The following is a 56,823-nucleotide window of genomic DNA, read 5'->3' on the forward strand; positions in this document are numbered from 1 at the left end:
CGGCCCCCTGGCGTTGCTGCGACTGCGTGGCTTCACGCTGCCGACGCAGATCTTTCTCGACCCCGGCGGCTCATCGATGCCGCTGGCGCAGTACGGAGATCGACCATGAGCCTGTCCGCACTCATCGGCAGCTGCCTGGGTCAGCGCGACGCACTGGCACTGGCCCGCGGCCAGGCGCCGGATTGGGAGGCCTGGTTGCGGCCGGTCAGCCAGGCGTCGGCGGTTGGCGAAGACCCCGGCTACGACGACGACTTCCAGCACATGCGCGAAGAGGTCAACAAGCTCTCGGGCGCCGATACCGAACGGGTCGCGCAGTTGGCCGAGAAGCTGATCAAACAGCGCTGCAAGGACCTGCGGGTGGCGACCTACTACCTCTGGGCGCGCATGCAGCGGGACGGCGAGGCGGGACTGGCCGACGGCCTGAGCCTCTTGGCCGCCCTACTGGGGCGTTTCGCCGACGACATCCTGCCGAGCCGGCCCAACAGTCGACGCATGGCGCTGGAGTGGCTGGCCAGCGGCAAGGTGCTGGACAGCCTGTCGCTCTATCCGGAGGTGGTGAAGGGCGAGGCGGAGCGGACCGTGGCGGCGCTGGCCTGGCTGGAGCAGGGCCTGGCCGCCTGGCCGGAGGACCAGCGACCAGCGCTGGGCGCGCTCTACGCCGCCCTGTCGAGCCGCTTGGCGCAGTCCGGCGGGGTCGACGCGCTGGTGCCGCAGAACAGCGCCGCCCATGAGGCGAGCCGGCAGAGCGCCACGCCGGTGGTCGCAACGATCAAGTCCGGGCGCGACCTGCTGGACGGCGGTCGTGCTCTGGCCGGCTACCTGCGCGAGCAGCCCCTGGGGTGGCTGGCGGCGCACCGGCTGATGAAGAGCCTGCGCTGGGACACGGTGCATCAGTTGCCGCCCACAGAGGCCAGCGGCAATACCCGGCTCACGCCGCCCCGCAGCGACTACCGGGCACAGCTCAAGCGCCTGCACCTGCAGCAGAGTTGGAGCGAGCTGCTCGATCAGGTCGAGCGTATCTACGGCGAAGGGGTGAATCATTTCTGGCTCGATCTGCAGTGGTACCTGTGCCAGGCACTGGACAAGCAGGGGGCACCCCAGGATGGCTGGGCCGATATCGTCAAGCGCGACCTGGGCATGTTCCTCGACCGCCTGCCGGGCCTGGAATCCCTGCGCTGGAGCGACGGCTCGCCGTTCGCCGACGAAACCACCCGCAACTGGATCGCCCAGCATGTCAGCGGCAATCAGTCGCCACAGTGGCTGCCCGCTGCCGCCGCGCCGACGTCGGTGGACGCCGACATTCTCGCCCTGGAAGGCAAGGCACTGGCGCAGGCCGACAGTGAGGGCGTGGAAGCGGCCATCGCTTGGCTCGCTGCCCAAACCGGCGTGCACAGCGGGCGCCAGCGTTGGCTGCTGCGCCTGCTGATGGCTCGGGTCGCCGAGCAGTGCGGCAAGACCGAACTGGCCATTCACCTCCTGGCGGAGCTGGAGGCCACGGCGCAGCGCCAGGCCCTGGCGGAGTGGGAGCCCGACCTGACCTTCGAGGTACAGGCCCGCCTGCTTAAGCTGCTGCGCCTGAAGTCCCAGCGCAGTGATGCCGACAAGCCCGCGCTCGGGCGTCGTAAGGAGGCCTTGCTGGCCGAATTGGTCAGCATCGATCCGGTGCGGGCCGCGGTGCTCTGTAGCTGAACCTCATTCAAGACAGGAAGCATGCTTTGTGGACATGGACAATCTGACGCTGCGTTACTTCGACGCGGAGATGCGTTATCTGCGCGAGGCCGGCCAGGAGTTCGCCGAGGCTTTTCCCGACCGGGCGGCACAACTCAACCTGGATCGCCCGGGGGCACGCGACCCCTACGTCGAGCGTCTTTTCGAAGGCTTCGCCTTCCTCATGGGGCGGCTGCGCGAGAAGCTCGACGACGATCTGCCCGAGTTGACCGAGGGCCTGGTCAGCCTGCTCTGGCCGCACTACCTGCGGACCATCCCGTCGCTGTCGATCATCGAGCTGGCGCCTGATCTGCAACAGATGAAGCGCAGCGAACGGGTCGAACGGGGACTCGAAGTGCTGTCGCAGCCGGTAGGGCCAAAGCGTACCCGCTGCCGCTACACCACGACCCGCGACCTGACCTTGCAGCCGCTGGCTGTGGAGTCTCTGCGGCTGGCCTACGAGCCGGATGGCCGTTCGTTGCTGCGCCTGCGCCTGGCTTGTGGTCCCCTGGCCGAATGGCCGCAGGTGGACCTGAGCCGCCTGCCGCTCTACCTAAATGCAGAGGCGCCGGTGGCCAGTGCCTTGCACCTGGCACTGACCCGCCAGGTGCATGACTTGTATGTGCGCCTGCCCGGCAACCCGGAGCGTGTGCCGCTGCAGGGGCATTTCGCAGCGGGCGGCTTCGCCGAGGATGACCGCCTCTGGCCCAAGGGCGACAGCGCCTTCAGCGGTTACCAGTTGCTCCTGGAGTACTTCAGCTTTCGCGAGAAGTTCATGTTCGTCACCCTGCACGGCCTGGAGCGGCTGAGCGTGCCGGAGGGGGCGCCCTGGATCGAGCTGGAGGTGTTGCTTGCCGAAGGCTGGTCCCACGACTTCGAGCCGCACGCCGAGCACATTCGCCTGCATGCCGTACCGGTGATCAACCTGTTCGCGCTGGAAGCCGACCCGCTGCGCCTGGACCCGTTGCAGAGCGACTACCTGCTGCGCCCCATGCGCTTGCAGGACGGCCACACGGAAATCTACTCGGTGGACCAGGTCACCGCTTCGAAGAATGCCGAGCGCGAGGACTATGTCCCGTTCACCAGCTTCCGCCACAAGGGCGGGATGCTGCGCGACGATGCTCCGGAGCGCTACTTCCACACACGCCTGAAGCGCGGCGCCAATGGCCTCCACGACACCTGGCTGATCCTCGGTGGCGAGGGGTTCGACGCCGACCGCCTGGTGGCCGACGAGAGCCTGTCGCTGCGGCTGACCGGCACCAATGGCCAACTGCCCCGCAAGGCGTTGCAGAGCACCCTGCTCGACAGCCTGGTGCAGTCCACCCAGGCCGGCCTGCGGGTGCGCAATCTGTGCGCGCCGACCTTGCCCTGTTATCCGCCGAATCGCGATCGCTTTCACTGGCGGGTGCTCAGTCACCTGGGTTCGAACTTCCTGCCCATGCTGGGCAACGCCGAGGTGCTGCGCGGCACCCTGGCGCTCTACGACTGGAGCGGCAGCGAGCTGAATCGCCGCCGCCTGGAGGCCATCGTCGACGTTCGTCACCACCTGATCCAGCGTTTCGAGAAGGGCTTCCTGCTGCGTGGCGTGGATATCGAAGTCACGCTGGATGCCAACGGCTTCTCCGGTGAAGGGGACATCAGTCTGTTCGGCGAAATGCTCAACCGCTTCTTCGCCCTCTACGCCGATGTTCACCTGTTCAACCAGCTCACGCTGATCCTTCAACCCACCGGAAAGTGCCTGCGATGGAACGAGAATCACAGTCAGCGTATTCCCGGCTGAACGCTAGCGGTCTGCTGCAAGCCCTGGAAGGGCGTGTCGCCGAAGCGAACCTCTACCGCTTCTGCCAGTTGCTGGAGCAGGCCCTTCCGGATCAGCCACCCCTGGGCAGCACTGCGCGCCCAGCGAATGACCCGGTACGCTTTCGCCCAGACCCTGGCATGGGGTTCCCCGCGGGCGAGCTGAAGGCCATCGTATTCGACGATAAGCGACCCTCGGGGCCGGCCACGGTCCGCACGCGCCTGCTGGGGCTGTACGGCGTGGACTCTCCGCTGCCAACCGCCTACCTGGACGACATTGCGCAGCGCCGCGAAGGGCATGAGGCCCTGGAGGCTTTCCTCGATATCTTCAATCACCGGATTTTCACCCAGCTCTATCGCATCTGGCGCAAATACTCCTACCCGGCGACCTTCGAGCCCGGCGGGACTGACGCGACCTCCCAGTGTCTGCTGGGGCTCATCGGCCTTGGGATTCCCGGTACCGCCTCGCATGTCGAGACGCCGATCTCGCGCTTTCTTGCGCTGCTCAGCGTCATGCGCCTGCCCACCCGCAATGCCGAGGGCGTGGCGGCGCTGGTGAAACTCCTGGCACCCCACTCAAGCGCCACCGTCACGCCGCACTGGCCGCAGCGGGTCGTGCTGGCGCAACCGACGAGCCTGTCGGTTTCCACACCGGTGAGTCTGTCGCAGGGCACGCCGCTGGGTCGTGTCGGCCGCGACGCCAACAGTCAGCTACGCCTGGCGCTGTTCACCGAGGATCAGCAGGAGGCGCTGGGCTGGCTGCCAGGTGCCCGCCTGCACAGCGATCTGCTGGTGCTGTTGCGGGTCTACCTCGGTTGGCGCTGCACGGCATGCCTGAAACTGTCCCTGCCAACGCACTGCCTGCCTCGCCCCGTACTGGGCGAGGCAACACTGCGGCTCGGCATGACCGGGCTGTTAGGGCTGGGTAGCAACCGGCGAGCGAACGAGCGGGACATCGTCACCATCAGGCTGGGTCGTTACCAGGGCCTGCAGAGCAATCCCCAGGAAAGAGAGGCACAGCATGTTGCGTACCGTTTTTAAGTCCTTGCTGCTAACCCTGCTAGTCGTTCTGGTGGGAGGGTGTGGCCTGTACCAGAGCGTTGGGGGCAGTTCGGCGAGCTTCGCCCGATCGATTTTCTACAAGCAGGTGAAGACCCTGCATCTGGACTTCAGTGGCCGCACCGCGATGAACACGGACACCCACGACATGTACGGACTGTCGGTGCCAACCCTGGTGCGCATCTATGTCCTGCGCGATGACCAGGCGTTCCGGAAGGCGTCTTACGACAGCCTGGTGGAGCATAGCCTTGAGGTCCTGGGCGCCGACCTGCTGGACGAACGAACCCTGGTGATCAGCCCCGACGAAGGGGCGCAACTCCGTGTGCCGCTGGACGAGGCTGCGCGGGTCGTTGCGGTGGCTGCGCTGTTCCGTCAGCCGGATACCGGAGCGGATAGCTGGCGCTTGGTGCTGACCCGCGATGATCTGGACCCGGACCAGGCGCGGGTGATCGAGTTGGCGGATAACCGCTTGAACATGCGCCCGCTGCCCGAGGATTGACCGATGACCGAGCAGGTACCTTCGCTCTACGAAACGCTGCTGCAGAATTTCACCGGAGAGCTGGAGCTGCACCAGGTGCGGGAGGAGGATCAGCTCATCCTCTCGGTGCTGGATAACCTCCAGCGCATTCTCGCCAGCCGCGCCGGTTCGCTCAGCCACCTGCCGGACTACGGCCTGCCGGACCTGGGCCAGATCCTCCAGGGACTGCCGGCGGCGGCCCATGGCCTGATCAGCACCCTGACCCACACCTTGCTCAAGTACGAGCCGCGGCTGGCGGAGCTGCAGGTCCGGCTGCTGCCGCAGTCGCAGCCGGGGCAACTGGAATACAGCCTCGAGGTCCAGTTGACGAGCGGGGAGCTGGCGGCTTTCGGCACCACCCTGGCACCGGCGAGCAAGGTGCTGATTCGCCACCTCAGGCGGCAGAACTATCTGTAAACAGGATTCGATGTAGGGGGAGTGAACACCATGAATGGACTCGTTGGGCGGGTTGGGGACGATTCGCGCGAGCACGGCGATCTTGCTGCGCTCTATGAGGAACTGGCGAAGTTGCACCATCCCGCCTGTCCGGATATCGACTGGCGCAAGGTCGAGCAGTGGTGCCGGGAGTTGCTTCGGGACAACGGCAGTGACCTGCAGATCGCCGCCTTTCTGGCGTTGGCGCTGGCCCAGCGATACGGCTTGCCGGGAATGGCCGAGGGCTTGACGCTGCTGAGCCAGCTGCTGTCGGCGGCGTGGGATCGATTGTGGCCCCGCAATGCGACGGAGCGCATGGACATCCTCGCCTGGTTGTTCGTGCAGCTCCAGCCGTTGCTGCGTGGGCTCGACATCGGTGAGCGGGACGCGCCGACGATCCGCAGCCTGGAGGTGGACCTGGGCTTTCTCCAGGAGCTGCTTGGCCGGCATCGGTTGCCCACGATGACGGCGATGCGGGCCTTTAACCAGCAGATCGAAATGCTTGCCGGTCGACTGGAGGGCTCGCCGGTGCCGCCGCCACGAAGCACCCGTGGGCATGGCAGCGAGGCGCCCGAGGCGCCACTCAGGGTGTTCATCTCGGTTCCCGAAGGGGCCCCGGGTGCACCGTGGGTCTATGTGGAGCGGCATCTGGCTGACTTGGCGCCGCGGCGTGGACGTCGTATCGCCTTCTGGGTGTTGTTGGGGTTCGTCGCGCTGATGCTGCCGAGTGTGCTGGGCTGGCACTACGGGCGGATCTCGCAGGAGGAGGCCCGGGTCGCGACCGAACCGATCCGGCTGGACAGCCTCCAGCTGTTCGGCTCCGGTAGCGCGGAGCTGAAGCCGGATTCGACCAAGCTGCTGATCAACGCACTGGCAAGCGTAAAGGCACAACCCGGCTGGGTGATCGTCATCACCGGACACTCCGATGCCACTGGCGACGAGCAACGCAACCTGGCGCTGGCGCAGGCCCGGGCCGAAGCGGTTCGCGACTGGATGAAAGCCATGGGCGACTTGCCCGACGACTGCTTCGCCGTTCGCGGCCATGGATCGGGACAGCCCATCGCGGACAACGCCACCGAGTCCGGACGCGCGGCCAACCGACGCGTCGACATCAGCCTGGTGCCGGAAGCAGGCGCCTGCAAGGCCCGTCACAGCGGTTCCCTCTCGGCTGTCTACGACTTCGGTGCGCTGGCCGGCAACGACCGCCTACACGCCGGTCTTGGTGCGCTACGTGGGTGAGCCTACAGGGGATGCCGAAGACAGCTTCGACAAGGCCTACTGAAGCTCCTCGGTAAACGCCCTCAACGGCTCGATCGGCGATGTAGAGGTATCGTTAACTTAATCGTAACGATCCGTCCCCGACCTTGATTGATGCCCCATCGGCCCTGCTTCTAAGGTGGCCTCCACGACAGCGGAACCCGTGGAGCCACCATGACAACAATATCCTCCCCCCCGCCCCAGTGGTCGCGTCGGCGTGCTGAGAAGCAGCGCCGCCTCGATCGGGTACGTAGCCTTGCCGATGGCGTGGTGCTGCCCAGCGAGCGGATCGTCGCCGCCCTCGAAGCCTTGATCGCCCCCGGCGATCGCGTAGTGCTCGAAGGCAACAACCAGAAGCAGGCGGACTTCCTTTCCCGCTCCCTGGCCAAGGCCGACTCCGGGCGGCTGCACGACCTGCACATGATCATGCCCAGCGTCAGCCGTGCCGAGCACCTGGACCTGTTCGAGCGCGGCATCGCCCGCAAGCTCGACTTCTCCTTCGCCGGTCCGCAGAGCCTGCGCATCGGCCAACTGCTGGAGGACGGCCTGCTGGAAGTGGGCGCCATCCACACCTATATCGAACTCTATTCGCGCCTGCTGGTGGACCTGATCCCCAACGTCGCGCTGGTGGCCGGCTTCATGGCCGACCGCGAGGGCAACATCTACACCGGCCCGAGCACCGAAGACACCCCGGCCCTGGTGGAGCCCACCGCCTTCAGCGACGGCATCGTTATCGTCCAGGTCAACGAGCTGGTGGATGACGTACGTGACCTGCCGCGCGTGGATATCCCGGCCTCCTGGGTCGACTTCGTGGTGGTCGCCGACAAGCCTTTCTACATCGAGCCACTGTTCACCCGCGACCCACGCCACATCAAGCCGGTGCACGTGCTGATGGCGATGATGGCGATCCGCGGCATCTACGAAAAACACCAGGTGCAGTCGCTGAACCACGGCATCGGCTTCAACACTGCCGCCATCGAGCTGATCCTGCCCACCTACGGCGAATCCCTGGGGCTCAAGGGCAAGATCTGCCGTAACTGGACCCTCAACCCGCACCCGACGCTGATCCCCGCCATCGAGACCGGCTGGGTGGAAAGCGTGCACTGCTTCGGCACCGAGCTGGGTATGGAGGGATACATCGCCCAGCGCCCGGACGTGTTCTTCACCGGACGCGACGGCTCGCTGCGTTCCAACCGCATGATGTGCCAACTGGCCGGGCAGTACGCGGTGGACCTGTTCATCGGCGCCACCCTGCAGGTGGATGGCGACGGCCACTCCTCCACCGTTACCCGTGGCCGCCTCGCTGGTTTCGGCGGTGCTCCGAACATGGGGCACGACCCGCGCGGTCGCCGCCACGCGACGCCGGCCTGGCTTGCCATGTGTCAACAAAAGGGGGGCGAGCCGATGACCATGCTCGAGCGCGGCAAAAAGCTGGTGGTGCAGATGGTGGAGACCTTCCAGGAGGGTGGCAAACCCACCTTCGTCGAGACACTCGATGCCGTCGACGTGGCGAAGAAGGCTGGCATGCCGCTGGCGCCGGTGATGATCTACGGCGATGACGTCACCCACCTGCTCACCGAGGAGGGCATCGCCTACCTCTACAAGGCCCGCAGCCAGGAGGAGCGCAGGGCGATGATCGCCGCCGTCGCCGGGGTTACCACCATCGGGCTGCGCCACGATCCGAAAGACACCCTGCGCATGCGCCGCGAAGGCCTGATCGCATTGCCGGAAGACCTCGGCATCCGTCGTACCCAAGCCTCGCGGGAGCTGCTGGCGGCGAAAAGCATCGCCGAACTGGTGGAGTGGTCCGGCGGCCTTTACAACCCCCCGGCCAAGTTCAGGAGCTGGTGATGAGTGCACTGATCGCACGCAATCCCGATTTGCCGCTGGTGGAGCGGCTGGCGGATCTGGCCGTGGATGCCCTGATCGATGAAGCCGACCTTTCGCCCAAGCCGGCGCTGGTGGATCGCCGTGGCGGCGGTGCCCACAGCGACTTGCACCTGGGGCTGATGCACGCTTCGGCGCTGGCGCTCTGGCCGTGCTTCAAGGCCATGGCCGAAGCCGCTCAAGTCCATGGCGAAATCGGCCAGCCACTGCGCGAAGCCCTCGGTCGCATCGGCCGTGAAGGCGAAGCAGCGATGCTGGCGACTACCTGCGGGGTGAATACTCATCGCGGCGCTATCTGGGCACTGGGGTTGCTGGTGGCCGCTGCCGCGCTCGCTCCGGACGACTCGGCCTCTGCCTTGGCCCTGCGTGCCGCGCGCATCGCCCTGTTCGACGACCGCGCCGCACCGCAAACCGACAGCCATGGCGCCCGGGTAGCCCGCCGCTTTGGCGTCCGAGGTGCCCGCGAGGAGGCGCAGCTGGGCTTCCCAGCGGTCCTTCAGCATGGGCTGCCGCAGCTGCAGCGCAGCCGCTCCGAGGGTGCGGGGGAGCAGAACGCTCGTCTCGACGCGCTGCTGGCAATCATGGCCACGCTTGCCGACACCTGCGTGCTCTGGCGCGCTGGCCTCGAAGGGCTCGCCGCCATGCAGCAGGGCGCCCGTGCCGTACTCGCCGCTGGCGGCAGTGCCAGCCTCGCCGGTCGCCGCCGACTGCGCGCACTGGACGCACATTTGCTGCAACTCAACGCTTCGCCGGGCGGTGCTGCTGACCTGCTGGCCGCCTGCCTGTTCATCGATTCGCTTGGGAGCCTGTGACCATGGAAACCCTGACCTTTCAATTTCCCGCCGGTCAGCCGGCCCGTGGCCGCGCCCTGGTGGGCTGCGTCGGCTCCGGCGACCTCGAGGTGCTGCTGGAGCCCGGCCAGGCCGGTACGCTCGCGATCCAGGTGGTGACTTCGGTGAACGGCAGCGGCCCACGCTGGCAGCAGCTGTTCCAGCGCTTGTTCGACGGCCAGGCGCTACCGGCCCTGAACATCGATGTCCACGACTTCGGCGCAACTCCCGGCGTGGTGCGCCTACGCCTGGAACAAGGGCTGGAGACCCTTTCTCTTCAAGGGGAGCGCGCCCATGACTGACATTGCACGTCTGCTCGAAGCTCGCAGCTTCGTCGAACTCAACGCCCGCCAGCGCGCCCGCGAATTGCTGGATGCCGAGACTTTCCGTGAACTGCTCGGTCCCTTCGATCGGGTCATGTCACCCTGGCTGGCGCAGCAGGGCATCGTGCCCCAGTCGGATGATGGCGTGGTGGTCGCCAAGGGGCATATCTCCGGTCAGCCAGTGGTGGTTGCCGCCATCGAAGGCGCCTTCCAGGGCGGCAGCATGGGCGAAGTGGGCGGCGCGAAGATCGCTGGGGCCCTGGAGCTGGCGGTGGAGGACAACCGCAGGGGCATCCCCACCTGCGCCGTGCTGCTGCTGGAGACCGGCGGCGTACGCCTGCAAGAGGCCAACCTGGGCCTGGCGGCCATCGCAGAGATCCAGGCGGCCATTGTCGAGTTGCGGCAGTTCCAGCCCGTGGTCGGCCTGATTGCCGGGTCGGTGGGCTGCTTCGGCGGCATGTCCATAGCTGCTGGTCTGTGCAGCCACCTGCTGGTGACCCGCGAGGCGCGCCTGGGTCTCAACGGCCCGCAGGTGATCGAGCAGGAAGCCGGCATCGAGGAATACGACTCCCGCGATCGTCCCTTCATCTGGAGCCTGACCGGTGGCGAGCAACGCCACGCCTGCAACCTGGCGGATGCCTTTGTAGCCGACGATGTCGCGAGCATCCGTGACGCCGTCCGTGGCCTGTTGGCTGCAGGCAACCGCGACTTACCGCCCAGTCGCCGGCATGCCTGGTTTCTCGAGCGCCTGGCGCACCTCGGTACCGACTGTGAACAACTGGACGCTGCCGCCGTGCGCGCCCTCTACCAAGGAGAACGCCCATGAGCCGTGGACTGAATTGGCTGCGCGGCCTGGCCGGCGGCAAGGAGCAGGCGGGTTTCCCCGCTTCGGTCAAAGTGATCGATGGCGAGTTGGGATGCCGTGCCGCACGCTTCATCGCCGTGGTCCCGGATGGCACGAACCCCTTCCCTCGAGCCCGTAATGGCGAGGTCGGCCTGCTCGAAGGTTGGGCTTTGGCCCAGGCTGTGGATGACGCCATCGAAGCCGACCGCGACGGCGACAAGCGCGTACTGGTCGCAGTGGTCGACGTGCCTAGCCAGGCTTACGGTCGTCGAGAGGAGGCCTTGGGGATTCACCAGGCCCTGGCCGGTGCGGTGGACGCGTACGCCCGTGCCCGCCTCGCCGGACATGCGGTGATCGGCCTGCTGGTGGGCAAGGCCATGTCCGGTGCCTTCCTCGCCCACGGCTACCAGGCCCAGCGCCTGATCGCTCTGGACGATGGCGGTGTGATGGTTCACGCCATGGGCAAGGACGCTGCCGCACGCATCACCCTGCGCAGCGTCGAAGACCTGGAGGTGCTTGCTGCCAAGGTGCCGCCCATGGCCTATGACCTTGAGAACTTCGCCTCCCTCGGGTTGCTTTGGGAGCGGGTGAAGGTAGACGCAGTGGAGCAGCCAGACGATGCGGACGTGGCAAGGGTGCGTGAGTGCCTGATGCGGGCGGTGGTGGACATCGGTTCGAGCACCGGTCTGGCTGGACGACTTGGTGCCCAGAACCGGGCGGCATCGTCGAAGGTCCGGGAGATGTTGCGGGCGCAGTGGTAGTCCTTGTTGGGCTGAGCTACGCGACGCCCAGCGCCCCCCGAAGCACCAAGGAGCAGCGAATGAACAAGACTCCAAAACCCCACGACCTGCTGTGGGGCTTCGCCCCAGACCAGTTGCCGGCCGACGCTCCGGCCTGGGCGCGCCTAGCGATGGCCAGTGGCCATCCGGTGGTGGTACGTCGTGCTCACTGCATTCCCGGTCAGGTAGCCGTAGGCATCCGTGGGACCACCCGCGACCAGCGCTATGGCACCTGCATGCCGCTCGCTGCCATCCAGTGCCGGATCACCCCTGAGCAACTGACGACACCCCCCGCGACCGGCACTTGGCCGGCCCTGCGCACCCTCGCCGAGATCAAGCCCCTGCTGGACGCAACCGGCCAACCCTGGGGCCCCACTGGCGGCGTCGGCTTCCAGCTGGCCACCGGCATAGCCGTGCTGCACGCCGCCAGCGACCTCGACCTGCTGCTGCGCGCGCCCAACCCCTTCAGCCGCCAGCAGGCCCGTGAGCTGTTGGCGGCACTGGCCGCTGCTTCCTGCCGCGTCGACCTGCAACTGGAAACCCCGGCCGGTGCGGTGGCGCTGCGCGAGTGGGCCGGCCCCTCGGCCCGTGTGCTGCTGAAATGCGCTGAAGGCGCGCGTCTGGTGCTGGACCCCTGGCAAGCGCTGGAGCGGGCCGCGTGAGCAGCTTGTTTGCCTTCCCCGGCCAGGGTGCGCAGCAGGCGGGCATGCTCCACCAGCTACCACCCGGAACCTCCGCCTGCCTGGAGGAAGCCAGCGATGTGCTGGGCGAGAACGTGCTGGCGCTGGACTCCGCCGAGGCGTTGCAGTCCACCCGCGCCGTGCAACTCTGCCTGCTGGTCGCGGGCGTGGCCTGTGCTCGGCTGCTGCTGCAACGTTGCCCGGCACCCGACTATGTGGCTGGGCTGTCCATCGGCGCCTACGCCGCCGCCGTGGTCTCCGGCTCCCTGGGCTTCGCCGATGCGGTGCGCCTTGTGGCCCTGCGTGGAGAGCTGATGCAGCGGGCTTACCCCGAGGGCTATGGCATGACCGCGATCACGGGCCTGGACCTTGGGACGGTGGAACACCTGATTGCGGAAGCTGAAGGCCCGGTGTTTCTCGCCAACATCAACGCCGACACCCAGCTGGTGATTGCCGGTAGCGACGCGGCCATGGCCAAGGTGGCTGCTCGTGCGCGGGCTATCGGTGCTGGTGCAGTGAAGCGTCTGGCCGTCAGCGTGCCGTCCCACTGCGCCTTGCTGGAGGTGCCGGCCTGCGAGCTTGCCGAAGCCTTTGCCAGTGTCGAGCTGTGTGCGCCCCAGCTGCGTTACCTCAGCGGCAGCAGTGCGCGGCCCATCGTGGACCCGCAGCGCTTGCGCGACGATCTCGCTTTCAACATGTGTCGCGTCATCGACTGGCATGGCACCTTGCGCACGGCCTATGAGCGCGGTGTCCGGTTGCATATCGAACTACCGCCCGGCGCCGTACTCAGCGGCCTGGCGCGGCGGGTGTTCGAACAAGGTACGGTGATTGCCTTCCAGGGCGCCCGTCTGGATACGCTGGACGCCGTGCTGCGTCAGGAGGTAAGCCGGACCCGCTGACCGCTGTGCACTTCGAAGGACAAGAACAAGCAACTTCGACCCCAATGCGAGGACAACAACAATGATTATCTACGGTGTGGCTTTTCTGGCCCTTTGCACCCTGGCAGGCCTGTTCATCGGCGAACTGCTGGGCAAACTCCTGGGCGTACCAGCCAACGTCGGTGGCGTCGGTATCGCCATGCTGCTGCTGATATTCGTCGGCAGCTACTTGCACAAGCGCGGCCTGATGGGCGCCAAGTCCGAACAGGGCGTGGAGTTCTGGAGCGCCATCTACATTCCCATCGTCGTCGCCATGGCGGCGCAGCAGAACGTGCTCGGTGCACTGTCCGGCGGGCCCATGGCAATCCTTGCCGGCATTGCCGCCGTGGTGCTGGGCTTTGCCATGGTCCCGGTGCTCGACCGCCTCGGGCAAAAGAAGCCTTCGGCGGCCACCGCTGAATCCCTGAATCCGGCTCAACGGTGACCGCCATGTACGAATCGATGATGAAAGTGATCAGCGGCTACGGCTTGATCAGCGGATTCGCCGTGATTGGCGTGACCATGTGGTTGTCTTACTGGCTCTCCGACAAGCTCACTCGCGGTCGGCTGCACGGCTCGGCCATCGCCATTTTTCTCGGTCTGGTGCTCTCCTATGTCGGCGGGGTAATGACAGGCGGGCAGAAGGGCCTGGTGGACATCCCGCTGCTGTCCGGCATTGGCCTGCTCGGCGGCGCGATGCTGCGTGACTTCGCCATCGTCGCCACGGCCTTCGGGGTGAATATCGAAGAGCTCAAGCGCGCTGGTGTGTCGGGGGTGATCTCACTGTTCGTCGGCATTGGCACCTCGTTCATCGCCGGTGTCGGGGTGGCCATGGCCTTCGGTTATACCGATGCGGTGAGCCTCACGACCATCGGTGCCGGCGCGGTGACCTACATCGTCGGCCCGGTTACAGGCGCGGCGATTGGCGCCAGTTCCGAGGTGATCGCACTGTCCATCGCCGCCGGCCTGGTGAAGGCCATCCTGGTGATGGTGGTGACGCCCTTCGTGGCCCCGCTGGTGGGCCTGAACAACCCGCGCACGGCGGTGATCTTCGGTGGCCTGATGGGAACCTCCAGCGGCGTGGCGGGTGGCCTGGCGGCTACTGATCCTGCGCTGGTGCCGTACGGCTGTCTCACCGCGGCGTTCTACACCGCCCTGGGCTGCCTGCTCGGGCCGTCCCTGCTGTTCTTCGCCATGCGCGGCCTGGTCGGCTGAAGCAGCCGCGCAATCCCTTCCTATCCTGTCCTAAGAAGCGCCCCGATATCCGGGGCGCACCGTTGACTGTTCGAGGTCAGCGCGTGTCTGCATCCTTCCTGTGGCGGCCACTGGGTTGGCTGTTACTGTGTATCTGCTGCTTGCCCGGTATCGCCTCGGCTGCCGAGTTCGACGGTGCCCGCCTGGGACTGCTGTGGACGTTGCCGTTCGTCGGTATCCTGCTGACCATCGCGTTGCTGCCGCTGGTGTCGATCAGCGCCTGGCACCGTCATTACGGCAAGCTCACGCTGGGCTGGACCTTGCTGTTCCTGCTGCCATTCACCTGGCAGTTCGGCGCCGAGGCGACCCTCGACCTGGGTGTGCATGTGCTGTTGGCGGAATACCTGCCCTTCATCATCCTGCTGTTCGCGCTCTACACCATTTCCGGCGGAATCCTGGTGTGGGGCAACCTGCATGGCTCACCGCTCCTTAACACCGGCCTGCTGGCCATCGGCACGCTGCTGGCGTCGCTGATGGGCACCACGGGCTCAGCCATGCTTCTGATCCGCCCGCTGCTGCGCGCTAACGACAACCGACGGCACAACGCCCATGTGGTGGTTTTCTTCATCCTCTTGGTGGCCAATGTCGGAGGTGGCCTGACGCCGTTGGGCGATCCGCCTTTGTTCCTCGGTTTTCTCAAGGGCGTGGACTTCTTCTGGACACTGCGGCACATGGCCTTGCCGGTAGGGCTGATGGCCTCGCTGCTACTGGCGTTGTTCTACGTCGTGGACCGGGCGCTCTATCGACGCGAGGGCGAACTCATCGCCCGTGACCCCACACCCGATACGTCATTGCGGCTGTACGGCAAGCTCAACTTCCTGTTGCTGGGCGGTGTGCTGCTGGCGGTGCTGATGTCGGGGCTGTGGAAACCTGGAATCAGCTTCGAGTTACTTGGCTACCGCGTCGAGTTGCAGAACCTGCTGCGAGACGTGGCACTGATCGGCCTGGCTTTGCTGTCGTTGCGGCTGACGCCCAAGCCGGTACGCGCGGGCAATGACTTCGACTGGGAGCCGATGCTCGAAGTGGCGCGGCTGTTCGCTGGCATCTTTCTCTGCATCGCCCCAGCCATCGCCATCCTGCGCGCTGGCAGCGAAGGGCGCCTGGCCTGGTTGCTGGCCAGCGTCTCCGATGCCCAAGGTGTGCCGGTGGACAGCCTCTACCTGTGGATGACCGGGGCGCTGTCGAGCTTCCTCGACAATGCGCCGACCTACCTGGTGTTCTTCAACCTTGCGGCCGGTGACGCCCAGATATTGATGCACAAGATGCCGAGCACTCTCCTGGCGATATCCATGGGCTCTGTGTTCATGGGCGCCATCACCTATGTCGGTAACGCGCCGAACTTCATGGTCAAGGCCATCGCCGAGCAGCGCGGCGTGAGGATGCCGAGCTTCTTCGGCTACATGCTCTGGTCATGCGGGGTGATGTTGCCGGCGATAGCGTTGCTGGACTGGCTGCTGTTCTAGGGGCGCACAGCGACCCCGTCGGAGTCTCGCGCTGGACCTTGCGTTCCGGTTGGCGCATGAGTTGGCTCTGTCGGCGTTCAGTGTTGCAAGTGGCGGCATTCCTTGTAGGAGCGAGCCTGCTCGCGAAAGGGACCAAGAACCCGGCCTCGCCCCGCTCCTATAAGGCTCTCAGTCCGCCCATTGATTGCTGGTAACAGCTAACGCAGACATAGCCAATGAATTCGCCCCTTGAAGGTTCCTGCGCTCAACCTGCGTTGCGCAGGCTGTACATCCGGCACTCGGCGAGCAGCGCCAACAGGTTGGGGTCGCGTTCTTTGGCTTTAAGGAACACGACGCCGATGTGCTGCTGCAGGCGGTAGCGGGCTTGCAGGCGAATCAGCTTTACGCGGTTCTCGTACACCGCGGCGATGCGCCCCGGTAGCAGGGCATAGCCGACGCCGGAGCTGACCATGCTGAGCAGGGTGAAGATGTCGTTAACCTGCATCGCCACCTTGGGTTCGAAACCGGCCTGCTGGAACACCCGCGCGCCGTCGCGGTGGGTGGCGAAGCCCTGGGTCAGGGTGATGAAGGTGGAATCGGCGAGGTCGGCGAGGTCCACCTCGTCCTGGTCGGCGAAGGGCGAGTCGGTGGGCACGGCGAGGAAGATGTCGTCGGAGAACAGCGGCAGCTGCTCGCAGTCCGGGTCGTTCACGCTCTCGTCGAGGGATACCAGGATGGCGTCCAGCTCCAGGTTCTTCAGGCGGTAGAGCAGGTCGACGTTGGAGCCCAGGGTTAGGTCGATATTCAATTCACTGCGGCGCAGCTTCAGGCCCATCACCAGCTGCGGCACCGTCTTCACCGTCAGCGAATAGAGCGCGCCGAGCTTGAAGCGCTCGGCGGAGAAGCCTGCCGCTTCGCGAGTCAGCCGCACCATCTCGACCGTGTCCTGGATCAGCTTCTGCGCCTTCTCTTCCAGCACGTAGGCACTCTCCAGCGGCGTCAGGTTGCGCCCCTCGTGCTTGAACAGCGGGCAGCGCAGGGCGCTTTCCAGAGAATGGATGGCACGGTGCACGCTGACATTGCTGGTGTTCAGCTCCGCCGCTGCACGGGACAGGTTGCCGCTGCGCATGAAGGCGAGGAAGGTCTCCAGCTTCTTCAGGGTCAGTTCTTCGTCGATCTGCATGGGCGCCCGGATTTGTAGGATGGGTGGAGCGGAGCGATACCCATCGAAGACGTGATGGGTATCGCATGGCTCCACCCATCCTACAGGGGGCCGTTACGCCGCACAGGGGGCCCTTAGTGAATAAGCTAATAATGCATAAGTAAATAAATTTGTATTCATTAACGGTTATATAGGGGCCGCCTAGACTGCCATCCATTGAACATTCAGCAAGGAGGGCTCGCCATGCGCAGCCAGGCCATTCGCTACCTGATCCTGCCGGGATGGCAGGGATCGCCGGATGACCACTGGCAGAGCCACTGGCAACGCACCCTGCCCAATGCCAGCCGGGTCGAGCAGGCCGATTGGGAGAACCCGGATCGAGACGCCTGGGTTGCAGCGCTGGAACGCGCCATCGATGCCGAACGCACACCGGCCATCCTGATCGCCCACAGCCTGGGCTGCGTGACTGTGGCCCACTGGGCCGCGTAGTCCGACCCGGACGTGCTGCGCCGCGTGCGCGGCGCCCTTCTGGTGGCGCCGGCGGATGTGTAGCGCCCCGGCTGTCCCGAGCCGCTCAAGGGCTTTGGCGTCACCGTCAGCCAGGGCCTGGCGAACCTGCGTGACGACGGTAGCCTCTACGCCCGTGCCGACGCGGCCATGTACCAGGCCAAGCGTGGCGGCAAGAACCAGATCGTGTTGGCGGAGTGAATCCGGGCGGGGCGATAGCGCCGGCAATCCCTGGATTCCATCCGGCGCCTGACAACCGCCTTACTCGAATTCGAACTTCACCGTGGCCTGGCTCGTGAACTGACCGGGCTCGACGTGTTCTTTCGTCTTGATCGGATAGGCCTCCAGATTGAATTCGCCGCTCTGGTCCGCCTGGCTGAAGGTGAGCGGGATGAGGTGGGACGGCGAAGGCGCCGCGTTTTCAGCCAGGGGAGGCACGATGCGCCCATCGTTCTTCAGGATGATCGCCAGGTCGTTTCTGTCGTTTACCGCGAGGGCGTTGCGCTGTTCCAGGTGATGGTTCCCCTCCAGCGTCAGGTTGATGGCGACCGTATCCGAGATGTTCTTGCACTGGACCTTGAAGGTCCGGGAAACCGTGTGCTGGGGCGACTCACCCGGCGCGGGAAGCTCCCAGGGGGTGAGGTTGCCGAAGTCGATGGTCATGGCCTGCCCGGGCGCCAGCTGGCAACTCTGCGGCACGACGACGCTGCCGCTCATCCAGACGTTGACCATCGGCGGCGCACCTGTCGCACTCGTCCCCTCCATGATTGCCATCAGGTCGAATAGCTTGGTCCGCGGGATGACCGACTCCCCGATGAAGGGCTTGTCGATAAGTAGGTGCAGGCGGCCTTTGCTGCCTGTGGTGAAATGGACGTCGACCCGCCCGTCGCTTCCACATCCGAAAGTTCCCGTTTTCAGGTTGCTGAGCGAGTCAAGTGGCATGGGAACGAACTGCAGCCTCTCCCCGTCGATCCAGACTTCGCTCGCAACCTGGATATTCCGGTTTACCTGGAAGAATTGCCTCTGCTCCCCGTTGACCGCTGCTGTATAGCCTTTTGCAAGGTCGGTCTTCGTCGTGAAGTGGAACTCGGCCGGTATGGTGCCGCCCGGCTTGCTGCAGCTGCAGCTTCCTGGGTAATTGCGGCCCAGGTTCCATTCGTAGGCGTTGGGCATCACTTTCAGGTGGCTGTTTTCCTCTGGCGAGTTGAATGTGGCCTTGAATGAGAAGTCGAAGGCCGGTGCGCCGCTATCGGGGCTGCAAACCCCGCCGTGGGCGAGGCCGGGAATGGCCAGGGCGAGCAGGGCGGGGAGTCGCAGGTATCGGGAATGGATGTTCATCGTGTGCCAGGCCGTTCGTGGTCGTTGGGGCCGCGATTATCGGGGCAACATCCGGGCTTTCTTGGCGCTGGAGAAGGTTTTAGGCGCTTTCCTGCGCAACCTTAGGAAACCCCCTACGAACCACTTCCCGGTGGCGGTGCGAGGCCAAGCGATTCTTATGCGAATAAGCTAATAAGGAATAAGTAAATAAATTCTTATTCCTTAACAGATATATGGCGAGCGCCTAGACTGCCCAGCATCGAACTTCAGCAAGGAGGGCTCGCCATGCGCAGCCAGGCCATTCGCTACCTGATCCTGCCGGGATGGCAGGGCTCTTCCGACGAGCATTGGCAGAGCCACTGGCAACGCACCCTGCCCAATGCCAGCCGGGTCGAGCAGGCCGATTGGGAGAACCCGGATCGAGACGCCTGGGTTGCAGCGCTGGAACGCGCCATCGATGCCGAACGCACACCGGCCATCCTGATCGCTCACAGCCTGGGCTGCGTGACCGTCGCCCACTGGGCCGCACAGTCCGGCCCGGATGTGCTGAGCCGCGTGCGTGGCGCGCTGCTGGTGGCGCCGGCGGATGTGCAACGCCCCGGTTGTCCGGAGCCGCTCAAGGGCTTCGCGCCCGTACCCCGTGCCCTGCTGCCCTTCCCCAGCCTGCTGGTGGGGTCGGACAACGACCATGCCGCCAGCCCTCAGCGGGCGTTGGAAATGGCCCGCGATTGGGGCTCGGAAGCCGCCATCCTCACCGGTGCCGGCCATATCAACGTGAAGTCCGGGCACCACACCTGGGAGCAGGGTTTCGCCCATCTTTATCGCCTGCAGAGCCGCGTCGAGGAAATTGCCCGCAAACGCGCCTGAGAACCTGCCCAGGATCGGCTGCACGTCGGAATAACTGCGTTGAAAACGGCTTCGGGCTTGCTCATTTACAGCTCGTAAACTCCGCGCCCTCAGCCGTTCTCGCCTTGTTCTTCTCTAGCTCGCTCGATCCTGAACAGGTTCAGTCTTTTTAATTTTGTGACGCCAGGGCCCGCTGCTTCGCTGCCTGGGCCCGGCGGGAGATTTCGCCATGAGCAAGGAAACCCCCGGTCAGCCGCTGCTGACCTTCGCCGACGCCGACCGCAGCCCGCTGAGCATTCGTGCCCGGGCGCTGGTCTTTGTCGACCCGCGTTCGCGCCGCCTGCGCGAGGAAATCGAGCAGCTTGCACCCCGCTCCCTGCCGGTCCTGGTGGAGGGTGAAACCGGCACCGGCAAGGAACTGCTGGCACGGCAGATTCACCGCGGCAGCGATCGATCCGGATTGTTCGTGGGGGTGAGCTGCAGCGCGATCAGCAAGAACTTTGCCGAAGCCGAGTTGTTCGGGCATGCGGCCGGCGCCTATAGCGGCTCTGTCAGCAGCCGCGCCGGTTGGTTCGGCTCCGCTAATGGCGGCACCCTGTACCTGGACGAAATCGGTGACCTGCCGCTGCCCTTACAGGTCAAGCTGCTGGCCGCGCTGGAGAATCGCGAGGTGACGCGCGTCGGTGCCCAGCAGCCAACGCCGGTCGACGTGCGTCTGGTGGCCGCCACTAGTATCGATCTGGCCAAGGCAGTGAGCGCCGGCAAGTTCAATGCGCGGCTTTATCAGTACCTGGATGAGGGGCGGGTGGAGCTGCCGCCGCTGCGCGAGCGCCCGGCGGATATCCTGCCGTTGGCCGAGTATTTCCTCGGCATTTATGCCCAGCGCCTGGATCTGCCGCTGCCGCTGATCAGCCCGGCGGCCCAGGCGGCCCTGGAGGCCTACCCCTGGCCGGGCAATACCCGCGAGCTGGAGAACGGCGTGCACTTCGCCCTGCTGGTCAGCGACGGCGACGAGATCCAGCCGCAGCACCTCAACCTGCCGCCCCTGCCGGGCTATGCACAGCTCGCCGTGCAGTTGCGCAGGCTGGCAGCCAACGATGAGGAGCGCGATCACCTGCGGCAGCTGTTCGCCGAGGTGCTGGCGGGGTAGGTGCCGGATTGTGGATGTAGGGTGGACCACGCTTCACCGGTCCACCATTCGAGGTTCGGCAAGGCTCCGACGGTGGATGTGGAAAGCGACATCCTCCCTACGCACTGATGGGTTTCGCTCCGCTCTACCCATCCTACGAAGGGTGCCTTCGGTTCAGTGAAGCTGCCCGGTGGCCTTGAGGTGATCCTTCACCGCGCGCAGGCGCGGCAGCGGCAGGCAGACGAGGATGCTCAGGACCAGTACGCCCGCGCCCATCAGCGGCAGGTTGGCCAGGCCCATGTTGGTACTCAGCCACAGGCCGCCGACGAAGGCGCCGCTGGCGTTGCCCAGGTTGAACGCGGCGTGGCTCAACGTGGCGGCGAGGCTTGCCGATTCGCCGGCCTGCTCCACCAGCAGCAGTTGCAGGGGCGAGGAGATGGCGAAGCTGGCCACGCCCCAGAGGAACAGGCAGCCCAGCGCCAGGGCTGGAATCTGCGCAAAGACGAACAGCCCCAGCAGGCACAGCGTGCTCACGCCGAAGGCCAGCGGCAGCGAGTAGCGGAAGCCCTTGTCGGCCAGGCGCCCACCCAACAGGTTGCCCACGGTCAGGCCGATGCCGAACAGCAGCAGGGCGAAGTTGGCGTGCTCCGGGCTGAAGCCGGAGACATCGCGCAGCAGTGGGCTGATGTAGGTGAACACGCCGAACAGTGCCACCGACGACAGGCTGCAGACGAACAGCGCGTGTAGCACCGGACGCCGCAGGATGCCGTCCCAGGCGCCGGCTGCGTTGGCTTGCGGTTTCGGCGTGGCGGGCAGCCAGAGGGCCTGGGCGAGCAGGGTGAGGAAGCCGAGCGCTGCCACCACCATGAAGGTCACCCGCCAACTGGTGGCCTGGCCGAGCCAGGCGCCTGCTGGTACGCCGAGGACGTTGGCGATGGTCAGGCCACTGAGCACCAGGGCCATGGCCGAGGCGCGTCGATGCGGCGGTGCCAGCTCGGCGGCGAGCAGGGTGGCGCAGCCGAAGAAGCCGGCATGGCTGAAGGCGGTGAACATGCGCATCGCCAGCAGCCATTCGTAGTTTGGCGCCAGGGCGCAGCCGAGGTTGCCCAGGGCGTAGGCGCCCATCAGCCAGAGCAGGGCCTTGCGCCGGGGCAGGCGGCCGAGCAGCGGACCCAGCAGCGGCGCGCCGATCACCACGCCCATGGCGTACGCACTGACCAGCAGGCCCGCGTCGGACAGGCTCACCTGGAGGTCTTTGGCGACCTCGGGCAGCAGACCCATGATGATGAATTCGCTGCTGCCGACGACGAAGCCGCCCAGGGCAAGGGCCAGCAACGGCAGGGAGAGGAGGGTGCTCGGGTTCATGCGGGTTCCGGTGGCGGGGCGGTATTGCGAGGGGCGCGGATTCTACGCGCATTTCCTTGCAGGGGGCTTACCGAGTAGGCCGCCGGTGGGGACAGGCACTGTTGTGGGGGCGAAATCATTGGCTCTGTTGGCGTTAGCTGTTGCTAGCCATCAACGGTCGGGCTGAGAGCCCTGTAGGAGCGAGGGGGACGCCGAGTTCTTGCTTGCGAAATGAGCCCGTTCGCCAGCAAGCTGGCTCCTACAAGGGAGCCAGCCAGTGACAACACTTGACTGGGATAAGGCGAGAATCAGTTACCCAGGAACTTGCTCAGGAACTGCCGCGTACGCTCTTCCTTCGGCGCGCTGAACAGCGCCTTGGCATCGCCTTGTTCGACGATCACGCCCTTGTCGATGAAAATTGCACGGTTGGCCACGTCGCGGGCGAAGCTCATTTCGTGGGTGACGATGACCATGGTGCGATTTTCTTCGGCCAGGCCGCGGATGGTGGCGAGCACTTCGCCTACCAGTTCCGGGTCCAGCGCCGAGGTGGGCTCGTCGAAGAGGATCACGTCAGGCTCCATGGCCAGCGCGCGGGCGATGGCCACGCGTTGTTGCTGGCCACCGGATAGGCGCTTGGGATAGGCATCTTCCTTGCCCGCCAGGCCGACCTTGGCCAGCAGCGCGCGGGCCCGCTCGATGGCGCGCTCGCGGGGCTCCTTCTTCACCACCACCGGGCCCTCGATGACGTTCTCCAGCGCAGTGCGATGGGGGAAGAGGTTGAAGTTCTGGAACACGAAGCCGACGTGCTGGCGCAGTTTGCGGATCAGGCCTTGCTGATGCTTGAGCGGCTGGCTGGCATCGATCTCGATCTGGCCGACCTGGATGCGGCCGCCGCTGGGTTCTTCCAGCAGGTTGAGGCAGCGCAGCAGGGTGGTCTTGCCCGAGCCGCTGGGGCCGATGATGGCGACCACTTCGCCAGGAGCGATATCCAGGTCGATGCCCTTGAGCACGGCCTGGCCCTTGAAGGATTTGGTGAGGTTGCGGACGGTGATCATCAGCTGTCCTGCTCATGCTGGTTGACCCGCGCCTCGAGGCGACCCTGGAAGTGCGACAGCACGGTGGCCAGCACCCAGTAGATCAGCGCGGCGGCCAGGTACATGGTGAAGATCTCGAAGGTGCGCGCAGTAATCAGCTGCGCCTGGCGGAACAGTTCCGGCACCTGGATGGTGGCGGCCAGGGCGGTGTCCTTGACCAGCGAGATGAAACTGTTGCCGAGCGGCGGCAGAGCGGTGCGCGCGGCCTGAGGGAGGATGGCGCGATACAGCGTCTGGGTGCGGCTCATGCCGATGCTGGCGGCGGCTTCCCATTGGCCCCGGTCGATCGAAGCGATGGCAGCGCGAAGGATTTCCGAGGTGTAGGCGGCCATGTTCAGCGAGAAGCCGATCAGCGCGGCGGGCAGGGGTTCGAGCTGGATGCCCAGTTGCGGCAGACCGTAATAGATCATGAACAGCTGGACCAGCAACGGCGTTCCGCGGAAGAACGACACGTAGATGCGTGACAGCCACCGCAGCGCAGTGAAGCCGTAGAGGCGCATCAACGCCAGAACGAAGCCGAGCAGCAGGCCGAAGAACATGCCGCCCAGGCTCAGTACCACCGTAAAAACCGCGCCCTTCAACAGGAAGGGCGCGGAATCCAGCGCAAGTTGCAGGCTGGTTTCGATCATTGGGTCACGTCGGCCTTGAACCATTTCTCGGAAAGTTGCTTGAGGGTGCCGTCGGCCTTCAGCTTGGCGATGGCCGTGTCGATGGCAGTGAGCAGTTCCGGATTGCCCTTGCGCAGCGCAATGCCGGCTTCCTGGCGGGAGAAGGGCTCGCCGGTGACGGCCAGGCGGCCACCCGTCTTCTCGACCATCTCGAAGGCGGCCAGGCGGTCCACCAGAATGGCGTCGATACGGCCCACGTTGAGGTCCTGGAACTTGGTGGGGTCGTCGTCGTAGGTACGGATGTCGGCCTGCGGGACGTTGTCCTTCAGCCACTGTTCGTAGTTGGTACCCAGGCCGACGCCGACCTTCTTGCCAGCCAGGTCGGCGGCGGACTTGATGCCGCCCTCGTCACCCTTGCGCACCAGCGCCTGGATGCCGGAAACGGTGTAGGGGGTGGAGAAGTCGTACTTCTTCTTGCGCTCGTCGGAGATGGTCACCTGGTTGATCACCACGTCCAGGCGCTTGGATTCCAGGGCCGCGAGGATGCCGTCCCACTTGGTGGGCTGGAACTCGGCCTTCACGCCCAGCTCCTTGGCCAGGGCCTCGGCCAGTTCGACTTCGAAGCCGGTCAGCTTGCCGTTCTCGTCCTGGTAGTTGAAGGGTGGGTAGGTGCCTTCGAGGCCGACCTTGATGGCGCCTTTCTGCTGGATGTCTTGCAGCAGATCGGCGGCGGCGCTGTGGCCGACGAAACCGGCGCCGAGCACCAGGCTCAGGCTGCCGAGGATGAAGTGGCGACGCAGGGTTGCGAATGTCATTGGGACCTCACTGGGCAGATGGCTGAAAGTGCGGCAACTCTAGGGAGTTCTTTATATGCAATAAAATAATAAAAAATTATCTATTGCTTATCAAATTGCATAAGAGGCTGATCCGTCAGATCGGCCTCGCAGGATGATAGGCGAACAATGCCGGCGAGCCACCGGTGTGCAGGAACAGCACCGGACCCTCTCCCGCGAACGCGCCTGCGGCCACGCCATCGAGCAGCCCGGCGAACGCCTTGCCGGTATACACCGGGTCCAGCAGCAGGCCCTCGTGGCTGGCCACCAGTCGCACAGCTTCCAGGGTGCCGGCGTTCGGCTCGCCGTAGCGCGGAGCGAAATACTGGTCCCACAGCTCTACCCTGAGGCTGGCCGGCACGTCCACGCCGAGCAGGTCGGCGGTGCGTTGCAGCAGACCTTCCACCTTCGGCCGCTGGGTGGCGTCCGGGCGCGAGACGGTCACACCGACCACGCGGGTACCCGGCAGCGCATGTTCCAGCGCCAAGGCCAGACCCGCGTGGGTGCCGGCGCTGCCCGAGGCCAGTACCACGGCGGAGAAGGTCTCGCCGCTGGCTTTGATCTGCTCGGCCAGCTCCAGGCCGGCGCGCACGTAACCCAGTGCGCCGAGGGCGTTGGAGCCGCCGATGGGCACCAAGTAGGGGCGCTTGCCGGCGGCGCGAAGGCGTTCGCCAGTGGCGGCCAGCAGCTCATCGGCGTTGTCCAGGTTGGCCACCAGCTCCACTTCGGTGCCGAACAGGTCGAGCAGCAGACGGTTGCCGTTGCTCAGGTAGTTGCTGTCACTGGTGCCTATGGGATTCTCCAGCAGGGCTACGCAGGATAGGCCCAGGCGTGCGGCAAGGGCGGCCGTCTGGCGTACATGATTGGACTGGATGGCGCCGGCGGTGACCAGGGTATCTGCACCCGCGGCCAGGGCGTCGGCGGCAAGGAACTCGAGCTTGCGCACCTTGTTGCCGCCGAGGGCGAAGGGCGTGATGTCATCGCGTTTGACGTAGATCGCTCGGCCCAGCTTTTGCGACAGCCGCTCCAACTTCTCCAGCGGGGTGGGCGAGGGGACCAGTTCCAGACGGGGGAAGCGGGAAAGGGCGGCATTGAGCATGGTGGCGGCTCGGAGGGAGTGGCGGAGGCTGCCACTCTAGTGAGCAGGGCGCTGTCAGGCAATTCCGACATGTGCCTTAGTGACGGTACGCCAGCGCAGGTGGCGGGCGAACGTTGTAGGAGCGAATGCATTCGCCCCTACAGCTCCCGGCTGGAAACCAGGTGCCCGAAGTGGTGCCGCCACAGATCGATCCCGAGCTGGCCGGAGCGGTCCAGCGAGGACCCGACGGTGAGGTCGGTGATCAGCGTTGGCTGCAGTCCAGCGTCGAACAGCGCAAAGCCCGCTGCCAGCACGCAGGTTTCGGTCTGGATGCCACACACCAGCACGCGCTCGGGCGCCAGGGCCTTCAGGTGGGCGATGGTTTCCGGTGTCGGAGCATAGCCGTGCTTGATGAAGATCTGGTCGGCGGTGATCAGGCTGTCGTCATCTGGTGCCGGGCTCCAGCCAAGCTGGCGCTGGAAGGGCGTGCGGCTTTCATCGTGTCGCTCCACTGTAGCCACTGACGGCATGGTGCCAAGTAGCAGCCGAATGCCTTCGACCAGCCAGTCGGGCGGTGAAAAAGACGGTTGAACGTCGATGACGAGAAGGACCTGGCGCATGCCTTTCCTGCTGGGTTGGCTAGAGGTCGGTGTGGATTCTACAGGGTTCGTGGCGCGGATGAGCTCGGGGGTGCGTTGGGTCATGCTGGTCCGCGCCTGGATGTGCCGATGCGGGCGTCGCAGCGGGATGCGCTTAAGTCGTGCGGTGGGCCAGCGTGTGAGGATTGAAACAGTTTCGGGGATTGGCCTAGGCGTCTGTGGGGCGGATTTCGAGACGGAGAATGGCTGCTCTAATATTCTATTTTGGTCTTAAAAAGTGAAAAATAATTCTTTTTGAGAATTAAAATTCCCTTCTAAATTGGTGGCCAGCCGACAGCGGACCGCCGCATCGCATTCGCACCGGAGCCTGGATAACGACAGTGGCTTCGAGGTCACGCAGCGGCGCGCGGCGTCTGCTCCTGCTCCGGGCGATCACGACTTTTTAAAAGACCGCATTTGGAGCATTCCGCATGAAGACTTCTTCCCTGGCCCTGGCTGTCGCCCTGGGTGCCCTGACTCAACACGTCACCGCCGGTGGTTTCATCGGGGACAGCAAAGCCAGCCTGGCCCTGCGCAACTTCTACATCAACTCGGATAACCGCGAAGGCACGGCGGCGCCCTCCAAGCAGGAGGAGTGGGGCCAGGGCTTCCTGTTCAACTACGCCTCGGGCTACACCGAAGGCACCGTCGGCGTCGGTGTCGACGCCCTCGGCCTGTTGGGCGTGAAGCTGGATTCCGGCAAGGGCACCCACTTCAACCCCACCAGTGCCAACTATGGCGGCACCGTGTTCCCCACCGACGAGGACGGCCGCGCCAAGGACGACTTCGGCAGCCTGGGCGTGACCGGCAAGCTGCGCTTCTCCAAGACCGAAGCCCGCCTCGGCACCCTGCTGCCGAAGCTGCCGGTGGTGACCTACAACGACGGCCGCCTGCTGCCGCAGACCTTCGAGGGCGGCCAAGTGACCTCCAGCGAGATCGCCGGCCTGACCCTGGTCGGTGGCCAGCTAGAACACGCCAAGGGGCGTAACTCCAGCGACGCCCGCGGCCTGTCCATCGCCGGGGCGAACAACGCCCGCACCGGCCAGTTCGTCAACAAATTCTATTTCGCCGGCGGCGACTACAAGGTCAGCGACAACCTGCTGGCGCAGTACTACTACGGCAACCTGGAAGACTTCTACAACCAGCACTTCGTCGGCCTGACCCACAACTGGGCGCTGCCGGTGGGCGCGCTGAAGTCCGACCTGCGCTACTTCTACAGCGACTCCGACGGCAAGAACGCCAGCGCCGCCGGCCGCCGCGAAGGCTTCCGCAGCGCGGGCAACTGGGCGGCCAACGACCCGGACCGCTTTGAAGTGGACAACCGCACCTGGAGCGCCTTCTTCACCTACAGCCTCGGCGGCCACGCCGCGAGCCTGGGCTACCAGCAGGTGTCCGGCGACAGCGCCTTCCCCTTCCTCAACCAGGGCGACGGCGCCACCGCCTACCTGATCACCGACCGTCAAATCGGCAAGTTCGCCAGCGCTGGCGAGCGCACCTGGGTGGCGGAGTACGGATACGACTTCGCCAAGGTCGGAGTACCGGGGCTAAAGGCAACCGCGACCTACCTGAAGGGCAGCCAGATCGAGACCCAGGGCAGCGACCAGGACGAGTGGGAACGCGACCTGCGCGTCGACTACGTACTGCAGGGAGGCCCTCTCAAGGGGTTGGGTGCTTCCTGGCGCAACGCCTCTCTGCGCAGCGATGCAGTACGTGACCAGGATGAGAACCGGTTGATCCTCAGCTATACGCTGACCTTGCTGTAACAGGGGCCGGCACGCCTGCGACCGGCTTGGCGAATGAGTTCACCCCAGCACGGACTGCACCCCTCTCCCTCCGGGAGAGGGAGCGGGGGTGAGGGGGCTCAGCCCCGCGCGGTGCCCCAATGCAGACCTGTGGTCTACATGGCGAATGAATTCGCTCCCATGAGGGATAGCCTCAACACGGAGAAGCCCGCGCAGCCCCGTCCGCATGGGTTTCGCAACCGTTGAGCAGCAGAAAGGCTGTACAACTCAACGGCTCTGTTATACTCCGGCTTCCGTCAGGCATACGCCCGGACGCTAGGCCTCCCCTCAGGCCAGCAGGACCGGTCGGGATCGCGCGCCATTGCCGTGATTCGAGCCAGATACGAACACCCCATCGGGCCAGCCCCTAGAACTACACAGGATCTCCCATGTCCTTTGCTTCCCTCGGTCTCTCCGAGGCCTTGGTCGGTGCCGTCGAGGCCGCCGGCTACGCCCAGCCTACTCCCGTGCAACAGCGGGCGATTCCCGCCGTGTTGCAAGGTCGCGATCTGATGGTCGCGGCTCAGACTGGCACTGGCAAGACCGCCGGTTTCGCCCTGCCGATCCTTGAGCGCCTGTTCCCCAACGGCCATCCGGACAAGTCCCACCGGCACGGTCCGCGCCAGGCGCGGGTGCTGGTCCTGACTCCGACTCGGGAACTCGCGGCGCAGGTGCATGACAGCTTCAAGCTCTATGCCCGCGACCTCAGCCTGATCAGCACCTGCATCTTCGGTGGCGTCGGCATGAATCCGCAGGTACAGGCACTGTCCAAAGGCGTCGACCTGCTAGTGGCGTGCCCCGGCCGTCTGCTGGACCTGGCCGGCCAGGGCAGCGTCGACCTTTCCCATGTGGAGGTCCTGGTACTCGACGAAGCCGACCGCATGCTCGACATGGGCTTCATCCATGACGTCAAGAAGGTCCTCGCCAGGCTCCCTGCCAAGCGCCAGAACCTGCTGTTCTCGGCGACCTTCTCGAAAGACATCGTCGACCTCGCCAACAAGCTGCTGCACGATCCCGAACGCATCGAAGTGACGCCGCCGAACACCACGGTGGAGCGCATCGAACAGCGTGTGTTCCACCTGCCGGCCAGCCACAAGCGTGCCTTGCTGGCGCACCTGATCACCGTGGGCGCCTGGGAACAGGTGCTGGTGTTCACCCGCACCAAGCATGGCGCCAACCGCCTGGCCGAGTACCTGACCAAGCATGGTCTGCCGGCCATGGCGATCCATGGCAACAAGAGCCAGAACGCCCGCACCAAGGCACTGGCCGACTTCAAGTCCAACGATGTCCGCATCCTCGTGGCGACCGATATCGCTGCCCGTGGCCTGGACATTGACCAACTGCCGCATGTGGTCAACTTCGAGCTGCCGAACGTCGAGGAAGATTACGTGCACCGTATCGGCCGGACCGGCCGTGCCGGCCGCAGTGGCGAGGCGATCTCGCTGGTGGCGCCGGACGAAGAGAAGCTGCTGAAGTCCATCGAGCGCATGACCAAGCAGAAGATCCCGGATGGCGACACCCAGGGCTTCGATCCGTCGAGCGTCGAGGTCGAGCGCCCCGAAGCGCGTCCGCCGCGTCCTGAGCGCCAGCCGCGTGCCGACCGTCCCAAGCGTGAAGGCAAGGCGCCTGCCGCCGCTGCCGAAGCAAAGGGCGGCGAGGAAGGCGGCGAGGGTAAGCCGCGCCGCAGCCGCAATCGTCGCGGGAAAGGTAAAGGCAAGGAGCAGGACAAGGCCCAGCAGATCGCCCAGGCAGCTCAGCCAGCCAAGGAGGCTCGTCCACAGCGTCCGCCGCAGCCTGGCCAGGATCGTGATCCGGAAGAGTTCCTGGATGACGAAGTCGACAACTTCGGTAACCGCGTCGACTACGTGAGCCCCTATGTCGGTAAGAATCAGGGCCGCGGACAACGCCGGGGTGGCCAGGGCCAGGGCCAGGGTCAAGGCCAGGGCGCACGCCAGGGTCAAGGCCAGGCGCAGCCGCAGGGCCGCGGTGGCCAGCCACGCGGCCAGTCCCAGGGCGGCGGTCAGAAGCAAGGCCAGAAGCCGGGCCAACAGCGCCAGGGTAAGCCCGCCAAGGGCCGTGGCCCGCGCCGTGAGGATCCGTTGGTCTCCCGTGGTCGTGACGAGCGCTCGGAGCCGGCCGTGCAGGATCCGCGCAGCAGCAAGCCGCAGCCGAAGATCATCCTCAAGGAATCGCGTGGTGATCGTTACCCGACGCCGGAGCAACTGGACGAACTGCAGCAGCAGACCCGTCCGCGCGGCGAAAAGCCGGCACTGCTGACCCGCAACCGCTGAGTTTCCTCAGTATCAAGAATGCCGGCTGATGCCGGCGTTCTTGTTTGTGCAGTCTTGCAGAATGCAAAACGCCGGCAATCGCCGGCGTTCTGTCAGAGGCGGCAAGCTTACGCGCGCACACCCTCGATGGAGATGATCAGTTCGGCTTCCTGGGAGGCCGGGCCGAGGTCCTTCTGGATCTCGAAGTCCTTCAGCTTGATCTTGGTGCTGCCTTCGAAACCGGCGCGGTAGCCGCCCCATGGGTCGTCGCCCTGGCCAACGAACTTGGCTTTGATCACGACTGGCTTGGTCACGCCGTTCAGGGTCAGGTTGCCGGCCACGTCAGCGGTGCCCTGGCCGGTCGATTTGACCGAGGTGGACTCGAAGGTGGCGGTCGGGTTCTTGCTGACGTTGAGGAAGTCGCCGCTGCGGATGTGCTTGTCACGTTCTGCGTGGTTGGTGTCGACGCTGGCGGTCTTGAGGGTCACCTTGACCTTGCTGGCCTCGGGATTCTTCTCGTCATAGCTGAAGGAGCCGTCGAAGTCCTTGAAGGTGCCGTAGATGAAGCTGTAGCCGAGGTGGCCGATCTTGAAGTTGACGAAGGCGTGCTGGCCTTCCTTGTCGATCACGTAGTCAGCGGCCATGGCCTGGCCGGCTACCAGGGCTGCGCCCAGGGTCAGCGCGGCGAAGGTTTTCTTCAGCATTGATCAATCTCCTAATTGAGGTTGTAGTGTTACTTGGCGGCGCGCCCGAGCATGCGTGTCAGGGTGGCGTCGCGGTCGATGAAATGATGTTTCAGGGCCGCCAGGGCGTGGATGCCGGCGAAGATCACCAGGCCCCAGGCCAGGTACTGGTGGATGACACCGGCGACGTCTTCCTGGTCGGGGATCGCCGTCAGGGTGGCCGGTACTTCGAAGAGACCGAATACGCTGATGCCGCGACCTTCCGCGGTAGAGATCAGGTAGCCGGAGATCATCACGGCGAAGAGGCCAACGTAGAGGACCACATGGCCCAGCTTCGAGCCCAGGCGGGTCATCGGGCCGTGGTTGGGCAGGGCAGGCGGTGGCGGGCTGACGAAGCGCCAACCCAGACGTGCCAGCATGACCAGGAACAGCAGGATGCCGATGCCCTTGTGGGTCTCCGGCGCGGTCTTGTACCAGCTACTGTAGTAGTTCAGCTCGACCATCCACAGCCCGAGGCCGAAGAGGCCGAAGAACACCAAGGCCACACCCCAGTGGAGGGTGATGCTGACCAGGCCGAAACGAGACGGCGAGTTGCGCCACTGCATGAATGAGTCCTTCTAGATCGCAGAGGGTGAGAAGACGCGAGGGACAAGCCTAACGACAAATCTATCGAATTAAAGCGGAAAATTTCGCTTTGAAATATCGAGTAAAACGATACTTATCGTCTGTAGGAACTAGCAGGGGCCGGCTGTAGGAGGGACTTGAACAGCTGGGCGCGGAAGTCGGGACGCCTCTGGGAATGGGCCGGCGGCGCAGACGTGCGCCGCCGGTTCCGGACTCAGTTGAACAGGCGCGAGAAGAAGCCCTTCTGCTCTTCCTTGGTAGGCGCAGCCTTGGCTACCGCCTCAGGTCTAGTCTCGGCGGCGGTTTCGACAGGAGCAACGGCCTTGCCGGCTTTCAGGTCTTGTACCTGGGTGGCCGCGCGCAGGCCGCTGCGCAGTGCGCCTTCCAGGGTGCCCGGATAGAGTGCGTCGGTATGCTCGCCGGCGAATACCACACGGCCCAGGGGCTTCTCCCACAGGCGCCAGTAGAGACTCATTTCACCCGGGCCATAGGCCAGGTAAGCGCCGCCGGCCAGGGAATCCTTGCCGAAGCGACGCAGCTCCGAGCCCTTGAACTGCTCGCGAGCGCCCGGATACAGGCCGTCAAGGCGGATCAGGACCTGATCGACCAGCTGTCGATCACCGAAGGCCTGCATCAGGCGGGCATTGTCACCGGCCAGGTTGACCAGCAGGTTGGCGCCGCCCTTGAGGGCCGGCTCGACCCAGATCATGCCCAGGCCCTTGTCGCTGAAGACCTCGCCGGAAAGGCGGCTCTTGCCCCACACGGGCTTCTTGAACTTGAGCAGGATCTGATCACGCCAGCCGTAGTTGATGTCCTTCAGGGCGCGCACCTGCAAGGTCGACAGCGACGGCGTGAGGCTGATCTTGGTAAGCGCCGGCAGCGGCACGGCGAGCACCACATAATCGGCCTTGTAGCCAGTCGGGCCGACCTTGACGGTGACGCCGTCCTTCTCCTGCACGACGGCGGAGACGCGGGCGTTGGTCTTGATGGTCTTCAGTGGCTTGGCCAGCGCCTGGGCGAGCAGTTGGCTGCCGCCGGGCAAGCGCGCGGCGCGCATCTCGGTGTCCGGCAGGCCGCGGTAGACGCGGGCTTGCTGGGCCAGATACAGCAGCGACAGGCGCGAGGGCTCGTCGTAGCGTGCGCGGATGCGCTGGTCGACCAGGGCGCGCGCGGTCGGTGACAGGGCCAGCTTGTCCAGCCAGCGGGCGACGCTGATGGAGTCGAGGGTCTGCAGGGTGTGGTTGACCGTCGGCTTGAGTGGGTCGTCGATGGAGGCGGCCAGTTCATCCAGGCTCTTGTCGAAACGCTTCAAGCCTTCGACGGTGCTGGGCGCTTCCTTGAATAGGTCGGCCTCGGTGAAGTAGCGGCCACCGACCAGGTAGCCCGGCGTGCGCACGTAGTCAGGTGCCGGTACGGCCTTCAGTTTGAAGGTGTCCAGGTAGCGGTAAAGGCTGGGTTGCAGCTTGGCGCTACCGACCCACTCGCTGGTGGCCAGGCCCGAGCGCCCGCCGATGCTCGGCTTGGCTTCCAGCACGGTGACCTGCCAGCCTTTCTGTTGCAGCTCATAGGCTGATGTCAGGCCGGCCAGGCCACCGCCGATGACGATGGCCGTCGGCTGTTTGTCCTTGCCCAGCGCGGTCATGCTGAACGCCCCCAAAACGATCAGCGCCAAGGCGCGCCACGTTGCAAACATTGGTATTTCCCCCCGGAAAAGCAGCGACTCTGGATAACGGCGCGCAGGATACGCCAGCCCTCGCGACCCGGCCATACGTGTCCTGCAACGACCGGATCACGTCCAGCTTGTTCATGACGGAGGCATTGCATAGGCTTCCCCGATCATTACAGGAGAGCAGCACATGGGCCTCAATGCCGAGTGGATGCAGCGCGACCTCGCCGTGCTTTGGCACCCTTGCACCCAGATGAAAGATCACGAGCGCCTGCCGGTCGTCCCCATCCGCCGGGGCGAGGGCGTCTGGCTGGAGGACTTCGAGGGCAAACGCTACCTGGACGCTGTCAGCTCCTGGTGGGTCAATGTGTTCGGCCATGCCAATCCGCGCATCAACCAGCGCATCAAGGACCAGGTGGACCAGCTGGAACACGTGATCCTTGCCGGCTTCAGCCATCAGCCGGTGATCGAGCTGTCCGAGCGCCTGGTGAAGATTACGCCCAAGGGCCTGGACCGGGTGTTCTACGCCGACAACGGTTCCTCCGGCATCGAAGTGGCGCTGAAGATGAGCTACCACTTCTGGCGCAACCAGGGGCTGGAGCGCAAGAAGCGCTTCGTCACCCTGACCAACAGCTACCACGGCGAAACCGTGGCTGCGATGTCGGTGGGGGACGTTGCCCTGTTCACCGAGACCTACAAGTCGCTGCTGCTGGACACCCTCAAGGTGCCGACCCCGGACTGCTTCCTGCGCCCTGAGGGCATGTGTTGGGAAGAACATTCGCGCAACATGTTCGCGCACATGGAGCGGACGCTGGCGGAGCATCACGAAGAGGTCGCGGCGGTGATCGTCGAGCCGCTGATCCAGGGCGCCGGCGGCATGCGCATGTACCATCCGGTGTACCTCAAGCTGCTGCGCGAAGCCTGCGACCGCTATGGCGTCCACCTGATCCATGACGAAATCGCCGTCGGCTTCGGCCGCACGGGCACCATGTTCGCCTGCGAGCAGGCCGGCATCGCCCCGGACTTCCTGGTGCTGTCCAAGGCCCTGACCGGCGGCTATCTGCCGATGGCCGCGGTACTGACCAGCGAGGCTGTCTACCAGGGCTTCTACGATGACTACCAGACGCTGCGCGCCTTTCTCCATTCGCATACCTACACCGGCAATCCGCTGGCCTGTGCGGCGGCGCTGGCGACCCTGGATATCTTCGAGGAAGACCGGGTAATCGAAGCCAATCGCAAGCTCTCCACGCGCATGGCCACCGCCACCGCCCATCTGACCGACCATCCGCACGTGGCCGAGGTGCGCCAAACCGGCATGGTGCTGGCTGTGGAAATGGTCCAGGACAAGGCCAGCAAGACGCCGTTCCCGTGGCAGGAGCGCCGTGGCCTCAAGGTGTTCCAGCATGCCCTCGAGCGTGGCGCGTTGCTGCGGCCGCTGGGCAACGTGGTGTACTTCCTGCCGCCTTACGTGATCACCGAAGAGCAGATCGATTTCCTCGCCGTCGTTGCGACCGAGGGCATCGACATTGCCACCCGCGACTCGGTGGGCGTCAGTGTGGCCACGGACCTGCACCCGAACCACCGCGATCCGGGCTAGCCCGCGCAGGTCGCGCCGAGTGGGGTTGCGCTGAGCGGGGCGAAGCCCAGCGAGCCCCGTGCGGGGGCTTTCCTCGTTGGGCTTCGCTGCGCTCAGACCTGTGCCGCCCGCCCCAACCTACCCGGAGGCGCTGCCAGGCCTTAAACTGCGCGCCTGTCCTCTCCTTGCCCCGAATGCCCATGCGCCTTTCCCGCTTCTTCATCGATGCCCCTCTTTCCATCGGCCAGCACGAGCTGCCCGAAGCCCAGGCCCATTACATAGGCCGCGTGCTGCGTCTGGCGGCAGGCGACACCGTGCAGCTCTTCGATGGCTCCGGCCAGGAATACCTGGGCGAGTTGGCGGAGGTGGGCAAGAAGGTCGTGCGGGTTGAGTTGCGTGAAGCCTTTGCGGGCGTGGCCGAGTCTCCCCTGCAGGTGCATCTGGGCCAGGGTCTGTCCCGTGGCGAACGCATGGATTGGGCGATCCAGAAGGCCACCGAGCTGGGCGTGGCCCAGATCACCCCGCTGGTCAGCGAACGCTGCGAAGTGCGCCTGAAGGATGAGCGTGCCGACAAGCGCCTGGCCCATTGGCGCCAGGTGGCAATCAGCGCATGCGAGCAATGCGGACGCTCGGTGATACCGGAGATCCACGCGCCGGTCACCCTGGTGGACTGGCAGCGTCAGGTGGAGGCCGACCTCAAGCTGGTGCTGCACCCGGTGGCCGAACCTCTGGCCAGTCATGAGAAGCCGCAGAGCTTGGCGTTCCTGATCGGCCCTGAGGGTGGCTTGTCCGATGCCGAAGTGGAGGCCGCCAAGGCGGCGGGCTTTCACCCCGCGCGCCTGGGCCCGCGAGTACTGCGCACCGAGACGGCGCCGGTAGTAGCGTTGACGGTGGCGCAACAGCTGTGGGGCGATTTCTAAGGTTTTCGCGGATTTTCGGGAATGCGGGGGCGAACCGAATTGGCAAGCCGGTGTGAGCCCCGGGCATCCCCCAAACATCCGCGAGGAACCATTTTTAAGGTTCTTCGCGGAATCTGGGGGCAGAGCGAGTTGACAGTCAGGGAAGTGGGTAGATTGGCAGTCGCCAAACACACCAACCCCCACGCCCAGCTGTCGCCGTGCATCCTATTGATCTTGCTGCTTTCTGGCCAGGCTACGAGGTCGTCGCCTGTCGCCAATCCAACCACGACACCCTGCTAATCAGTCTTGAGCCCCAGGCCGAGCGCTTACCGATTTGCAGCCGCTGGGCCAAACCCAACCCGTTGATCCACGAGCAGCACATCCGCCAGGTGCGGGGTCGTGACCCGCTGGATCAGCGCGTCCTGCTGCAACTGCCGGTGCGTCGTGTCGACTGCCTGTACTGCGGACGCGTATCCGAACGGATCGGCTGGCTGGCGCCGGCATCCCGCCTTCCCCGGAAAGCAGCCTGCAACACCTCCTTGGCGGACTTGTCGGGTGGAGTGATACATCGAAGGCGCGCGAAACCTTGTAGGAGCCAGCTTGCTGGCGAATCGCGAATGGCACATGTTCGCCAGCAAGCTGGCTCCTACAGAGAGAGGGGGCAGTCAGCGCTCAGGGCAGTCAGATCAGCCCGGCATCCGCCAGCATCTGTTCCAGCGCCACCAGGTCGGGAATCTTCGCTACGTCAAGGCCGAGTTGTACCGCGTCCAGTTCCAGTGCAGCCAATGGCGCATTGGTCCGGGGCAGGTCTTCCTCGAGCTTCAGTGAGCGCGGGATGCCTTGCAGCAGCAGGGCCAGGAATTTCACGTGAGGTCGCCCACCCAGTGCATTGAGAACTGCAACACGAGCGCCCGGGCCCACGGCTGCCTGGCCGCCGGCGGCCGCTTCGAACGACAGCAGCGGCAAGCGCAGGTCACGCCAGGCCACTTGTCCGAGCATCCAGGCCGGTAGGCCCGGGGTCGGTTGTGGGGCGCGGTAAGGAATGAGTTCGGCCAGCGCCACGTTGGGCACCAGGAGATTGCGGTCGGCCAGCGGGAGGATCAGGCCGGTGAGGCTATTGGTGCTGCTCTGTGGGGTGATGGCTTGGCTCATGATGGGTCCTTGGTCAGGCGCACTGCGCGGCCAGGTGGTTGACCAGTGCGGCGGCAAGTTCGCGCGGTGCTCCGCTCAGGCTGCTGTAGCCGCCTTCGCGCAGGCTGTCGGGCATGCTCGAGCATGCGCAGCTATCGGCGCTTTGGGTCCAGATCAGCCCGCCCTGGCGGCGCACGTAGGCGGCCGCGGCACTGCCGTCGCTGCCCATGCCACTGAAGGCGATGACCCCGCAGTGCGCGCCAAAGTGCTGGGCGAGGTTGAGCATTGCCTGGTCGATGGATGGGCTGTAGGGCTCCGGCCAGGGCTGCTCGCTCACCTGCATGCGGCCATCGTCGGCGAAGGCCAGTTCGCGACTGATCGGTACCACGATCACTTCACCGCAGCGCACCGGCTCGCCGGGCCGCACCGGGTTGACGTGCCATTGGCTGTGGCGGCCGACGGCCTGGGGCAGGACGCTTTCGAAGGCGGGATCGATGTGTTGGGCATAGAGGAAACCAACGGGCAGGCCGCCGGGCAGGGCATCCAGGAAGGCTTTCACAGCCTCCGGGCCACCCAGGGATGCCGCCAGCAGCCAGACCTCGCGGGCCGGCGCGCCCGCCACCAGCGGTGTGTTGGCCAATGCTTGCGGGAGCTCCAGGCGCGCGGGGCGCTGGGCATCGGCCATGAGGGTTTCCAGGCTGGGCCCCACGGCCAGGGCGGGGTCGCCGACCAGTTGCTTGAGCTTGCCGAACAGGCGTCGCTCCCAGCGCGGGTAATGTTCGGAGTGGCGCTCGGGCGCATGCCCTTCGCCGAATAGAACCGGCACGCTGGTGCGTTCCAGCAGGCTTTCCACCAAGGGTGAGTCCTCGGACTGGGCGAGATCCACCAGCCAGAGTTCGGCGTCGCAGTTGTCCAGCGCCTCCTCGTCGAGGCGCGCCGGGTCGCTGTTGAGCACCACCTGGTAGCCATTGCCGACCAGTGCCTGTTGCAACACATGACGCTGCAACGAGGTGTCGGCGAGCACGGCGATCCGTGCGGAAGTCTTTTCCGTCATGTCCTTTTGACCAGTTGCTGGATGGTTTCGAGCAACAGGGATTCCTGATAGGGCTTGCCCAGATACTCGTTGACGCCGATGGCGATCGCGCGCTCACGGTGTTTTTCGCCGGTCCGTGAGGTGATCATGATGATCGGCAGGTCCTTGAGCCGCGAGTCGTGGCGAACCAGGGTGGCCACCTCGAAGCCGTCCATTCGCGGCATTTCGATGTCCAGCAGCATGATATCGGGATGGTGTTCCTGCAGTAGGGTGATGGCGTCCACCCCATCCTTGGCGGTCACCACGTTCATGCCGTTGCGCTCCAGCAGGCGACTGGTGACCTTGCGCACGGTTACCGAGTCGTCCACGACCATCACCAACGGCGGACGCTCCTGCTCGGTTTCGACGACCGCAGGGTTGGCACTGGCCAGGCGCAGTTGCGGCTGGGTCAGGTGTGCGTGGCGAACGCGGATGGTCGCCAGCAGGTCGAGGATCACCACCACCCGGCCATCGCCGAGGATGGTTGCGCCGGAGATGCCATGCACGCCAGCGAACTGCGGGCCGAGGCTCTTCACCACAATCTCGCGGGAACCGACCAGGGCGTCTACCTGCACGGCCACGGCATGTTCGCTTGAACGCACCAGGATTACCGGCAGCGGCAGGCTGTGGCCCACCAGCTTGGGGTGCTGGCCGTTGTTCAGCAGATCGCCGAGGTAGCGCAGTTCGTAATCCTGCCCGGCGTATTCGAAGCGCGGTGCGTTGGGCTGGTAGTAGGTTTCCAGCTCGTACGGCGACACCCGGACGATACCCTCGATGGTGTTCAGCGGGATTGCATAGAGGTCTTCGCCGGAAAGTACCATCAGCGCGCGGTTGACCGACACGGTGAAGGGCAGGCGGATGAGGAAACGGGTGCCTTCGCCGAGGGTCGAGTCGATGCTCATGGAGCCACCGAGTTGCTTGACCTCCGAGTGCACCACGTCCATGCCGACGCCGCGTCCCGAAATCTGCGTGACCTTGTCCGCGGTGGAGAAGCCGGGTTCGAGGATGAACTGCAGGACCTCGTGGTCCGACAAGTCCGCATTCGGGTCCATCATGCCGCGTTCGATAGCCTTGCGGCGCACGGCTTCGAGGCGGATACCTGCGCCGTCGTCGGCCAGTGTGAGGACGATATCGCCACCCTCGCGGCTGAGGTTGAGGCGTATGTTGCCCGGTTGCGACTTGCCCGAAGCCTGGCGCTGCTCAGCGCTCTCGATGCCATGGTCGACGGCGTTTCGCAGCATGTGTTCCAGCGGCGCCACCATGCGTTCGAGCACAGTGCGGTCCATTTCACCTTCGGCGTTGCCGACGATGAACTCGACCTGCTTGCCCAGCTCGCTGGCCACTTGCCGGACGATCCGCCGCAGTCGTGGCACCAGGCGGTCGAAGGGCACCATGCGCGTACGCATCAGGCCCTCCTGCAGCTCGGTGTTGACCCGCGCCTGCTGCAGCAACAGGGTTTCTGCGTCGCGGTTACGCGCGGCCAGGGTTTCCTTGAGGTCGAGCAAGTCGGAGGCGGACTCGAACAGCGCGCGCGACAGTTGCTGCAGCTGCGAATGGCGGTCCATTTCCAATGGGTCGAATTCTTCGTAGCCGGCCCGTTCGGCCTCGGCCTGGTAGCGGCTGAGGATCTGCGCCTGGGTCTCGGTGTCGAGGCGTCGTAGCTGGTCGCGAACCCGCTCGATGGTGGCCTCCATCTCGGCGAGAGTGAAGCTGAAGTCGCTGACCTGCTGTTCGACCCGGCCACGGAAGATCGAGGTCTCGCCGGCCAGGTTGACCAGGCCTTCGAGGAGTTCTGCCGGCACCTTGACCAGTTCCTGGGGCGCACGCCGGGCGGCCGCGTCCTGGGCGGCCTCTTCGGCACGGCGGACGAAGGGCAGCACGCGCTCCGCGACAGCCTCGGTGGGCTGGACGCTGGCTGCGACGATCAGGCCGTTCTGCGGACGGGTCTCGGGCTGGAACGATATGGCGAGTGTCACATCCGCGGCGAGCGTGTAGTCGAGTTGCTGGCGCAACTGGTCCAGCTCCGCCTGCAGGCCTTCGTAGCCGGACTGCACGTCGAGGAACAGGCTGTCCGGCCAGGGGGCGCCTTGCTGTTGGGCTTCGACCAGGTGCTGTTCCAGGTCATGGGCGAGGTCGCCCAGGCGTTTCTGCCCGGCCAATCGCGCACCGCCTTTGAGGGTATGCAGGACACGCAGCACGTCATCGATGTGGTTGGCATCTTCGCGGGCTTCCTCCCAGCGGCCGATGGAGGTTTCCATGGCCTCCAGCAGGTCATCGGCCTCTTCGAGGAAGATGTCGAGAATGTCGGCTTCAGCGACCGTTTCGGGTGGCTCTGCGGCGAGCGGCTGCAGGTGCACGGTGCTGGGCACGCTGAGCTGCTCGTCCGGGTTAACGCGCCAGGCCTGGATGGCCTGGATCAGCGGCGTGCCATCCGGTTGCGGGCGACGGGCGCGCACGGCTTCCAGCATTTCGGCGAGACGGTCGTGGCAGCTTTGCAGCAGGTCGAAGAGGGCAGGGCTGGCGCGCAGGCGCCCATCGCACAGGCGTTCGTAGAGAAACTCCAGTTCGTGGGCGAGGTCGCCGATCGGGCCTATCTCTGCCATGCGCGCACCACCCTTGAGGGTGTGCAGGTCGCGTTGCAGGGCTTCGACTTCGAGGGTGTTGTCGGGCGCTTCCATCCAGCGCTGCAGAGCGGCGCCGGCGTTGTCGAGGATATCGAAGCCCTCTTCGAGGAAGATCTCTACCAGCTCGGGGTCGGGGTTGGGCTCGAGCGCGGTATGTGCCGGCGGGGCGTCATCCGGCTCAGGCGCACTCGGGGGGGCGGGCTGCTCGGCGAGCGGTTCCCGGTCGATGGCTTGTTCCGGCGCTTCGTCGACGACAGGCTCGTCGTCGTCCAGGCGTGTCTCGCCCGGCGTCTCGTCAGCGTCCGCGAAGCTGTCCTCGAAATCCGGGAAGGATTGGACCACAGCGGCTGACAGGCTCTGCGCGCTGCCTTGGCGGAAGCTGCGAATGTCCTGGATCAGCGGCGCGGGGTTGGTCAGTGGCTGGTGGGCCTGCAATTGCTGGAGCTGGGTGGCCAGGCAGTCGTGGCTGCTTTGTAGCAGGCCGGCAAGCCGCGGCGAATAGGCGTAGCGGCGGTCCTGAAGCCCTTCGTAGAGGGATTCCAGCTCATGGGCGAGATCACCGATCGGGCCTATCTCGGCCATGCGCGCACCGCCCTTCAGGGTGTGCAGGTCGCGCTGCAATGCTAGCAGGGCCGTAGGATTCTCCGGGTTGTCCAGCCAGCGTCCCAGTGCCTTGCCGGCGCTGTCGAGGATGTCCACGGCCTCTTCAAGGAAGATGGATACCATTTCCTCATCCAGCGTCGAGGGCATCTCCGCGAAGGCCGCCTGCGTGGGTTCTGGCTCGGTGGGCTCCGGCGTTGCCCCCTCGACGTCAAGGTTGTCTGGCAGGTCCGGCCCCAGCTGAGCGAGGGCGTGCGGGTCTATTGTGTCTTGCAGCAAGGCATGCAGGGCCTGGACACGCTCGGGTTGGGCACTTACCTCCAAGGCGGCGGCGACCTGGTCCATCATGCTGATAAGCGCTTCATGGGCGCTTTCCGCTTCCCTGAAGAAGCGTTCGTTGACCGGCAGGCTGCCTTCGTCAACGGCGCCATAGCAGTCCAGCAGGGCCTCGCAGAGTTCTTCGATCTGCGGCAGTTCGGCCATTTCGGCTCCACGGCCGAGGGTGCTGAGCTCGTCCAGCAGCGCGCCGAGCTCCTGGCGCTCGCCGGGGTGCTCGCGCCAGCGGCGCAGCAGGTCTTCAGCATCCAGCAGGATGTCCATGCCTTCGGCGAGGAACAGCGAGATCATCTGCGGATCGCGGCTTTCACCCTTGTCATCGCGACGGGCGCTGACAACAGCGCCAAGGCGTTCCTGGTGCAGTTGTGCGATGCGTTCGAGCAACGCCTGGGTACCGGGTATCGGCGCCAGAGGCGTACTGTCCAGCTGGGCCACGCCCTGGCGTAACAGGTGCAGGGCCTCGTGCAGCAGTTCGGCCTCGGACAGGTCGATGGCCAGCAGGTTGGCCTTGTACTCCTTGGCCAGCTTCTCCAGCGGTGTGGCAATCTCCGCGATCGGCAGGATACCGGCCATGTGCGCACTGCCCTTGAGGGTATGCAGGGCACGCTGGAGGTCATCATTGATCGTCCGGGGCAGCCATTGGTCGCAGTTGGCCAGGAAAGCGGCCAGGGTGTCCAGGTGGTTTTCCGCCTCGTTGCGGAAGATCTCCAGCAACTGCGGGTCGAGGGTTTCCTCGGCTGGGCTGTTAGCGAGGGTTTGCAGCGTGCCTGCAGGCTCGACGGCTGGCTCTGACCCCGGGGCGTCAGGTTTCGGGAGGCTTTGTCCCTTGGCCAGGGCATGGGCAATGGCGGCCAGACGATCGACGTCGTTGCGCTGGCGCTGGGCCTTGGCGGCATATTCTTCGACCAGCGCCGGGAGCAGGGTGACCACATCGTCGATCACCTGGAGCACTGGCTCGTCGGCCTGGATGCTGCGGTCGAGCACGCGGTTGAGCAGGTTCTCGATGGACCAGGACAGTTCGCCGATCACCAGCGCGCGGACCATGCGGCCGCTGCCCTTGAGGGTATGGAACGCACGGCGTACCTCGCCCAGGGAGTCCCGGTCGTTGATGTCGGCACGCCAGCGCGGCAGGTACTCGCCGAGGGTCTCCAGCACTTCCCCGGCTTCTTCTATGAAGACTTCCTGCAGCTCATCGTCCACCGGTTCTTCGTCCGCGGGCGGCGGCAGCAGGCTGGGCGGTACCTCCTGGGCTGGTGGGTTGAAGGCCGGCACTGGCGTTGCCATCACCTCCGCCAGCGACAGCGGGCGTTCTTCGGCAGGGGCCGACGGCTCGGCTTCGAGAGGGGCCGTGGGCAGTTCGACTTCCGGCAGACCCAGCTCGGCTAACGCGGCTTCGTCCCACTCCAGTGGTGTGCTGAGCTCGTCGAGGCTGGGGCCATCCAGGTCGACAGGGGGCTCGGTGGCTGACAGTTCCTCCTGTTCGTCGAAGTCCAGACTCGGCAGCACCTCGCCACTCGCCGGCGGCAGGGGGAGGTCGAGGACTTCGCCATCAGCCGGGAGAGCAGGGGGCAGTTCCTCGAGATCGGCGAGGTCGAAGCTGGGTAGCGCCTCGCGGTCAAACTCCATTGCGGGAGCCTGGCTCAGATCGAGCCACTCGCCTTCGCTGGGCGTCAGGAGGTCTCCTGCAGCGGGCAGGCTTTCCAGTTCGTCGAGGTCCAGGCGTGGCAGCGTTTCGTCATCGGCTGGCGGCAGTAGCAGACGGGTGGCTTCGGCATCAGCCGGTAGGGCAGGAGGTAGCTCTTCGAGGTCGGCGAGATCGAAGCTGGGCAGCGTCTCGTGGTCGAACTCCAGTGGGTTGTCCAGGTTTAGCTCGGGCCGCTCGCCTTCGTCCGGTGTCAGGATGTCTCCTGCAGCGGACAGGCTGTCCAGTTCGTCGACTTCCAGGCCCGGCAGCTCTTGCGCCGTACCCGGTAGTGCGGTGCTCAGTGCTGGTGTGTCTTCCCACTGCAGCGGTGCATCCAGGCTGAGGTCGATGCTCTGTTCGGTGGCATCAAGCGCTGCCTCGCCGAGGCTCCAGTTGTCATCGGAGACGAGCAATTCGCTGCTCCCGGACAGCGGAGCAGGGGCCGGGGCGACGATCGCTTCCGGTTGCCCATGCAGGTCCGTCAGGTCAAGCTCGATGTCGTCTTCTGGGTCGAGGTGCTGCTCAAGCTCCGCCTCCTCGGCAGCCAGCACTTCGATGTCCTGCAGCGGGTCAGCCAGCGGCGCGAGTGGCTCGGCCTCTTCCTCGGTTTCGTGATCGAGGATCGAGGGTTTTTCCTGAATCGGGTAGCCGAGGTTCTCCAGGCTCTCTTCAGCGACATCCAGGATCAGGTCGCCCTGGGTGGCATGGTCTTCGGAGAGGCGTTCGAGGTAGTACTCGACGCTGGTGATGGCATCGGCCAGGGTGTCCAGGCTCTGCCAGTTGGGCACGGCCTTGCGTGCCAGAAGCTGTTCCTGAATGTAGCGGTTGCACGCCGCCAGCAGGGCGGCCGCACGTGGCAGCGGGATCATTGCCAGGCCACCCCTGGCCTGGGTCAGCAGCTCCGGAACGCGCGTGAGGTGCTCGTGGTTCCACTGCGAGGCGATGAACTCGATGATGGCATCCTTCGCCTGTTCCAGCCCGTTGCGTGCTTCCTTGATCACCAACTGGTGGATCTGCGCGACATCGGTGGTCGGCAGATGGCTGGCCTCGGTGGCGGCGTCTTCCGTTGGGCCGACCATGCCGGCCAGCGTGGCTTCGACATAGAGCAACGCGCCGGCTACATCCATCAGTACTGCGTCACTGGGTTCGCGCTGGCCGAGCGACAGGCTGTGGATAACGTCGATCTGGTCGAGGATCACCTTGCGTGGCTGGCCGAAGCCTAGTACCGCCAGGGTGTCGGCGATCTGCTTGAGTGGCGCCAGCAGGCCGTCCAGTTCGGTGACCCCGTGGCGATCGCTGCGTACGAACAAGTCGAGGCTGTCCTTGACGCGAACCAGCTCTTCGCACAGGGCGGTCACTACCGAGCGCATGGCCCCGCGGTCGGGGCCGGCAAGGCGGGCACGCTCTTCGTCCACCAGCTCGCTGTCCGGGAGGGCTTCGTCGAGGCGGTATTGTTCCTTGATGGCGCGGATACGCGGCGACTGGGCGGGAGCCTTGGCAATATAGAACAGCAGGTTCTTCACCAGGTCTTCCGGCGCGGGCTGGTTGAAACCGTCGGCCCCTTGGTCCAGCAGGCGCTTGAGTTCCTTGTCCACCTCGCGCAGCAGGTTGCGCACCGACGAGCCGTTGGCCACGCTGCCGTTGGCCAGGCCTTCCACCAGGGCTGAGGCGATCTTCCACAGCGGCTCGAGCGGGGCGTCCTGGCATAGAGATTCGAGGCGAGCAAAGACGCGCGCCATGTAACCGAGGTTGGTGGCCAGGTCCTGGCCGCGGATGATGCCGACCAGCGCGGCTTGCAGCATCTGCCGCATCTTGCGCAGCAGCACTGGCAGCTCGGCGGTGCGCAGGCGCGCGAGGGTCTCAACAGGCAGCGCAGGTCGTTGGCTGGAGAGGTCCGGGGCGAACAGGCTGGTTTCCGAAAGGAGCTTTTCGCCGCGCGCGGCGCGCAGGTCGTTGAGCAGGGGTAGCAGGGCCATCGGCAGGTCGCGTCGGGCGCTCTGAATGCGATCGAGGTAGAGCGGCAGTTGCAGGATGGCCTGCATCAGCACTTCCAGGGCCTCGCGCTGGTTGCTCGCGCGCCCATCGATGAGCGCCTGGGCCAACTGCTCCATTTCCTCGGCAAGCAGCGCCGCGCCATAGAACTCGACCATCTGCAGCGTGCCTTGGACCTGGTGCACGTAGGTCAGGCAGAAGCGCATGCGCGTCGGGTCCTGCGGGTTGTCGACGTAGGCCTCCAGGGCCTGTCGAGCCTGCTTCAGGGTTTCCGCGATCTCGCCCTTGACCCACTCGAGGGCGACGTAGTCGTGCCGATCAGTCATAGCCGTCTGCTATCCCTTCCGGGTGAATGCAAGAACCTGTTCATTGGCCACCGGCTCCAGGTCCGGATGGTGCCATCCCGCCACCTCACCCACCCCTAGCACCAGCAGGCCTCCCGGTGCCAGGCGCTCGGCCAGGCGATTGAGAATCTCCCGGCGTCGCCAGCGGCGGAAATAGATCAACAGGTTCTGACAGAAGATTACGTCCATGCCGGACATTGGCGCCTTGGCCAGGTCCAGCACATTGAGCCGGGCGCAGCACACGCGTGCGGCCAGGCTCGGCGATACCTTGTAGCGCCCATCTCCCAACACCTGGAAATAGCGCTCGGCGAGGGTGCTTTCCAACTGTTCCAGGCGTCGGGCGCCATAAACGCCTTCGCGGGCCTTGGCCAGCGCATTGAGGCTGATGTCGGTGCCGGTCACACCGAAGTATTCCGGCCGCTCGCTGCCCGCCAGTACCTCGGCTGCCAGCATGGCGAGGGAGTAAGGCTCCTCGCCGCTGGCGCAGCCGACGCTCCAGATCGCCAGGGGCTGCGCCAGCCCTTGGGCCAGGCGCTCGCGCAGGTAGCTGCCCAGCAGTTGGAACGAAGGCTGGTGCCGGAAGAAGCGTGTCTCCTGAACGGTCAGGCGGTCCAGCAGGCTCGCCCATTCCACCGCGCCACGCGGACCGTCGGTCACCTGGCGGTAGTAGGTGGCGTAGTCCGGCACGCCCAGCTCGCGCATGCGCGCCGACAGGTTGGTTTGCAGGAAGGTGCGTCGCTGCTCGTTGACCACCACGCCAGTGCGCTCCTCGAGCAGCTTGCGCCAGTCGTCAAACTCCTCGGCCGTCATGTCGGCCATGGGTTTCAAGGCCCAGACGCCGCCTGGCTGCATGCTGTCGTGCCCTTGATTCATGGTCGTCGCGCCGCGGCCTCAGGCCGCGGCTTCTCCCTTGGTCAGGCCAGATCCTGGGCTTCCGGCAGTTTGAAACCGGAAACCGACTTGCGCATCTCGCTGGCCATCTTCGCCAGGTTGCCGATGCTCTTCGCGGTGGCGGTGGTACCGGCGGAGGTCTGCGAGGTGATCTCCTGGATCACGTTCATGGTGTTGGAGATATGGCCGGCCGAGGAAGCCTGCTGACGAGCGGCGTTGGAGATGTTCTGGATCAGCGCCGCGAGGGTCTTGGATACCTTTTCGATCTCCTCCAGGGCCACACCGGCGTCCTGTGCCAGGCGGGCACCGCGCACCACTTCGGAGGTGGTCTGCTCCATGGAGATAACCGCTTCGTTGGTGTCGGTCTGAATGGTCTTCACCAGCGCTTCGATCTGTTTGGTCGCGGCGGAGGAACGTTCCGCCAGGCGTTGTACTTCGTCCGCCACCACGGCGAAGCCGCGGCCGGCGTCACCGGCCATGGACGCCTGGATCGCGGCGTTCAGGGCGAGAATGTTGGTCTGGTCGGCAATGTCGTTGATCAGGCTGACGATGTCGCCGATCTCCTGGGACGACTCACCGAGGCGCTTGATTCGCTTCGAGGTGTCCTGGATCTGTTCGCGGATGTTGTCCATGCCGGTGATGGTGTTGTGTACCACCTCGTTGCCCTTGTTGGCGATGGCTACGGATCGCTCCGCTACCGCCGAGGACTCCGAGGCGTTCGCCGATACCTGGTCGATCGACACCGCCATCTCGTTGATGGCGGCGGATGCGCCGGCGATTTCCTGGGCCTGGTGCTCGGACGCTTCGGCCAGGTGCATGGCAGTGGCCTGGGTTTCCTGGGCGGCAGCGGCCACCTGTACGGCAGTCAGGTTGATGGTTTCGACCAGTTCGCGCAGCTGGTCGATCGAGTAGTTGATCGAGTCGGCGATGGCGCCGGTGAAGTCCTCTGTCACGGTCGCGGCTACGGTCAGGTCACCGTCGGCGAGGTCGGCGATTTCGTCGAGCAGACGCAGAATCGCAGCCTGGTTACGTTCGTTCTTCGCGGCGGTTTCGGCCAGGCGGCTACGTGCGCTCTGGACCATCACCAGGCCGATGAGGATGACCGCGCCCAGGGCGAGGGCGCCGAGCACATAGCCGGCCAATGTGTTCATGGCGCGGCCGGAGGCCAGGTTCTCGAAGCCGTCGGTCAGGGTCGAGGCCTTGTCCAGCAGGGTTTGCGAGCCGCTGAAGATGGTGTTGGCGGATTCACGGACCTGGAACAGCTCCGGTGAGGTTTCCAGGATTTCGTCCACCGAACCGGAGACGAACTCGAACAGTTCGGAGATCTCCTGCAAGCGCTCCAGGGCCTCGGGGTTGGTGACCTTGGAGATCTCCATCGCTGCATTGCCTTCGACCATCGCGCTGAGCACGCGGCCGAACAGGCTGGCGTCGCGACCGAACATGTCGGCGGCCTGCACGGAGTCTTCGTCGCCGGCCAGTACCTTGTTCACCGAGCCGAGGATACGTTCGGCCAGCAGCGACTGGCGCTGGGCCACCGACACCTGGCTGGCGGGCGCGCCGCTTTCCAGCAGGATGTCGACGACTTCCTCGTATTCCACCTGCAGTTGCGGGATGGTTTCGGCCAGGGTTGCGGCCACCTGGTGCAGGGAGAGTACGGTCTGCTCGCTGGCCAGGATCGCGTCGGCGTTCTGCCGCAGGCTGTCCCAATCCTTCTGCACGGCGTCCATTTCCGCCTTCACGGCAGTCGGCGCGGTCGGCAGGCCGGTGATCTCGTCACCTTGGACCAGAGTGTTCCAACGCTTCTCGAAGTCGTTGCGTGCGTCCTTGAGCAGGGCGAAGGCTTCGGCCTTGCCCGCTGCCGCCTCGCTGGCGTTCTTGGCGATACGCTGGGAAAGCACGCGCAGCTCACCAGAGTGGCTGATGTACTCCTTGTCGTAGTTCGCCTGGGTGTTGACGTACGCGAAGTTTGCGAACAACAGCACGATGGCGATGATCAGGACCACGAAGAGTCCAGCGATCAGCGGCGTGCTTCGCCCCGCCGAAAATAGATTGCCTGCGTTCAGTCTTTTCATTATCGGGCCCCCGCCTGGACCAACCACTCTACGATTCCCATCTAACGCCAAAGGGCCGGAACGACCGGCCCAACCTTGAAGCCATGGCGCCAGGAGCTGGGCTCCCGGGCCTGGTATGCGGCGGCCACTGCGGGCCGCCCGCAGCGAAACTAAACCGCCACCTCGAGAAACGCCTGGTGCTGCGCCAAGGCATGCGGGCTGAATACCAGCCAGGGTTGCTCCCGACGGAAGACACCGTGAATGAAAGGCTCGACGGCGGTTTCCAGCGGTGGCAATTCCTCGCTGAACGAGTCCACCAGGAAATGCTGCATGCCGAACACTTCATCGACGATGAGCCCGGCGAAGATTTCCTGGTGGTCCACCACCAGCACCCGGCGCTGCTTGCGCAGCGGTGATAATTCGGTACCGAAGAACGCGCACAGGTCCATGATCGGCAATAGCCGGCCGCGCACGTTGGCCACGCCCTTGACCCAGCTCTTCACGCCGGGCATCAGGGTATAGCGCGGTTCATGCAGGACTTCGGCGACTTCGCCCATGGGCGCGACGAACAAGCGCTCGCCCATGCGGAAGCCGATGCCGCTCCAGCTTTGTACGACCTGTTGTTGCGCAGGCAGGCCAGCGGCCAGCGCACGACAGCGTTGGTCGATCTCGAAGAGAAGCTGGAAAGGGGTCCGCGAATCCGACATGGCGACCAGCCTTGGCCTTGTTTCTAATAGTTATCGAACGGCACCCGGCGTAGTCTCAGCCGGCCAGTACCGCATTCAGGGTCTTGAGCAGGGTGTCTTCGTCGATCGGCTTGGTCAGGTAGTCGCGCGCGCCCTGGCGCTTGCCCCAGACCTTGTCGGTTTCCTGGTCCTTGGTGGTGACGATGATGACCGGGATATGACTTGTATCGGCATCCTTGGTGAGCTGGCGGGTGGCCTGGAAGCCATTGAGGCCGGGCATCACGATGTCCATCAGCACTGCATCGGGCTTTTCCTGGCGGGCCAGAGCGACGCCATCGGCACCGTTCTCGGCCTTGAGCACCTGGTGGCCATGCTTCTCGAGCATGGCGGTGAGCTTGTACATCTCGGTCGGCGAGTCATCAACAATCAGAATACGAGCCATGGTGTTCCCCATACGGAAAGGCTTCACCGGCCATCAGGCCGGACTTCAGGAGGCTTGCTCCACCGGGGTGAAATCGGGGACGTGAGTCTTGATCGCGCCGAGCAGCTCTTCCTTGCTGAAAGGCTTGGTGAGGTACTGGTCGGAACCGACGATGCGACCCTTGGCCTTGTCGAACAGGCCATCCTTGGAGGACAGCATGATCACCGGGGTGGATTTGAAAGCACTGTTGTTCTTGATCAGGGCACAGGTCTGGTAGCCATCCAGGCGCGGCATCATGATGTCGACGAAAATGATATTGGGGTGGGAATCGGCGATCTTGGCCAAGGCATCGAAACCATCCACCGCAGTGATGACCTCGCAGCCCACCTTTTTCAGCAGAGTCTCGGCGGTGCGACGAATCGTTTTCGAATCGTCGATCACCATGACCTTCAAACCCTCGGAATGCTGTTCCATGTTCGCCCTACCATTGCCTCGGTGAGTCGTTATTCTGCGTTATTTTTGCGCCTGAGGCCCTATAACCGACGGGCCGCAGCCCAATCGACGGGCCTTTTTAGCACAGTCTCCAGATGCAGGCTACAAACCCGCCGCATCCGCGATTCTTCCCTGTTCGGGGAAGGTTTTTCCTTGACCGGGAGCAATATCAGACGCCACCCTGAGCGTCTTACCCAACCGGCCCGCCACCTCTCTGGTGCCCCACTCAACACTTGTTGCGGAGACCCCCCATGAGCGTTCGCCTCGGGATCGTCATGGACCCCATTGCGCAAATCTCCTTCAAGAAGGACAGCTCCCTCGCGATGCTGCTGGCCGCCCAAGCGCGCGGCTGGAGCCTCTTCTATATGGAACAGCAGGATCTATACCAGAAAACCGGTGAAGCTCGCGCGCGCATGCGCCCGATAAAAGTTTTCTACGACGCCGTGCACTGGTTCGAACTAGGCGAGGAGCTCGACGTTCCGCTGACCGATCTGGACGTGATCCTGATGCGCAAGGACCCGCCCTTCGACAACGAGTTCGTCTATTCCACCTACCTGCTCGAACAGGCCGAACACGCTGGCGTGCTGGTGGTCAACCGCCCGCGAAGCCTGCGTGACTGCAACGAGAAGTACTTCGCCACCCAGTTTCCGCAATGCACGCCGCCAACCGTGGTCAGTCGACGAGCGGACATTCTGCGCGAGTTTGCGGCCGAGCAGCGTGACATCATTCTCAAACCCCTGGATGGCATGGGTGGTTCGATGATCTTTCGTCACCGAGAAGGCGATCCGAACCTCTCGGTGATCCTCGAGACCCTCACGGCCCACGGCAAGCAGCAGATCATGGCGCAGCGCTACCTGCCGGCGATCAAGGACGGCGACAAGCGCATCCTGATGATCGATGGCGAGCCGGTGCCCTATTGCCTTGCGCGTATTCCCGCCGCTGGGGAGACCCGCGGCAACCTGGCCGCCGGCGGGCGTGGCGAAGCCCAGCCGCTGAGTGACCGTGATCGCGAGATCGCCGCTCTCGTCGGCCCGGTGCTGCGTGATAAAGGCCTGCTGTTCGTCGGCCTGGACGTGATCGGCGAACACCTCACCGAAATCAACGTGACCAGCCCGACCTGCATTCGCGAAATCGATGCGGCCTATGACACCCGCATTGGCGAACGTCTCATGGAGGTGATCGCCGTCAAGCTCGAGGCGCGGAGTGCTTCATAGACTTTTCCCTGAGCCCTCGGCAGACTGCGCGGCATCCTGAAGCAAGCAGATTGGCGATGAGCGCAGCCGTGAACATCTCGACCCCTCCATTCGCCGGCGTCCGCTCGGCGGATCGGCTGGGTTTTACCCTGTTCCTCGCGGCTGTGTTGCACATCGTGTTGCTGCTCGGCGTCGGCTTCAGCTTTGGTGACCCGCAGCAGATCAGCAAGACGCTGGAGATCACCCTGGCTACCTTCAAGAGCGAGGAAAAGCCCAAAAAGGCCGACTTCCTCGCGCAGGCCAACCAGCAGGGCAGTGGCACCCTGGAGCACAAAGCGACGCCCAAGACTACTGAGGTGGCGCAGTTCCAGGACAAGCAGATCCGCAAGGTCACGCCGCCCGCAGCGCCGCCCCAGGCGCCGCGCAAGGAGGCTCCCAAGGCAGCCATCGCCACGCGGTCGCCGCAACCGCAGAAGACTCCGGTCAAGCGCGAGCAGACACGTCCCCGGCCTGAGACGAAGCCGGCCCCCAGCTTCGACAGCTCGCAACTCTCCGCGGAGATCGCCAGCCTCGAAGCCGAACTGGACAAGGAGCGCCAGCTCTATGCCAAACGCCCTCGAATCCACCGCCTCAATGCCGCCTCGACCATGCGCGACAAGGGTGCGTGGTACAAGGAAGAGTGGCGCAAGAAAATCGAGCGTATCGGCAACCTGAACTACCCGGAAGAGGCCCGGCGCCAGCGCATCTACGGCAACCTGCGACTGCTGGTGTCGATCAATCGCGACGGCACCCTCTACGAAGTGCAGGTGCTGGAATCGTCCGGATTCCCGGTGCTGGACCAGGGCGCCATGCGTATCGTCCGGCTTGCTGCCCCGTATGCACCGTTCAGCGGTGACCTGGCCGACATCGACCGTCTGGAAATCATCCGGACCTGGCGCTTCGAGCGCGGCGATCGCCTGTCGAGCAACTAAGCTAAAGAGCATTGCTCACCGCGCGTCGGTGAACCTGTCGCCTGAACGGAGCCCACCCTTCCACCTGCTGCTTGAAGCCTGCCGCCTTAAGCCTGAAACTAACGGACATGAAAAGCGCACCGAGCTACCTGAAGCATCACTTCCTGATCGCCATGCCCCACATGGTCGATCCGAATTTTGCCCAGACCGTCACCTACCTGGTGGAGCACAACGATCAGGGCGCCATGGGGTTGGTCATCAACCGGCCCAACGGCCTCAGCCTGAGCGATGTGCTCGAGCAGCTGCGTCCGGAGGACACTCCGCCGGCGCGCTGCCAGGGCCAGCCGATCTTTGCTGGTGGCCCGGTCCAGACCGACCGCGGCTTCGTCCTGCACCCCAGCGGCCACAGCTACCAGGCCACGCTGGAGCTGGGCGAGCTGTCGTTGTCGACCTCCCAGGATGTGCTGTTCGCCATCGCTGATGGCAGCGGACCTGCGAAAAGTCTGGTGGCATTGGGCTATGCCGGGTGGGATGCCGGTCAGCTGGAGGCTGAACTCAGCGACAACGCCTGGCTGACCTGTCCTGCGGACCTCGCGATCCTGTTCGACACGCCGTCCGAGCAGCGCCTGGCTGCAGCCGCAGCCCGCCTGGGCATCAATCTCAGCCTGCTCACCGCCCAGGCCGGGCACGCCTGATGGCCGAAACCAAACCCCTGCGCCTGTTGCTCGGCTTCGATTACGGCACCAAACAGATCGGTGTAGCTGTCGGCCAGGCCGTTACCGGCCAGGCACGTGAGTTGCGCGTGCTCAAGGCCCAGAACGGCGTACCGGACTGGCAGCAGGTCGAAGCCCTGATCCGCGAATGGCAGCCGGACGCCATGGTCGTAGGTCTGCCGCTGAACATGGACGGCACACCCAGCGATATGAGCGTCCGCGCCGAAAAATTCGCCCGACGCCTGAACGGCCGGTTCAACCTGCCGGTGTTCACCCATGACGAACGACTGACCACCTTCGAGGCCAAGGGCCAGCGCCTGGCCCAGGGCCAGCGCGACGGATACCGAGAGCGCCCGGTGGATGCCCTGGCTGCCGCCCTGCTGCTTGAAGGCTGGTTGGCCGAACACACTGGAAACTGATGCGAGGAATGCCGATGACCCTGCCCAACCCCGTCGAACTGCTGCCGAGGATGGCCAGCGATCTCACCGCGCATCTGCACGCGCGCGGCATTACCGAACCCCGGTTCGTCGGCATCCGCACCGGCGGCGTGTGGGTTGCCCAGGCGCTCCTCCAGGCCCTCGGCCAGGAGGTGCCGCTGGGCATCCTCGATGTGTCCTTCTATCGCGATGACTTCACCCAGACCGGACTGCACCCACAGGTTCGTCCGTCCGAGCTGCCGTTCGAGATCGACGGTCAGCACCTGGTGCTGATCGATGACGTGCTGATGAGTGGCCGTACCGTCCGCGCAGCACTCAACGAACTGTTCGACTATGGCCGGCCGGCGAGCGTGACCCTGGTCTGCCTGCTGGACCTCAATGCCCGCGAGCTGCCGATTCGCCCCGACGTCGTCGGCGCAACCCTGTCGCTGGGTGCCACGGAACGGGTAAAATTGCTCGGCCCCGCGCCGCTCACCCTTGAGCGCCAGGACCTTGCCTCGCCCGCCTGACCCTCCCGAATCCTCGAACCTTTAGGGCCTGCCCCATGCCGACAGACGCCAAGCGCCCGCTGCAGCTCAACGATCAGGGCCAGCTGCGCCATTTCCTTTCGCTCGACGGCCTGCCCCGTGCGCTGCTGACCGAAATTCTCGACACCGCTGACTCCTTCCTCGAAGTCGGCGCTCGCGCGGTCAAGAAAGTCCCGTTGCTGCGCGGCAAGACCGTGTGCAACGTGTTCTTCGAAAACTCCACGCGGACCCGGACCACCTTCGAGCTGGCCGCCCAGCGGCTTTCCGCTGACGTAATCACCCTGAACGTCTCCACCTCCTCCACCAGCAAGGGCGAGACGCTGTTCGACACCTTGCGCAACCTGGAGGCCATGGCGGCCGACATGTTCGTGGTGCGCCACGCCGATTCTGGCGCTGCCCACTTCATCGCCGAACACGTCTGCCCGGACGTGGCGGTGATCAACGGCGGCGACGGCCGCCATGCGCACCCGACCCAGGGCATGCTCGACATGCTGACCATCCGCCGTCACAAGGGCAGTTTCGAGAACCTCTCGGTGGCCATCGTCGGTGACGTCCTGCACTCGCGGGTGGCGCGCTCCAACATGCTGGCGCTCAAGACCCTGGGCTGCCCGGACATCCGCGTGATCGGGCCCAAGACCCTGCTGCCGATCGGCGTCGAGCAGTACGGCGTGAAGGTCTACACCGACCTTGCCGAAGGCCTCAAGGATGTCGACGTGGTGATCATGCTGCGCCTGCAGCGCGAACGCATGCAGGGCGGCCTGCTGCCCAGCGAGGGCGAGTTCTACAAGCTTTACGGCCTGAGCACCCAACGCCTGGCACTGGCCAAGCCGGATGCCATCGTCATGCACCCCGGCCCGATCAACCGTGGCGTCGAGATCGAGTCGGCGGTGGCCGACGGCGCCCAGTCGGTGATTCTCAATCAGGTCACCTATGGCATAGCCATTCGCATGGCCGTTCTCTCCATGGCCATGAGTGGCCAGGCCGCGCAGCGTCAACTGAACCAGGAAGCCGAGGAGCTGAACTGATGCGAACCCACATCCTCGGAGCCCGCCTGATTGACCCGGCCAGCGGTCGTGACCAGGTCACCGACATCTTCCTCGAAGCCGGCAAGGTGGTTGCCTTCGACCAGGCGCCTGCCGCCTTCAAGGCCGACAAGCAGCTCGATGCCAAGGGCCTGGTGGCCGCGCCAGGCCTGGTCGACCTCAGCGTCGCGCTGCGCGAGCCGGGCTACAGCCGCAAGGGCAACATCGCCAGCGAGACGCTCGCCGCCGTGACCGGAGGCGTCACCAGCCTCTGTTGCCCGCCGCTGACCAAACCGGTGCTGGACACCCCGGCCGTGGCCGAGCTGATCCTCGACCGCGCCCAGGAAGCCGGGCACGCCAAGGTGTTCCCCATTGGCGCCCTCAGCAAGGGCCTGGCCGGCGAACAGCTGGCCGAACTCGTGGCCCTGCGCGATGCCGGCTGCGTAGCCTTCGGCAATGGCCTTGCCAACTTCGCCAGCAATCGCATCCAGCGCCGTGCCCTGGAATACGCGGCGACCTTCGATCTCACCGTGGTCTTCCATTCCCAGGACGCCTCGCTGGCAGAAGGCGGCCTCGCTCATGAAGGCCCCATTGCCAGCTTCCTCGGCCTGGCGGGGATTCCGGAGAGCGCCGAGACGGTCGCCCTGGCCCGAGATCTGCTACTGGTCGAGCAAAGCGGTGTGCGTGCTCACTTCAGCCAGCTGACTAGCGCCCGTGGCGCGCAGATGATCGCCGACGCCCAGGCACGTGGCCTGCCGGTGACCGCCGATGTGGCGCTGTACCAGCTGATCCTCACCGACGAGGCGCTGACCGAATTCTCCAGCCTCTATCACGTACAACCGCCGCTGCGCACCCGCGCCGACCGTGACGGCCTGCGCGAAGCGGTAAAAAGTGGCGTTGTTTCGGCCATCGCCAGCCATCACCAGCCCCACGAGCCGGATGCCAAGCTGGCGCCGTTCGGTGCGACCGAGCCGGGCATCAGCAGCGTCGAATTACTGCTGCCGCTGGCAATGACCCTGGTGCAGGAAGGCGTGCTCGACCTGCCGACTTTGCTGGCTCGTCTGACCGCTGGCCCGGCCCGTGCCCTGCGCCTGCCTGCCGGCCGCCTGGCGGTTGGTGCGCCCGCCGACCTGGTGCTGTTCGATCCCGAGGCCGCGACCCTGGCTGGGGAAACCTGGTACTCGAAGGGCAACAACTGCCCCTTCATCGGCCACTGCCTGCCGGGCAAGGTGCGTTACACGCTGGTGGATGGCCGGATCATCTTCGAAGCCTGAACTCAGGAATGAAAAAGCCCGCCGACATTGGCGGGCTTTTTCATGGTGGGGCTCATAGCTGCACTTCTCTGCAGAAGCGAGCTTGCTCGCGGAGATTCTGCACTGGGGCGTTCGCGAGCAAGCTCGCTCCTACAAAGTTCTCGGCTGCCTGGCAGGCCGCGCGCCCATCCGCCTCAACGCGGCAGGTTGAGGTTCTTCCAGATCGCCAGGCTCGGCTCGGCCTGGTTCAGGGTGTAGAAGTGCAGCCCTGGTGCGCCACCTTCCAGCAGGCGCTCGCACATCTCGGTGATCACCTGCTCGCCGAATGCCTGGATGCTCTGCACATCATCGCCATAGGCCTCCAGCTGCTTGCGGATCCAGCGCGGGATCTCCGCGCCGCAGGCGTCGGAGAAGCGTGCCAGTTTGCTGTAGTTGGTGATCGGCATGATGCCCGGCACCACTGGGACATCCACACCCAGCTTGCGTACGCGTTCGACGAAGTAGAAGTAGCTGTCGGCGTTGAAGAAGTACTGGGTGATGGCGCTGTCGGCGCCGGCGTTGACCTTGCGCACGAAGTTCGCCAGGTCCACCTCGAAGTTGCGAGCTTGCGGGTGCACTTCG

Annotated in this window: 49 protein-coding genes and 3 pseudogenes (1 of these 52 only partly in view); 32 read left to right on the forward strand and 20 right to left on the reverse strand. The window is 65.1% G+C overall.

Annotation, left to right across the window (positions count from 1 at the left end; translation table 11 throughout):
- Positions 1-105: 105 nt before the first annotated feature.
- The 16 genes from tssA (at position 106) to J7302_RS16500 (ending at position 15,749) form a co-directional block, all read left to right on the forward strand.
- Positions 106-1,689, forward strand: a complete 1,584-nt coding sequence (gene tssA, locus J7302_RS16425; RefSeq protein ID WP_215377108.1) for a type VI secretion system protein TssA — start codon at positions 106-108, stop codon at positions 1,687-1,689.
- A gap of 28 nt (positions 1,690-1,717) precedes the next feature.
- On the forward strand, positions 1,718-3,487 hold the full coding sequence (tssF, locus tag J7302_RS16430) for a type VI secretion system baseplate subunit TssF (RefSeq protein ID WP_215377110.1): 1,770 nt from the start codon (positions 1,718-1,720) through the stop codon (positions 3,485-3,487).
- Complete coding sequence (gene tssG, locus J7302_RS16435) at positions 3,451-4,545, forward strand: type VI secretion system baseplate subunit TssG (protein WP_215377112.1); 1,095 nt, start codon at positions 3,451-3,453, stop codon at positions 4,543-4,545. Before tssF ends, tssG begins: the two co-directional genes overlap by 37 nt.
- Positions 4,526-5,062, forward strand: coding sequence for a type VI secretion system lipoprotein TssJ (tssJ, locus tag J7302_RS16440; protein ID WP_215377115.1), 537 nt, complete (start codon positions 4,526-4,528; stop codon positions 5,060-5,062). Before tssG ends, tssJ begins: the two co-directional genes overlap by 20 nt.
- Before the next feature lie 3 nt (positions 5,063-5,065).
- Positions 5,066-5,497 (forward strand): type VI secretion system baseplate subunit TssE, encoded by a 432-nt coding sequence (tssE, locus tag J7302_RS16445; protein WP_215377117.1) that lies wholly within the window; start codon positions 5,066-5,068, stop codon positions 5,495-5,497.
- Between the two features lie 30 nt (positions 5,498-5,527).
- Positions 5,528-6,754, forward strand: coding sequence for a type VI secretion system ImpA family N-terminal domain-containing protein (locus J7302_RS16450; RefSeq protein ID WP_215377120.1), 1,227 nt, complete (start codon positions 5,528-5,530; stop codon positions 6,752-6,754).
- A 192-nt stretch (positions 6,755-6,946) separates the two neighbouring features.
- The gene (mdcA, locus tag J7302_RS16455; RefSeq protein ID WP_215377122.1) at positions 6,947-8,623 is read left to right on the forward strand and encodes a malonate decarboxylase subunit alpha; all 1,677 of its coding nucleotides are present in this window, start codon (positions 6,947-6,949) and stop codon (positions 8,621-8,623) included.
- Entirely contained in the window at positions 8,623-9,471 is an 849-nt protein-coding gene (locus J7302_RS16460; protein WP_215377124.1) for a triphosphoribosyl-dephospho-CoA synthase, read from the forward strand. The genes mdcA and J7302_RS16460 overlap by 1 nt, the downstream gene beginning before the upstream one ends.
- 2 nt (positions 9,472-9,473) lie before the next feature.
- Entirely contained in the window at positions 9,474-9,791 is a 318-nt protein-coding gene (locus J7302_RS16465; protein WP_215377126.1) for a malonate decarboxylase subunit delta, read from the forward strand.
- Positions 9,784-10,638 carry a biotin-independent malonate decarboxylase subunit beta gene (locus J7302_RS16470; protein WP_215377128.1) on the forward strand — a complete coding sequence of 285 codons (855 nt, stop codon included), beginning with the start codon at positions 9,784-9,786 and terminating at the stop codon, positions 10,636-10,638. Before J7302_RS16465 ends, J7302_RS16470 begins: the two co-directional genes overlap by 8 nt.
- Complete coding sequence (gene mdcE / locus J7302_RS16475; RefSeq protein ID WP_215377130.1) at positions 10,635-11,417, forward strand: biotin-independent malonate decarboxylase subunit gamma; 783 nt, start codon at positions 10,635-10,637, stop codon at positions 11,415-11,417. The genes J7302_RS16470 and mdcE overlap by 4 nt, the downstream gene beginning before the upstream one ends.
- Positions 11,418-11,476: 59 nt before the next feature.
- Positions 11,477-12,097 (forward strand): malonate decarboxylase holo-ACP synthase, encoded by a 621-nt coding sequence (locus J7302_RS16480; RefSeq protein ID WP_215377132.1) that lies wholly within the window; start codon positions 11,477-11,479, stop codon positions 12,095-12,097.
- Positions 12,094-13,014, forward strand: a complete 921-nt coding sequence (mdcH, locus tag J7302_RS16485) for a malonate decarboxylase subunit epsilon (RefSeq protein ID WP_215377134.1) — start codon at positions 12,094-12,096, stop codon at positions 13,012-13,014. Before J7302_RS16480 ends, mdcH begins: the two co-directional genes overlap by 4 nt.
- Positions 13,015-13,075: 61 nt before the next feature.
- Complete coding sequence (gene madL, locus J7302_RS16490; RefSeq protein ID WP_215377136.1) at positions 13,076-13,477, forward strand: malonate transporter subunit MadL; 402 nt, start codon at positions 13,076-13,078, stop codon at positions 13,475-13,477.
- 5 nt (positions 13,478-13,482) lie between these two features.
- On the forward strand, positions 13,483-14,247 hold the full coding sequence (gene madM / locus J7302_RS16495; RefSeq protein ID WP_215377138.1) for a malonate transporter subunit MadM: 765 nt from the start codon (positions 13,483-13,485) through the stop codon (positions 14,245-14,247).
- Positions 14,248-14,330: 83 nt separating this feature from the next.
- A complete protein-coding gene (locus J7302_RS16500; RefSeq protein ID WP_349814454.1) occupies positions 14,331-15,749 on the forward strand; it encodes a sodium:proton antiporter in 1,419 nt (472 codons plus the stop codon).
- Positions 15,750-15,993: 244 nt separating this feature from the next.
- Here the strand turns inward: J7302_RS16500 and J7302_RS16505 are convergent, their stop codons facing one another.
- Positions 15,994-16,911 carry a LysR family transcriptional regulator gene (locus J7302_RS16505; RefSeq protein ID WP_215377140.1) on the reverse strand — a complete coding sequence of 306 codons (918 nt, stop codon included), beginning with the start codon at positions 16,909-16,911 and terminating at the stop codon, positions 15,994-15,996.
- Between the two features lie 222 nt (positions 16,912-17,133).
- On the opposite strand from J7302_RS16505, the pseudogene J7302_RS16510 reads away from it, so the two are divergent.
- Together J7302_RS16510 and J7302_RS26570 are read left to right on the forward strand one after the other, a co-directional pair.
- Positions 17,134-17,439 (forward strand): annotated as a pseudogene (locus J7302_RS16510) (RBBP9/YdeN family alpha/beta hydrolase); the annotation flags it as partial.
- 33 nt (positions 17,440-17,472) lie between these two features.
- Positions 17,473-17,598, forward strand: a pseudogene (locus J7302_RS26570) (diguanylate cyclase); the annotation flags it as partial.
- Positions 17,599-17,658: 60 nt separating this feature from the next.
- Here the strand turns inward: J7302_RS26570 and J7302_RS16515 are convergent.
- A complete protein-coding gene (locus J7302_RS16515; RefSeq protein WP_215377143.1) occupies positions 17,659-18,735 on the reverse strand; it encodes a fimbrial protein in 1,077 nt (358 codons plus the stop codon).
- A 264-nt stretch (positions 18,736-18,999) separates the two neighbouring features.
- On the opposite strand from J7302_RS16515, the gene J7302_RS16520 reads away from it, so the two are divergent.
- Together J7302_RS16520 and J7302_RS16525 are read left to right on the forward strand one after the other, a co-directional pair.
- Positions 19,000-19,581: an RBBP9/YdeN family alpha/beta hydrolase gene (locus J7302_RS16520; RefSeq protein WP_215377145.1), complete on the forward strand. Its 582-nt coding sequence runs from the start codon at positions 19,000-19,002 to the stop codon at positions 19,579-19,581.
- A gap of 208 nt (positions 19,582-19,789) precedes the next feature.
- Positions 19,790-20,710: a sigma 54-interacting transcriptional regulator gene (locus J7302_RS16525; RefSeq protein WP_215377147.1), complete on the forward strand. Its 921-nt coding sequence runs from the start codon at positions 19,790-19,792 to the stop codon at positions 20,708-20,710.
- 153 nt (positions 20,711-20,863) lie between these two features.
- Here J7302_RS16525 and J7302_RS16530 read toward each other — a convergent pair whose 3' ends face one another.
- The 6 genes from J7302_RS16530 to J7302_RS16555 form a co-directional block, all read right to left on the reverse strand.
- On the reverse strand, positions 20,864-22,054 hold the full coding sequence (locus J7302_RS16530) for an MFS transporter (protein WP_215377150.1): 1,191 nt from the start codon (positions 22,052-22,054) through the stop codon (positions 20,864-20,866).
- Between the two features lie 287 nt (positions 22,055-22,341).
- Positions 22,342-23,088, reverse strand: a complete 747-nt coding sequence (gene tcyN / locus J7302_RS16535; protein WP_215377152.1) for an L-cystine ABC transporter ATP-binding protein TcyN — start codon at positions 23,086-23,088, stop codon at positions 22,342-22,344.
- Positions 23,088-23,756 carry a cystine ABC transporter permease gene (gene tcyL / locus J7302_RS16540; RefSeq protein WP_215377154.1) on the reverse strand — a complete coding sequence of 223 codons (669 nt, stop codon included), beginning with the start codon at positions 23,754-23,756 and terminating at the stop codon, positions 23,088-23,090. Before tcyL ends, tcyN begins: the two co-directional genes overlap by 1 nt.
- On the reverse strand, positions 23,753-24,550 hold the full coding sequence (tcyJ, locus tag J7302_RS16545) for a cystine ABC transporter substrate-binding protein (RefSeq protein WP_215377156.1): 798 nt from the start codon (positions 24,548-24,550) through the stop codon (positions 23,753-23,755). The genes tcyL and tcyJ overlap by 4 nt, the downstream gene beginning before the upstream one ends.
- A gap of 115 nt (positions 24,551-24,665) precedes the next feature.
- A complete protein-coding gene (locus J7302_RS16550) occupies positions 24,666-25,667 on the reverse strand; it encodes a D-cysteine desulfhydrase (RefSeq protein WP_215377158.1) in 1,002 nt (333 codons plus the stop codon).
- Between the two features lie 137 nt (positions 25,668-25,804).
- Positions 25,805-26,266 carry a cysteine hydrolase family protein gene (locus tag J7302_RS16555; protein ID WP_215377161.1) on the reverse strand — a complete coding sequence of 154 codons (462 nt, stop codon included), beginning with the start codon at positions 26,264-26,266 and terminating at the stop codon, positions 25,805-25,807.
- Positions 26,267-26,715: 449 nt separating this feature from the next.
- Here J7302_RS16555 and J7302_RS16560 point away from each other — a divergent pair, with 449 nt between their 5' ends.
- Both J7302_RS16560 and J7302_RS16565 read left to right on the forward strand, forming a co-directional pair.
- Positions 26,716-28,047 carry an OprD family porin gene (locus J7302_RS16560; protein ID WP_215377163.1) on the forward strand — a complete coding sequence of 444 codons (1,332 nt, stop codon included), beginning with the start codon at positions 26,716-26,718 and terminating at the stop codon, positions 28,045-28,047.
- A 407-nt stretch (positions 28,048-28,454) separates the two neighbouring features.
- The gene (locus tag J7302_RS16565) at positions 28,455-30,356 is read left to right on the forward strand and encodes a DEAD/DEAH box helicase (protein ID WP_215377165.1); all 1,902 of its coding nucleotides are present in this window, start codon (positions 28,455-28,457) and stop codon (positions 30,354-30,356) included.
- A gap of 107 nt (positions 30,357-30,463) precedes the next feature.
- Here the strand turns inward: J7302_RS16565 and J7302_RS16570 are convergent, their stop codons facing one another.
- From J7302_RS16570 to J7302_RS16580, 3 genes are all read right to left on the reverse strand, one after another.
- Entirely contained in the window at positions 30,464-31,039 is a 576-nt protein-coding gene (locus J7302_RS16570) for a YceI family protein (RefSeq protein ID WP_215377167.1), read from the reverse strand.
- 29 nt (positions 31,040-31,068) lie between these two features.
- Positions 31,069-31,623, reverse strand: a complete 555-nt coding sequence (locus J7302_RS16575; protein ID WP_215377169.1) for a cytochrome b — start codon at positions 31,621-31,623, stop codon at positions 31,069-31,071.
- 233 nt (positions 31,624-31,856) lie between these two features.
- Entirely contained in the window at positions 31,857-33,335 is a 1,479-nt protein-coding gene (locus J7302_RS16580; RefSeq protein WP_215377171.1) for a flavin monoamine oxidase family protein, read from the reverse strand.
- Positions 33,336-33,498: 163 nt separating this feature from the next.
- Here J7302_RS16580 and J7302_RS16585 point away from each other — a divergent pair, with 163 nt between their 5' ends.
- The 3 genes and pseudogenes from J7302_RS16585 to J7302_RS27140 form a co-directional block, all read left to right on the forward strand.
- The gene (locus J7302_RS16585; protein WP_215377173.1) at positions 33,499-34,905 is read left to right on the forward strand and encodes an adenosylmethionine--8-amino-7-oxononanoate transaminase; all 1,407 of its coding nucleotides are present in this window, start codon (positions 33,499-33,501) and stop codon (positions 34,903-34,905) included.
- 179 nt (positions 34,906-35,084) lie between these two features.
- The gene (locus J7302_RS16590) at positions 35,085-35,804 is read left to right on the forward strand and encodes a 16S rRNA (uracil(1498)-N(3))-methyltransferase (protein ID WP_215377176.1); all 720 of its coding nucleotides are present in this window, start codon (positions 35,085-35,087) and stop codon (positions 35,802-35,804) included.
- Between the two features lie 197 nt (positions 35,805-36,001).
- Positions 36,002-36,304: pseudogene (locus J7302_RS27140) on the forward strand (ISL3 family transposase); the annotation flags it as partial.
- Positions 36,305-36,464: 160 nt separating this feature from the next.
- Here J7302_RS27140 and J7302_RS16595 read toward each other — a convergent pair.
- From J7302_RS16595 to pilG, 8 genes are all read right to left on the reverse strand, one after another.
- Positions 36,465-36,935, reverse strand: a complete 471-nt coding sequence (locus J7302_RS16595) for a chemotaxis protein CheW (protein ID WP_215377178.1) — start codon at positions 36,933-36,935, stop codon at positions 36,465-36,467.
- A gap of 13 nt (positions 36,936-36,948) precedes the next feature.
- Positions 36,949-37,968, reverse strand: a complete 1,020-nt coding sequence (locus J7302_RS16600; protein WP_215377180.1) for a chemotaxis protein CheB — start codon at positions 37,966-37,968, stop codon at positions 36,949-36,951.
- Positions 37,965-45,548 (reverse strand): Hpt domain-containing protein, encoded by a 7,584-nt coding sequence (locus tag J7302_RS16605; RefSeq protein ID WP_215377183.1) that lies wholly within the window; start codon positions 45,546-45,548, stop codon positions 37,965-37,967. Before J7302_RS16605 ends, J7302_RS16600 begins: the two co-directional genes overlap by 4 nt.
- 9 nt (positions 45,549-45,557) lie before the next feature.
- Positions 45,558-46,418, reverse strand: coding sequence for a CheR family methyltransferase (locus tag J7302_RS16610; protein ID WP_215377526.1), 861 nt, complete (start codon positions 46,416-46,418; stop codon positions 45,558-45,560).
- Positions 46,419-46,480: 62 nt separating this feature from the next.
- A complete protein-coding gene (locus J7302_RS16615) occupies positions 46,481-48,529 on the reverse strand; it encodes a methyl-accepting chemotaxis protein (protein WP_215377185.1) in 2,049 nt (682 codons plus the stop codon).
- 149 nt (positions 48,530-48,678) lie between these two features.
- A complete protein-coding gene (locus J7302_RS16620; RefSeq protein ID WP_215377187.1) occupies positions 48,679-49,215 on the reverse strand; it encodes a chemotaxis protein CheW in 537 nt (178 codons plus the stop codon).
- Between the two features lie 55 nt (positions 49,216-49,270).
- Positions 49,271-49,636 carry a twitching motility response regulator PilH gene (gene pilH / locus J7302_RS16625; protein ID WP_215377189.1) on the reverse strand — a complete coding sequence of 122 codons (366 nt, stop codon included), beginning with the start codon at positions 49,634-49,636 and terminating at the stop codon, positions 49,271-49,273.
- 45 nt (positions 49,637-49,681) lie between these two features.
- A complete protein-coding gene (pilG, locus tag J7302_RS16630) occupies positions 49,682-50,089 on the reverse strand; it encodes a twitching motility response regulator PilG (protein ID WP_003455569.1) in 408 nt (135 codons plus the stop codon).
- A 269-nt stretch (positions 50,090-50,358) separates the two neighbouring features.
- Here pilG and gshB point away from each other — a divergent pair, with 269 nt between their 5' ends.
- The 7 genes from gshB to J7302_RS16665 all read left to right on the forward strand — a co-directional run bounded on the left by gshB (position 50,359) and on the right by J7302_RS16665 (position 56,223).
- Positions 50,359-51,321 carry a glutathione synthase gene (gene gshB, locus J7302_RS16635; RefSeq protein WP_215377191.1) on the forward strand — a complete coding sequence of 321 codons (963 nt, stop codon included), beginning with the start codon at positions 50,359-50,361 and terminating at the stop codon, positions 51,319-51,321.
- Between the two features lie 56 nt (positions 51,322-51,377).
- Complete coding sequence (locus tag J7302_RS16640; RefSeq protein WP_215377193.1) at positions 51,378-52,271, forward strand: energy transducer TonB; 894 nt, start codon at positions 51,378-51,380, stop codon at positions 52,269-52,271.
- A gap of 107 nt (positions 52,272-52,378) precedes the next feature.
- A complete protein-coding gene (locus tag J7302_RS16645) occupies positions 52,379-52,945 on the forward strand; it encodes a YqgE/AlgH family protein (RefSeq protein ID WP_215377196.1) in 567 nt (188 codons plus the stop codon).
- Positions 52,945-53,382, forward strand: coding sequence for a Holliday junction resolvase RuvX (gene ruvX, locus J7302_RS16650; RefSeq protein WP_215377198.1), 438 nt, complete (start codon positions 52,945-52,947; stop codon positions 53,380-53,382). Before J7302_RS16645 ends, ruvX begins: the two co-directional genes overlap by 1 nt.
- Before the next feature lie 14 nt (positions 53,383-53,396).
- On the forward strand, positions 53,397-53,909 hold the full coding sequence (gene pyrR / locus J7302_RS16655) for a bifunctional pyr operon transcriptional regulator/uracil phosphoribosyltransferase PyrR (protein ID WP_215377200.1): 513 nt from the start codon (positions 53,397-53,399) through the stop codon (positions 53,907-53,909).
- Positions 53,910-53,944: 35 nt separating this feature from the next.
- The gene (locus J7302_RS16660) at positions 53,945-54,952 is read left to right on the forward strand and encodes an aspartate carbamoyltransferase catalytic subunit (protein ID WP_215377202.1); all 1,008 of its coding nucleotides are present in this window, start codon (positions 53,945-53,947) and stop codon (positions 54,950-54,952) included.
- Positions 54,952-56,223 (forward strand): dihydroorotase, encoded by a 1,272-nt coding sequence (locus J7302_RS16665; protein ID WP_215377204.1) that lies wholly within the window; start codon positions 54,952-54,954, stop codon positions 56,221-56,223. Before J7302_RS16660 ends, J7302_RS16665 begins: the two co-directional genes overlap by 1 nt.
- A gap of 173 nt (positions 56,224-56,396) precedes the next feature.
- Here J7302_RS16665 and metF read toward each other — a convergent pair whose 3' ends face one another.
- On the reverse strand, positions 56,397-56,823 hold the 3' portion of the coding sequence (metF, locus tag J7302_RS16670; protein WP_215377206.1) for a methylenetetrahydrofolate reductase [NAD(P)H]. Its footprint extends 419 nt past the window's final position; only the last 427 of its 846 coding nucleotides appear in the window; the start codon falls outside the window, past its right edge — the gene reads right to left on this strand; the stop codon is at positions 56,397-56,399.

It is taken from the genome of Metapseudomonas boanensis (assembly GCF_018704125.1).
Taxonomy (GTDB): Bacteria; Pseudomonadota; Gammaproteobacteria; order Pseudomonadales; family Pseudomonadaceae; genus Metapseudomonas; species Metapseudomonas boanensis.

Bases quoted from the DNA above. Each gene is read 5' to 3' on its own strand.
- tssA (WP_215377108.1), top strand. From the start codon at position 106: ATGAGCCTGTCCGCACTCATCGGCAGCTGCCTGGGTCAGCGCGACGCA.
- tssG (WP_215377112.1), top strand. From the start codon at position 3,451: ATGGAACGAGAATCACAGTCAGCGTATTCCCGGCTGAACGCTAGCGGT.
- tssJ (WP_215377115.1), top strand. From the start codon at position 4,526: ATGTTGCGTACCGTTTTTAAGTCCTTGCTGCTAACCCTGCTAGTCGTT.
- tssE (WP_215377117.1), top strand. From the start codon at position 5,066: ATGACCGAGCAGGTACCTTCGCTCTACGAAACGCTGCTGCAGAATTTC.
- J7302_RS16450 (WP_215377120.1), top strand. From the start codon at position 5,528: ATGAATGGACTCGTTGGGCGGGTTGGGGACGATTCGCGCGAGCACGGC.
- mdcA (WP_215377122.1), top strand. From the start codon at position 6,947: ATGACAACAATATCCTCCCCCCCGCCCCAGTGGTCGCGTCGGCGTGCT.
- J7302_RS16460 (WP_215377124.1), top strand. From the start codon at position 8,623: ATGAGTGCACTGATCGCACGCAATCCCGATTTGCCGCTGGTGGAGCGG.
- J7302_RS16465 (WP_215377126.1), top strand. From the start codon at position 9,474: ATGGAAACCCTGACCTTTCAATTTCCCGCCGGTCAGCCGGCCCGTGGC.
- J7302_RS16470 (WP_215377128.1), top strand. From the start codon at position 9,784: ATGACTGACATTGCACGTCTGCTCGAAGCTCGCAGCTTCGTCGAACTC.
- mdcE (WP_215377130.1), top strand. From the start codon at position 10,635: ATGAGCCGTGGACTGAATTGGCTGCGCGGCCTGGCCGGCGGCAAGGAG.
- J7302_RS16480 (WP_215377132.1), top strand. From the start codon at position 11,477: ATGAACAAGACTCCAAAACCCCACGACCTGCTGTGGGGCTTCGCCCCA.
- madL (WP_215377136.1), top strand. From the start codon at position 13,076: ATGATTATCTACGGTGTGGCTTTTCTGGCCCTTTGCACCCTGGCAGGC.
- madM (WP_215377138.1), top strand. From the start codon at position 13,483: ATGTACGAATCGATGATGAAAGTGATCAGCGGCTACGGCTTGATCAGC.
- J7302_RS16505 (WP_215377140.1), bottom strand. From the start codon at position 16,911: ATGCAGATCGACGAAGAACTGACCCTGAAGAAGCTGGAGACCTTCCTC.
- J7302_RS16515 (WP_215377143.1), bottom strand. From the start codon at position 18,735: ATGAACATCCATTCCCGATACCTGCGACTCCCCGCCCTGCTCGCCCTG.
- J7302_RS16520 (WP_215377145.1), top strand. From the start codon at position 19,000: ATGCGCAGCCAGGCCATTCGCTACCTGATCCTGCCGGGATGGCAGGGC.
- J7302_RS16525 (WP_215377147.1), top strand. From the start codon at position 19,790: ATGAGCAAGGAAACCCCCGGTCAGCCGCTGCTGACCTTCGCCGACGCC.
- J7302_RS16530 (WP_215377150.1), bottom strand. From the start codon at position 22,054: ATGAACCCGAGCACCCTCCTCTCCCTGCCGTTGCTGGCCCTTGCCCTG.
- tcyN (WP_215377152.1), bottom strand. From the start codon at position 23,088: ATGATCACCGTCCGCAACCTCACCAAATCCTTCAAGGGCCAGGCCGTG.
- tcyL (WP_215377154.1), bottom strand. From the start codon at position 23,756: ATGATCGAAACCAGCCTGCAACTTGCGCTGGATTCCGCGCCCTTCCTG.
- tcyJ (WP_215377156.1), bottom strand. From the start codon at position 24,550: ATGACATTCGCAACCCTGCGTCGCCACTTCATCCTCGGCAGCCTGAGC.
- J7302_RS16550 (WP_215377158.1), bottom strand. From the start codon at position 25,667: ATGCTCAATGCCGCCCTTTCCCGCTTCCCCCGTCTGGAACTGGTCCCC.
- J7302_RS16555 (WP_215377161.1), bottom strand. From the start codon at position 26,266: ATGCGCCAGGTCCTTCTCGTCATCGACGTTCAACCGTCTTTTTCACCG.
- J7302_RS16560 (WP_215377163.1), top strand. From the start codon at position 26,716: ATGAAGACTTCTTCCCTGGCCCTGGCTGTCGCCCTGGGTGCCCTGACT.
- J7302_RS16565 (WP_215377165.1), top strand. From the start codon at position 28,455: ATGTCCTTTGCTTCCCTCGGTCTCTCCGAGGCCTTGGTCGGTGCCGTC.
- J7302_RS16570 (WP_215377167.1), bottom strand. From the start codon at position 31,039: ATGCTGAAGAAAACCTTCGCCGCGCTGACCCTGGGCGCAGCCCTGGTA.
- J7302_RS16575 (WP_215377169.1), bottom strand. From the start codon at position 31,623: ATGCAGTGGCGCAACTCGCCGTCTCGTTTCGGCCTGGTCAGCATCACC.
- J7302_RS16580 (WP_215377171.1), bottom strand. From the start codon at position 33,335: ATGTTTGCAACGTGGCGCGCCTTGGCGCTGATCGTTTTGGGGGCGTTC.
- J7302_RS16585 (WP_215377173.1), top strand. From the start codon at position 33,499: ATGGGCCTCAATGCCGAGTGGATGCAGCGCGACCTCGCCGTGCTTTGG.
- J7302_RS16590 (WP_215377176.1), top strand. From the start codon at position 35,085: ATGCGCCTTTCCCGCTTCTTCATCGATGCCCCTCTTTCCATCGGCCAG.
- J7302_RS16595 (WP_215377178.1), bottom strand. From the start codon at position 36,935: ATGAGCCAAGCCATCACCCCACAGAGCAGCACCAATAGCCTCACCGGC.
- J7302_RS16600 (WP_215377180.1), bottom strand. From the start codon at position 37,968: ATGACGGAAAAGACTTCCGCACGGATCGCCGTGCTCGCCGACACCTCG.
- J7302_RS16605 (WP_215377183.1), bottom strand. From the start codon at position 45,548: ATGACTGATCGGCACGACTACGTCGCCCTCGAGTGGGTCAAGGGCGAG.
- J7302_RS16610 (WP_215377526.1), bottom strand. From the start codon at position 46,418: ATGCAGCCAGGCGGCGTCTGGGCCTTGAAACCCATGGCCGACATGACG.
- J7302_RS16615 (WP_215377185.1), bottom strand. From the start codon at position 48,529: ATGAAAAGACTGAACGCAGGCAATCTATTTTCGGCGGGGCGAAGCACG.
- J7302_RS16620 (WP_215377187.1), bottom strand. From the start codon at position 49,215: ATGTCGGATTCGCGGACCCCTTTCCAGCTTCTCTTCGAGATCGACCAA.
- pilH (WP_215377189.1), bottom strand. From the start codon at position 49,636: ATGGCTCGTATTCTGATTGTTGATGACTCGCCGACCGAGATGTACAAG.
- pilG (WP_003455569.1), bottom strand. From the start codon at position 50,089: ATGGAACAGCATTCCGAGGGTTTGAAGGTCATGGTGATCGACGATTCG.
- gshB (WP_215377191.1), top strand. From the start codon at position 50,359: ATGAGCGTTCGCCTCGGGATCGTCATGGACCCCATTGCGCAAATCTCC.
- J7302_RS16640 (WP_215377193.1), top strand. From the start codon at position 51,378: ATGAGCGCAGCCGTGAACATCTCGACCCCTCCATTCGCCGGCGTCCGC.
- J7302_RS16645 (WP_215377196.1), top strand. From the start codon at position 52,379: ATGAAAAGCGCACCGAGCTACCTGAAGCATCACTTCCTGATCGCCATG.
- ruvX (WP_215377198.1), top strand. From the start codon at position 52,945: ATGGCCGAAACCAAACCCCTGCGCCTGTTGCTCGGCTTCGATTACGGC.
- pyrR (WP_215377200.1), top strand. From the start codon at position 53,397: ATGACCCTGCCCAACCCCGTCGAACTGCTGCCGAGGATGGCCAGCGAT.
- J7302_RS16660 (WP_215377202.1), top strand. From the start codon at position 53,945: ATGCCGACAGACGCCAAGCGCCCGCTGCAGCTCAACGATCAGGGCCAG.
- J7302_RS16665 (WP_215377204.1), top strand. From the start codon at position 54,952: ATGCGAACCCACATCCTCGGAGCCCGCCTGATTGACCCGGCCAGCGGT.